The sequence below is a fragment of the Xanthobacter sp. ZOL 2024 genome, assembly GCF_052932325.1.
Genome location: NZ_CM128808.1, coordinates 57,672 through 114,909 on the forward strand (window position 1 = coordinate 57,672; position 57,238 = coordinate 114,909).

General features: G+C 65.0%; 50 protein-coding genes, 1 tRNA gene and 1 pseudogene (2 of these 52 only partly in view). 27 read left to right on the forward strand and 25 right to left on the reverse strand.

The annotated features are described in order from the left end of the window. The 10 genes in view from ACU4E7_RS00270 to trbB are tightly spaced (at most 29 nt apart) and all read right to left on the reverse strand, a layout consistent with a single transcriptional unit that may run on beyond the window. On the reverse strand, positions 1–234 hold the beginning of the coding sequence (locus tag ACU4E7_RS00270; protein ID WP_238123835.1) for a TrbI/VirB10 family protein. The gene continues 1,014 nt to the left of window position 1, outside the view; only the first 234 of its 1,248 coding nucleotides appear in the window; its start codon is at positions 232–234; its stop codon lies off the left edge, out of view. Next, positions 231–1,283, reverse strand: a complete 1,053-nt coding sequence (gene trbG / locus ACU4E7_RS00275; protein ID WP_238123834.1) for a P-type conjugative transfer protein TrbG — start codon at positions 1,281–1,283, stop codon at positions 231–233. The genes ACU4E7_RS00270 and trbG overlap by 4 nt, the downstream gene beginning before the upstream one ends. Beyond that, positions 1,280–1,969: a conjugal transfer protein TrbF gene (gene trbF, locus ACU4E7_RS00280; RefSeq protein ID WP_238123833.1), complete on the reverse strand. Its 690-nt coding sequence runs from the start codon at positions 1,967–1,969 to the stop codon at positions 1,280–1,282. Before trbF ends, trbG begins: the two co-directional genes overlap by 4 nt. Next, on the reverse strand, positions 1,966–3,273 hold the full coding sequence (gene trbL, locus ACU4E7_RS00285) for a P-type conjugative transfer protein TrbL (RefSeq protein WP_238123832.1): 1,308 nt from the start codon (positions 3,271–3,273) through the stop codon (positions 1,966–1,968). Before trbL ends, trbF begins: the two co-directional genes overlap by 4 nt. Then, positions 3,270–3,530: a putative entry exclusion protein TrbK-alt gene (gene trbK-alt, locus ACU4E7_RS00290; protein ID WP_238123831.1), complete on the reverse strand. Its 261-nt coding sequence runs from the start codon at positions 3,528–3,530 to the stop codon at positions 3,270–3,272. The genes trbL and trbK-alt overlap by 4 nt, the downstream gene beginning before the upstream one ends. A gap of 9 nt (positions 3,531–3,539) precedes the next feature. Continuing rightward, a complete protein-coding gene (gene trbJ / locus ACU4E7_RS00295; protein ID WP_238123830.1) occupies positions 3,540–4,274 on the reverse strand; it encodes a P-type conjugative transfer protein TrbJ in 735 nt (244 codons plus the stop codon). Beyond that, on the reverse strand, positions 4,271–6,700 hold the full coding sequence (trbE, locus tag ACU4E7_RS00300) for a conjugal transfer protein TrbE (protein ID WP_238123829.1): 2,430 nt from the start codon (positions 6,698–6,700) through the stop codon (positions 4,271–4,273). Before trbE ends, trbJ begins: the two co-directional genes overlap by 4 nt. Positions 6,701–6,714: 14 nt before the next feature. Beyond that, a complete protein-coding gene (locus ACU4E7_RS00305; RefSeq protein WP_238123828.1) occupies positions 6,715–6,987 on the reverse strand; it encodes a VirB3 family type IV secretion system protein in 273 nt (90 codons plus the stop codon). After that, the gene (locus ACU4E7_RS00310) at positions 6,987–7,286 is read right to left on the reverse strand and encodes a TrbC/VirB2 family protein (protein WP_238123856.1); all 300 of its coding nucleotides are present in this window, start codon (positions 7,284–7,286) and stop codon (positions 6,987–6,989) included. The genes ACU4E7_RS00305 and ACU4E7_RS00310 overlap by 1 nt, the downstream gene beginning before the upstream one ends. Positions 7,287–7,315: 29 nt before the next feature. Beyond that, positions 7,316–8,302: a P-type conjugative transfer ATPase TrbB gene (gene trbB, locus ACU4E7_RS00315; protein WP_238123827.1), complete on the reverse strand. Its 987-nt coding sequence runs from the start codon at positions 8,300–8,302 to the stop codon at positions 7,316–7,318. A 388-nt stretch (positions 8,303–8,690) separates the two neighbouring features. Between trbB and ACU4E7_RS00320 the strand changes: the two genes are divergently transcribed. After that, positions 8,691–9,389, forward strand: a complete 699-nt coding sequence (locus ACU4E7_RS00320; RefSeq protein ID WP_447020237.1) for a hypothetical protein — start codon at positions 8,691–8,693, stop codon at positions 9,387–9,389. A 436-nt stretch (positions 9,390–9,825) separates the two neighbouring features. Here ACU4E7_RS00320 and ACU4E7_RS00325 read toward each other — a convergent pair whose 3' ends face one another. Then, positions 9,826–10,770, reverse strand: a complete 945-nt coding sequence (locus tag ACU4E7_RS00325) for a hypothetical protein (protein WP_447020238.1) — start codon at positions 10,768–10,770, stop codon at positions 9,826–9,828. A gap of 495 nt (positions 10,771–11,265) precedes the next feature. On the opposite strand from ACU4E7_RS00325, the gene ACU4E7_RS00330 reads away from it, so the two are divergent. From ACU4E7_RS00330 to ACU4E7_RS00350, 5 genes are all read left to right on the forward strand, one after another. Continuing rightward, a complete protein-coding gene (locus tag ACU4E7_RS00330; protein WP_012112594.1) occupies positions 11,266–12,462 on the forward strand; it encodes a hypothetical protein in 1,197 nt (398 codons plus the stop codon). 166 nt (positions 12,463–12,628) lie between these two features. Beyond that, the gene (locus ACU4E7_RS00335; RefSeq protein ID WP_012112595.1) at positions 12,629–14,692 is read left to right on the forward strand and encodes a ParB/RepB/Spo0J family partition protein; all 2,064 of its coding nucleotides are present in this window, start codon (positions 12,629–12,631) and stop codon (positions 14,690–14,692) included. Between the two features lie 90 nt (positions 14,693–14,782). Further along, complete coding sequence (locus ACU4E7_RS00340) at positions 14,783–15,820, forward strand: DUF7146 domain-containing protein (protein ID WP_012112596.1); 1,038 nt, start codon at positions 14,783–14,785, stop codon at positions 15,818–15,820. A gap of 338 nt (positions 15,821–16,158) precedes the next feature. Then, entirely contained in the window at positions 16,159–17,079 is a 921-nt protein-coding gene (locus tag ACU4E7_RS00345) for a DUF2493 domain-containing protein (RefSeq protein WP_238123821.1), read from the forward strand. Positions 17,080–17,462: 383 nt separating this feature from the next. Then, positions 17,463–17,630: a hypothetical protein gene (locus ACU4E7_RS00350; RefSeq protein ID WP_238123820.1), complete on the forward strand. Its 168-nt coding sequence runs from the start codon at positions 17,463–17,465 to the stop codon at positions 17,628–17,630. Between the two features lie 20 nt (positions 17,631–17,650). Here ACU4E7_RS00350 and ACU4E7_RS00355 read toward each other — a convergent pair whose 3' ends face one another. After that, a complete protein-coding gene (locus ACU4E7_RS00355) occupies positions 17,651–18,196 on the reverse strand; it encodes an AAA family ATPase (protein WP_238123819.1) in 546 nt (181 codons plus the stop codon). Between the two features lie 716 nt (positions 18,197–18,912). On the opposite strand from ACU4E7_RS00355, the gene ACU4E7_RS00360 reads away from it, so the two are divergent. Then, the gene (locus tag ACU4E7_RS00360; protein WP_238123818.1) at positions 18,913–19,239 is read left to right on the forward strand and encodes a DUF736 domain-containing protein; all 327 of its coding nucleotides are present in this window, start codon (positions 18,913–18,915) and stop codon (positions 19,237–19,239) included. A 74-nt stretch (positions 19,240–19,313) separates the two neighbouring features. Here ACU4E7_RS00360 and ACU4E7_RS00365 read toward each other — a convergent pair whose 3' ends face one another. Then, complete coding sequence (locus tag ACU4E7_RS00365; protein WP_238123817.1) at positions 19,314–19,562, reverse strand: helix-turn-helix domain-containing protein; 249 nt, start codon at positions 19,560–19,562, stop codon at positions 19,314–19,316. A 134-nt stretch (positions 19,563–19,696) separates the two neighbouring features. Between ACU4E7_RS00365 and ACU4E7_RS00370 the strand changes: the two genes are divergently transcribed. The 19 genes and pseudogenes from ACU4E7_RS00370 (at position 19,697) to ACU4E7_RS00460 (ending at position 37,448) form a co-directional block, all read left to right on the forward strand. Next, positions 19,697–19,957: a DNA -binding domain-containing protein gene (locus ACU4E7_RS00370; protein ID WP_238123816.1), complete on the forward strand. Its 261-nt coding sequence runs from the start codon at positions 19,697–19,699 to the stop codon at positions 19,955–19,957. Between the two features lie 119 nt (positions 19,958–20,076). Further along, entirely contained in the window at positions 20,077–20,421 is a 345-nt protein-coding gene (locus ACU4E7_RS00375) for a transcriptional regulator domain-containing protein (protein ID WP_238123815.1), read from the forward strand. Further along, positions 20,384–20,845: a DUF2285 domain-containing protein gene (locus ACU4E7_RS00380; RefSeq protein WP_238123814.1), complete on the forward strand. Its 462-nt coding sequence runs from the start codon at positions 20,384–20,386 to the stop codon at positions 20,843–20,845. Before ACU4E7_RS00375 ends, ACU4E7_RS00380 begins: the two co-directional genes overlap by 38 nt. A gap of 139 nt (positions 20,846–20,984) precedes the next feature. Beyond that, complete coding sequence (locus ACU4E7_RS00385) at positions 20,985–21,263, forward strand: helix-turn-helix transcriptional regulator (protein WP_238123813.1); 279 nt, start codon at positions 20,985–20,987, stop codon at positions 21,261–21,263. Positions 21,264–21,277: 14 nt separating this feature from the next. Beyond that, positions 21,278–22,417 carry a replication initiator protein A gene (locus ACU4E7_RS00390; protein WP_238123812.1) on the forward strand — a complete coding sequence of 380 codons (1,140 nt, stop codon included), beginning with the start codon at positions 21,278–21,280 and terminating at the stop codon, positions 22,415–22,417. After that, complete coding sequence (gene parA / locus ACU4E7_RS00395) at positions 22,414–23,067, forward strand: ParA family partition ATPase (RefSeq protein ID WP_238123811.1); 654 nt, start codon at positions 22,414–22,416, stop codon at positions 23,065–23,067. Before ACU4E7_RS00390 ends, parA begins: the two co-directional genes overlap by 4 nt. Beyond that, positions 23,064–23,318 carry a hypothetical protein gene (locus tag ACU4E7_RS00400; protein ID WP_238123810.1) on the forward strand — a complete coding sequence of 85 codons (255 nt, stop codon included), beginning with the start codon at positions 23,064–23,066 and terminating at the stop codon, positions 23,316–23,318. The genes parA and ACU4E7_RS00400 overlap by 4 nt, the downstream gene beginning before the upstream one ends. Then, complete coding sequence (locus ACU4E7_RS00405) at positions 23,315–23,845, forward strand: DUF2840 domain-containing protein (protein ID WP_238123809.1); 531 nt, start codon at positions 23,315–23,317, stop codon at positions 23,843–23,845. Before ACU4E7_RS00400 ends, ACU4E7_RS00405 begins: the two co-directional genes overlap by 4 nt. Beyond that, positions 23,842–24,387 (forward strand): S26 family signal peptidase, encoded by a 546-nt coding sequence (locus tag ACU4E7_RS00410; protein ID WP_238123808.1) that lies wholly within the window; start codon positions 23,842–23,844, stop codon positions 24,385–24,387. The genes ACU4E7_RS00405 and ACU4E7_RS00410 overlap by 4 nt, the downstream gene beginning before the upstream one ends. Before the next feature lie 41 nt (positions 24,388–24,428). Next, on the forward strand, positions 24,429–25,214 hold the full coding sequence (locus tag ACU4E7_RS00415) for a lytic transglycosylase domain-containing protein (protein WP_238123807.1): 786 nt from the start codon (positions 24,429–24,431) through the stop codon (positions 25,212–25,214). 264 nt (positions 25,215–25,478) lie between these two features. After that, positions 25,479–27,218 carry a relaxase/mobilization nuclease domain-containing protein gene (locus ACU4E7_RS00420; protein ID WP_447020208.1) on the forward strand — a complete coding sequence of 580 codons (1,740 nt, stop codon included), beginning with the start codon at positions 25,479–25,481 and terminating at the stop codon, positions 27,216–27,218. Between the two features lie 24 nt (positions 27,219–27,242). After that, complete coding sequence (locus ACU4E7_RS00425; RefSeq protein ID WP_447020239.1) at positions 27,243–29,222, forward strand: conjugal transfer protein TraG; 1,980 nt, start codon at positions 27,243–27,245, stop codon at positions 29,220–29,222. 5 nt (positions 29,223–29,227) lie between these two features. After that, on the forward strand, positions 29,228–29,656 hold the full coding sequence (locus tag ACU4E7_RS00430) for a hypothetical protein (RefSeq protein ID WP_012112614.1): 429 nt from the start codon (positions 29,228–29,230) through the stop codon (positions 29,654–29,656). Positions 29,657–29,794: 138 nt separating this feature from the next. Continuing rightward, positions 29,795–30,676 carry a tyrosine-type recombinase/integrase gene (locus tag ACU4E7_RS00435; RefSeq protein WP_238123803.1) on the forward strand — a complete coding sequence of 294 codons (882 nt, stop codon included), beginning with the start codon at positions 29,795–29,797 and terminating at the stop codon, positions 30,674–30,676. Between the two features lie 13 nt (positions 30,677–30,689). Next, positions 30,690–31,898: pseudogene (locus tag ACU4E7_RS00440) on the forward strand (IS91 family transposase); the annotation flags it as partial. A gap of 709 nt (positions 31,899–32,607) precedes the next feature. Next, complete coding sequence (locus tag ACU4E7_RS00445; RefSeq protein WP_238123802.1) at positions 32,608–33,729, forward strand: Fic family protein; 1,122 nt, start codon at positions 32,608–32,610, stop codon at positions 33,727–33,729. A gap of 1,544 nt (positions 33,730–35,273) precedes the next feature. Continuing rightward, positions 35,274–35,627 carry a hypothetical protein gene (locus tag ACU4E7_RS00450; RefSeq protein ID WP_238123801.1) on the forward strand — a complete coding sequence of 118 codons (354 nt, stop codon included), beginning with the start codon at positions 35,274–35,276 and terminating at the stop codon, positions 35,625–35,627. Beyond that, on the forward strand, positions 35,602–36,627 hold the full coding sequence (locus ACU4E7_RS00455; RefSeq protein WP_238123800.1) for a HesA/MoeB/ThiF family protein: 1,026 nt from the start codon (positions 35,602–35,604) through the stop codon (positions 36,625–36,627). The genes ACU4E7_RS00450 and ACU4E7_RS00455 overlap by 26 nt, the downstream gene beginning before the upstream one ends. 2 nt (positions 36,628–36,629) lie before the next feature. Further along, a complete protein-coding gene (locus ACU4E7_RS00460) occupies positions 36,630–37,448 on the forward strand; it encodes a class I SAM-dependent methyltransferase (RefSeq protein ID WP_238123799.1) in 819 nt (272 codons plus the stop codon). Here ACU4E7_RS00460 and ACU4E7_RS00465 read toward each other — a convergent pair. The 8 genes from ACU4E7_RS00465 to ACU4E7_RS00500 all read right to left on the reverse strand — a co-directional run bounded on the left by ACU4E7_RS00465 (position 37,385) and on the right by ACU4E7_RS00500 (position 45,986). Beyond that, on the reverse strand, positions 37,385–39,343 hold the full coding sequence (locus ACU4E7_RS00465; protein ID WP_238125026.1) for a B12-binding domain-containing radical SAM protein: 1,959 nt from the start codon (positions 39,341–39,343) through the stop codon (positions 37,385–37,387). The genes ACU4E7_RS00460 and ACU4E7_RS00465 overlap by 64 nt on opposite strands. A 145-nt stretch (positions 39,344–39,488) precedes the next feature. Beyond that, complete coding sequence (locus tag ACU4E7_RS00470) at positions 39,489–39,701, reverse strand: hypothetical protein (protein ID WP_238123798.1); 213 nt, start codon at positions 39,699–39,701, stop codon at positions 39,489–39,491. A 429-nt stretch (positions 39,702–40,130) separates the two neighbouring features. Beyond that, positions 40,131–40,763: a tyrosine-type recombinase/integrase gene (locus ACU4E7_RS00475; RefSeq protein ID WP_238123797.1), complete on the reverse strand. Its 633-nt coding sequence runs from the start codon at positions 40,761–40,763 to the stop codon at positions 40,131–40,133. Between the two features lie 134 nt (positions 40,764–40,897). After that, entirely contained in the window at positions 40,898–41,935 is a 1,038-nt protein-coding gene (locus tag ACU4E7_RS00480; RefSeq protein WP_238123796.1) for a hypothetical protein, read from the reverse strand. 1 nt (position 41,936) lies between these two features. Continuing rightward, positions 41,937–42,155 carry a KTSC domain-containing protein gene (locus ACU4E7_RS00485; RefSeq protein ID WP_238123795.1) on the reverse strand — a complete coding sequence of 73 codons (219 nt, stop codon included), beginning with the start codon at positions 42,153–42,155 and terminating at the stop codon, positions 41,937–41,939. A gap of 5 nt (positions 42,156–42,160) precedes the next feature. After that, entirely contained in the window at positions 42,161–44,065 is a 1,905-nt protein-coding gene (locus ACU4E7_RS00490) for an ATP-binding protein (protein WP_238123794.1), read from the reverse strand. Continuing rightward, positions 44,052–45,254, reverse strand: a complete 1,203-nt coding sequence (locus ACU4E7_RS00495) for an SIR2 family NAD-dependent protein deacylase (RefSeq protein WP_238123793.1) — start codon at positions 45,252–45,254, stop codon at positions 44,052–44,054. Before ACU4E7_RS00495 ends, ACU4E7_RS00490 begins: the two co-directional genes overlap by 14 nt. Before the next feature lie 655 nt (positions 45,255–45,909). Continuing rightward, positions 45,910–45,986, reverse strand: a tRNA-Arg gene (locus ACU4E7_RS00500). 411 nt (positions 45,987–46,397) lie between these two features. Between ACU4E7_RS00500 and ACU4E7_RS00505 the strand changes: the two genes are divergently transcribed. Continuing rightward, a complete protein-coding gene (locus ACU4E7_RS00505; RefSeq protein ID WP_447020240.1) occupies positions 46,398–47,828 on the forward strand; it encodes a malonyl-CoA decarboxylase in 1,431 nt (476 codons plus the stop codon). Here ACU4E7_RS00505 and ACU4E7_RS00510 read toward each other — a convergent pair. The 4 genes from ACU4E7_RS00510 to ACU4E7_RS00525 form a co-directional block, all read right to left on the reverse strand. Further along, positions 47,809–48,693 (reverse strand): transglutaminase family protein, encoded by an 885-nt coding sequence (locus tag ACU4E7_RS00510; RefSeq protein ID WP_447020241.1) that lies wholly within the window; start codon positions 48,691–48,693, stop codon positions 47,809–47,811. The genes ACU4E7_RS00505 and ACU4E7_RS00510 overlap by 20 nt on opposite strands. A gap of 6 nt (positions 48,694–48,699) precedes the next feature. Beyond that, positions 48,700–51,228: a circularly permuted type 2 ATP-grasp protein gene (locus tag ACU4E7_RS00515; RefSeq protein ID WP_447020242.1), complete on the reverse strand. Its 2,529-nt coding sequence runs from the start codon at positions 51,226–51,228 to the stop codon at positions 48,700–48,702. A 216-nt stretch (positions 51,229–51,444) separates the two neighbouring features. Next, positions 51,445–54,819: a transglutaminase family protein gene (locus ACU4E7_RS00520; RefSeq protein WP_238120878.1), complete on the reverse strand. Its 3,375-nt coding sequence runs from the start codon at positions 54,817–54,819 to the stop codon at positions 51,445–51,447. Positions 54,820–54,971: 152 nt separating this feature from the next. Then, positions 54,972–57,238, reverse strand: partial view of an efflux RND transporter permease subunit gene (locus tag ACU4E7_RS00525; protein WP_447020243.1) — the 3' portion only. Its footprint extends 922 nt past the window's final position; the window shows 2,267 of its 3,189 coding nt (coding positions 923–3,189); the start codon falls outside the window, past its right edge; it ends in the stop codon at positions 54,972–54,974.

Consider the following 57,238-nt stretch of genomic DNA (forward strand, 5'->3'; position numbering starts at 1 on the left):
CTCCTGGCCCGGCCCGTGGTCCTTGCGGGCCTGGAGGGCGTAGATCAGCGCGCCGCCGATCCCAAGGCCCGCGACGAGCCCCAACCCGGCCAACACCTTGCGGGAAAGGCGGGTCACCCGCGGCGGCTCCGGTCTCAGCCGCATGGCCGCAGCCGCCTCCCCCGCCAGCGGCCGAGCGCCGTCGTCGCCGGTTCGCCCCGGCCTTTTCTCCTTCCCGGGGTCGATGCCGTTCATAGGACAGGTCTCCCGTCGGTGCGGGAGATGCGCACACGCTTCTGGTCCTTGTCGGCGCCAAAGCGCAGCTCGGCTGCGGCGAAGAGGCGATCGACGATCATGTAGGTGCCGCGCACGCGATAGTTCACGAGCTCGGAGGTGTCGCCCTCGGGGCCCACCACGAAGAGCGGCGGCATCTCGCCCTGGCCGATGCCGCGCGGAAACTCGATGAACACCTGCTGGCCGTCGTCGAAGGCCCGCAGCGGCCGCCACGGCGCCCGGTCGCCCGAGACCTCGTAGCGGAAGTTCACCCGCGTGAGGTCGATGCCGGTGGCGGCGGGCTGTACCGCCTGGGCCTCGGCATTCTGACGCCGCAGGGCGATGAGCTGGTCCTGGGGATATTGCCAGGAGACCGAGGCCATGTAGGTCTTCTCGGTGGAGCGCAGCTCCATGTGATAGGTGCGCAGATTGGTGTTGATGACGAGGTTGGTGGTGAGGTCGGGCCGCGTCGGCTTCACCAGGATATGGACCTGCTTGGCAGCCCCTGCTCCGCTCTCAGTGTCGCCGATGATCCAGCGCACCGTATCGCCGGCGGCCACCGGCCCCGAGCCCACCAGTTGCTCACCGGGCTGTAGTGCGATGTCGGTGACCTGCCCAGGCGCGGCATAGACCTGATAGAGGGCACCCTCCACGAAGGGATAGACCTGCATGGAATTGATGAAGCCATTGCGTACCGGCTGAACGCGGGCGGCCGCATTGGCCTGCTTGACGCGGGCCTGCGGATCGGCCGGCTCCGGTTCCGCCTTCCCGTCCCTGCCCACCGGCTTCAATTGGCCCGGTAGAGGCAGAGGCTTCGGCAGCTCGACAATACGCACCGGCCCCGGCGGCTCGGCCTTGAAGACGGCAGGCGGTGCATCGTCATAGGCGATCTCGGGCGGCTTCTCGAAGGTGGCGCAGCCGGCGAGCGCAGACGTGCAAAGCAGCAGAAGCGGCAAGCCGGACTTACGGAAAGCCGGAAAAGAGAGGCCACGGCGCGCCGGCCTCGCGGATGTACGGATGGCAGGCGTCATTGGGCGAGCTCCTTCGACCAGTTGATGGCGTTGACGTAGATCCCGAGGGGATTGGCTCGTAGGCGCTCGGCATCCCGCGGCGCCTGCACCACGACGGTGAGGATGGCGCTCCAGCGGGCGGTGTCGGCGAGGCTGCCGTCCTGGTAACGGCGCTCAGTCCAGGCGATGCGGAAGGACTCCGGCGAGGCGCGGATCACGCTCGAGACCTCCACCACCACCTGCTGCTTGCCGACCCGGGCGAAGGGATCGTCGGCGCGGGCGTAATCGTTGAGGGCGATGGCGCCGGCCTGGGTCGTGTAGGCGTAAGCCCTCAGCCAGTTCTGCCGCACGATGACAGGATCGGCGGAGATACCGCGCACCTCCTCGATGAAGCGGGCGAGGTGGAAGGCGATCTGGGGATCGGACGGGCGGAAGTCCGCGGCGGCGGGCGCCACGGCTTGCGCCTGTCCGAGCTTGTCCACCTGCACGACCCACGGCACCACCGAGCCGCTCAGGGCCTGCCAGGCCAAGGCGCCAGAGAGGCCGGCCGAGAGGGCAAGGCAGCCGAAGGCCATGAGGCGCCAGTTCTTCGCCTGGACCCGGGCGGAACCGATGCGATTGTCCCAGACCTGAGCCGCGCGCTGATAGGGCGTCTCGGGCTCGGGTGCGCGGCCGTAATGAACCGCAGGTCGCTTGAACGGGGTCATGGACGATCGCTTTCAGAGAGGGAGATGGACGATCCGCCGCCATGGCTGTCGCCGGACCGCACCGCATGAGTGGCGGCCTGGACCCCATGGGACATCTGCTGGGAGCGCCGCATGTGCCGGGCCCAATCGGGGGCATCACTGGTGGAGGTGGCGGTCGGAGCAGGAGCGCTCGACGGCGCGGAACTCGGGCCGGCGGCGGCGGATGCCGTCTCGCCAGCTGCGTCAGCGGAGCGCCTCAGGGGAGATGTCGCTGCCGCACCGGCCGCCCTCGCCATGCCGCCAAGGCCACCTGCGACACCGGAAAGACCCGACTGGCCAGCAGCGCCGGCGCCGTACGCGGATGCCGCACTTCCAGCGAGACCCGCCCCCGCTTGTGCGGCGGCAGCGGTCGCGGAGAGTGCCGCGCCAGCCCCGCGAGCGGCGAGGCCCGCGGCACCGAGGCCTGCGAGCGCGACACCACCCGCGGCAAGCCCGGCCCCCACGGCAGCGCCGGCCCCGAGCTGGGGCGCGCCCGTGATCAGTCCCGTCGCGATTCCGGGACCGAAGATGCCGAGGCCCAAGAGCGCCAGCGCGGCCAGGACAGCGGACAGGGCCTGGCTGATGGTCGGCTGGGCATCGCCATAACTGGAGGCGAATTGGGAAAACAGCGTTGAGCCAATGCCGACGATGACGGCAAGCACCATCACTTTCACGCCCGAGGCGACGATATTGCCGAGCACCTTCTCGGCGAGGAAGGCGGTCTTGCCGAAGAAAGCGAAGGGGATGAGCACGAAGCCCACCAGCGTCGTCAGCTTGAACTCGATAAGGGTGACGAAGAGCTGCACCGCCAGGATGAAGAAGGCGATCAGGATCAGGAGCCAAGAGATCAGCAGCACGGCGATCTGCACGGCATTGACGAAGATCGCCACTGGCCCGGTGAGCTGGCTTGCCGCATCGAGCAGCGGCTGGCCGGCCGAGAGCCCCACTTCCGCAAGACGCCCCGGCCGCAGGAAGTCCGCCGTGCTGATGGTCGACCCGCCGGCCTTGAGGCCGAGCCCGGCGAAGCTCTCGAAGGCGATCTGGGCCAGGGAATTGAAGTTGCCGATGATCCAGGCGAAGAAGCCGATGGCGAGGGTCTTCTTGACCAGCCGGCGCATCACATCCTCGTCGGCACCCCAGGCCCAGAACAGGCCGGCGAGCGTGATGTCGAGGGCGATCAGAATGGAAGAGAGGCCCGTCACGTCTCCCTTGATCAGGCCGAAGCCGGAATCGATGTAGCTGGTGAAGGTGTTGAGGAAGGTGTCGATGACCCCTACGTCGTTCATCGGATCACTCCCTCAACGGACTCGCCGAAGAAGCGGCGGCGGTTCTGCTCCCAGAGCGCGGCGCAGCGCGGATCGATGGGGTCGGCCGTCTCGATCTGGGCGCAGCTCTTGAGATCTACCGACGAGACGGGCGCGATCCTCCCTCTTGCGACGACGTTGGGCTCCGGTCGTCGACCTGCGGCGGCAGCGAGCGCAGCCAGCACTGCGCCCACGAGGCCGGCGACGATGAGGGTTCGAAGCGCGGTGTCCCGGTCCATGGCCACGCCTCACTTGCCGTGGAACATGGTGACGGCGGCGGGCTGATAGCTCGACCCGGTGGAGAAGCGCCGGTAGCGCTCCTGCCCTTCCGACACCGCAGTTGCCCGCTCGGCTTCCGACAGAGCCTGCGCTCGGCCGTTGGCCGTGACCACGGCGGTGAGGTCGGAGAGCTGCTGGGCCTGGAGCGCCTGAAGCTGGTTGCCGGCCTGCATGGCCTGCAGCGCGCCGGTTGCCGCCTGGCTCTGGTCCACCAATGTGGAGGACTGCGTCCGGTTGGTGTCGAGATTGCCGACGACACCGGCCTGCACCCGCATCGCATCCTGAAGGCCGGCGAGCGTGGTCTCCCACCGCGTCTTCGCCTGGGAGACGAGTTGTGCATCCGAAGTGCTCAGGGAGACGGAGCCGTATTGACTCTGGAAGGCCTGATCGATGGCGCTGACGTCATAGGCGATCTTCTGGGCCTGCCCGAGCAGTTGCTGGGTACGCTGGGCGGACTGCTGGAGCGCGCTGAGGGAGGAGTATGGCAGACTCGCGAGGTTGCGGGCCTGGTTGATCAGCATCTGTGCTTCGTTCTGCAGGGAGGTGATCTGGTTGGTGACCTGCTGCAGCGCCCGAGCGGCCTGAAGGACGTTCTGGGCATAGTTGGAGGGGTCGTAGACGACGTACTGCGCGGCAGCCGGCGCCAGCGGGCATAAGAGGAGCGGCGCGGAGACGAGCGCCGCCCGCAAAGAGTGGCGGATCATGAGGGTGTCTCCAGATTGTCGAGGGTGGGGATGAGGTCGGCCGCCCAGCCGAGGCCGCGGTACCGCAGCCAGGCGGCGAGGAAGCCATCGCCCCCGTGCTCGGCCAACACCTGCGAGAGCGCAGCCTGGTCGGTCTTGGATGAAGTGGCGCATAAAGCGAGCGCCACCTGCGAGAGCCCGAGCTCAAAGAGGCGGTTGCCGCGCCGGGATTGGCAGTAATAGTCCCGCTTTGGCGTCGCCCGGGCGAGGATCTCGATCTGTCGGTCGTTAAGGCCGAAGCGGCGGTAGATAGCCGTGATCTGGGGTTCCACCGCCCGCTCGTTCGGGAGAAGTAGCCTGGTCTGGCTGCTCTCGATGATGGCGGGGGCGATGGCCGAGCCATCGATATCGGACAGAGACTGCGTGGCGAACACCACGCTGGCGTTCTTCTTGCGCAGGGTCTTGAGCCATTCCCGCAACTGCCCGGCGAAGCCGTGGTCATCGAGGGCGAGCCACCCCTCGTCGATGATGAGGAGGGTGGGAGACCCGTCGAGCCGGTCCTCGATGCGGTGGAAGAGATAGGAGAGCACCGCCGGGGCGGCGCTGGTGCCGATCAGCCCCTCGGTCTCGAAGGCCTGGACGGAGGCCTGCCCCAGATGTTCGGTCTCGGCATCAAGCAGCCGGCCATGGGCACCGCCGATGCAATAGGGGCGCAGCGCCTGCTTGAGGGCATTGGACTGGAGAAGGACGGCAAGGCCGGTGAGCGTCCGCTCTTCGATGGGAGCGGAGGCGAGCGAGGAGAGCGCCGACCAGATGTGCTCCTTCACCTCCGGGGCAGTGGAGACACCTTCGCGGGCGAGGATCGCCACGATCCAGTCGGCCGCCCAAGTTCGCTCGCGCAGCTCGTCCACGCGTGATAGCGGCTGGAGGGCGATGCTGTCCTCCGCGAGACCTCCACCGAGATCATGCCAGTCGCCGCCCATGGTGAGGGCCGCCGCCCGGATGCTGCCGCCGAAGTCGAAGGCGAACACCTGGGCTCCGGCATAGCGCCGGAACTGCAGCGCCATGAGTGACAGCAGCACCGACTTGCCGGCGCCGGTCGGCCCCGCCACCAACGTGTGGCCCACATCCCCCACATGGAGGGAGAAGCGGAAGGGGGTGGCGCCTTCCGTCTTGCCGTAGAACAGCGGCGGCGCGGCAAAATGCGTGTCCTGCTCGTCGCCCGCCCAGACTGCGGAGAGAGGGATCATGTGGGCGAGGTTGAGGGTGGAGACGGGCGGCTGGCGGACATTGGCGTAGACGTGTCCCGGCAGGCTGCCCAGCCAGGCCTCCACTGCATTGAGGGTCTCCACCATGGCCGTGAAGTCCCGGCCCTGGATCACCTTCTCCACCTGCCGGAGCTTCTCGTCCGCGATGCGGGGATCGGCGTCCCAGACCGTCACTGTGGCGGTGACATAGGCGATGCCGGCATGGTCGGCGCCGAGCTCCTGCAAGGCGAGATCTGCGTCCTCCGCCTTGTTGGCGGCATCCGAATCCACCAGTACCGACGCTTCGTTGGTCATCACCTCCTTAAGGATGGCGGCGATGGACTTGCGCTTGGCGAACCACTGCCGGCGGATCTTCGTGAGGAGCCTGGTGGCGTCGGTCTTGTCGAGGAGGATGGCGCGGGTTGACCAGCGATAGGGAAAGGCCAGCCGGTTGAGATCGTCGAGGATCCCGGGCGTGGTTGCCGTGGGAAAGCCGACGATAGTGAGCACGCGCAGGTGCTGGTCCCCGAGCATGGGCTCGAGCCCGCCGGTCAGTGGCTGATCGGCGAGGAGCGCGTCCAGATACATGGGCGTTTCGGGGACACGCACCCGCTGGTGCCGGGTCGAGACACATCCGTGCAGATAGGTCAGGGTCTCCGTGTCATCGAGCCAGCGACACTCAGGCATGAAGGCTTCGACCAGCCTCAGGACGCGGTCCGTGCGATCGACGAAGCCATCTAATGCTTCGCGGGGATCGACACCCTCGTCCCCACGCCCCTCATAGAGCCAGCTCTCCGCCCGCGCGGCATCCTCCGCCGGGGGGAGCCAAGCGAAGGTGAGAAAGTAGCTCGACTCGAAATGGATTCCGGCCTCGGCGAACCCGGCCTTCCGCTCGGCATCCACCAACGCGGAAGCAGGATCGGGAAACAGGCTCTCGGGATAGGCTCCCGCCTCGTGCCGCTGGGCTTCCACGAACAGTGCCCAGCCGGAGCCGAGGCGGCGGAAGGTGCTGTTGAGGCGACCCGCCACCGCCACCAGCTCAGCAGGCACCGCGGAATCGAGGTCCGGCCCGCGGAAGCGCGCGGTGCGCTGGAAGCTGCCGTCCTTGTTGAGGATGGTGCCAGGGCCGACCAGGGCCGCCCAAGGCAGATAGTCTGCGAGCCGGCTCCCGTGTCCGCGATACTCGGCAAGGTTCATCATGGTGCGTCCCCTCCTCAGACTGACAGGTGGGAGGGGATGCGCAGATGCCGGCGCACCACGTCGACGAAGAGCGGATCGCGCTTGCCAGCCCAGACGGCGGCGAGGTGGCCGATCGCCCAGAGGGCAAGGCCCACGAGCCAGAGCCGGAGCCCCAGTCCGACGGCGCCGGCGAGCGTGCCGTTGAAGATGGCCAGCGCCCGCGGCGCGCCGCCGAGCAGGATCGGCTCACTGAGCGCTCGGTGGACCGGAACGGAGAACCCCGGCACCTCGCCCGCATCGCTCGCCATCAGACCAGCGCCCCGCCGCTGAAGGAGAAGAAGGAAAGGAAGAAGCTGGAGGCGGCGAAGGCGATGGAGAGGCCGAACACGATCTGGATCAGCCGTCGGAACCCGCCCGAGGTGTCGCCGAAGGCGAGCGCCAAGCCGGTCGAGATGATGATGATCACCGCCACGATCTTGGCCACCGGCCCCTGGATGGACTCCAGGATCGACTGCAACGGTGTCTCCCACGGCATGGAAGAACCAGAGGCATGGGCAGCGGATACCGCGCAGGCGAAGGCGACGACCACCACGGCGGTTCGCAGCAGGCGGCGATGGCGAGAGACAAAGCTTGTCTTCACAGGGAGGTTCCTTCTTCGGTGGGAGAGATCGCGGGCGAGATCCGGTAGTCACCGTCAGGGCCAAGCCCTTCGACGTGGGCGAGTTCGGTGAGCCGGCGTGCGGCACCGCGGCCCGACAGCACGGCGATCAGGTTGATGGTCTCGGCGAGCAGTGCGCGGGGGACGCTGACGACGGCTTCCTGGATGAGCTGCTCGAGCCGTCGCAGGGCGCCCATAGCGCTGCCGGCGTGAATGGTGCCGATCCCACCGGGATGGCCCGTGCCCCACGCCTTCAGCAGGTCCAGGGCTTCCGCACCGCGCACCTCGCCGATGGGAATGCGGTCCGGACGCATGCGGAGCGACGAGCGGATCAGATCCGAGAGCGAGGCGACGCCGTCCTTGGTGCGCAGAGCTACGAGATTGGGCGCAGCGCACTGAAGCTCACGTGTGTCCTCGATCAGGATGACACGCTCGGAGGTCTTGGCCACCTCGGCGAGGAGGGCATTGGTAAGGGTGGTCTTGCCGGTGGAGGTGCCGCCCGCCACCAGGATGTTGGCGCGGGATGCCACGCCCTTGCGTAGGGCCTCGGCTTGCGCCGCAGACATAATGTCGGAGGCCACGTAGTCGTCGAGCGTGAACACGGCGACGGCGGGCTTGCGGATGGCGAAGGTTGGAGCCGCTACGACGGGCGGGAGCAGTCCCTCGAAGCGTTCTCCCGTCCTGGGCAGCTCGGCGGAGAGCCGCGGGGCACCGGCATGGACCTCAGCCCCGATATGGTGCGCGACGAGGCGGATGATGCGCTCGCCGTCAGAGGGTGATAGCCGCTCGCCCGTAGCGCCGAGGCCTTCGGACAGCCGGTCAACCCAGAGGCGACCGTCCGGATTGAGCATGACCTCGACGACAGTGGGATCATCGAGAAGACGGGAGATCACCGGGCCGAGTGCGGTGCGCAACATACGCACGCCGCGCGTCAGGCCTTCCGAACTGTAAGCTGAAGCCGCCATGTCATCCCCGCCGTGGCCGGGCGCGATGCAAGGGCTTCCCGGACGGGGATGATTAAAGAAGGGGGAATTGGGGGAGATTCAACAACAGGAATGAGCCATCGCAGTGTGGCGTGAAAAGACAGGCAAAAGGGCCAATAGCTCTGACATCACCGTGGTCAGGAAAATAGCGCTGTTGACCCATAGAGGCCCCTCGACGTCGCTTGCAGCGACGTCGGCTTTGCGCCGCCATCTCGGCCGTTCGCGGCCGAACGGCGCGATCCCGAAAGCCGTCGTTCGTTCATCTCGCTCGGCGCTGGGGTGGGAACAGCCGACTTTGGGGATGTAGTGGTCGGGCAGTTTTCGACTTGACGTGTCACATTGGGGCGTGGATGCCCCAGAGGAGACGACCATGGAGGACATACGCAAGATCATCACGCCCGAAGGGGGCCGCGTCGGCGCCAAGCAGGCGTTCTACTACGGCATCGCAGAGGAGGCGTTCGTCGAGTGCGTGGTGCTTGCGGCCGAGCGACGAGTAATCCCGACAGCGACCGAGCGGTGGAGCAACGAGGAGGCGGCGCTCAGACGGCTGGAAGACCGGCAGTTAGCGGCCTCGGTCCGGTGTATCGTATTCGCTGGCATGTGCCTCGAAGCGGCGATCTACGACTATGCTGCCTGGCACCTGCCCGAACTGGTAGTCGAGGGGCTCGACAAGGTCGATTTCCTGTCCAAGTGGCGGATGGTCCCGCTGCTAGTGGCTAAGCACGAGATCCCAGCCGGCCGACTTACCCACAATGCGTTGCGATCGCTCCAGGGGCTCCGCAACCGCTTGGTGCACGCCAAGTCGGAGACGATGGCCAATGGCGACGCGCTGAACAGCCAAATCGCCAAGCTGGCAAGGGAGAATCAGGCGATTGCCGAAGGCTACGGTGTGGCCATGGAAGCGATTGTTGCAGCCTCAATCGAGATGGACCTGCATGCATCGATGACGATCAACCCGCTGCCGCAGTTTATACCGGCACGTGATGGTCGGCCGCGCTTCCTCGAACCCGAACGGCCAACCGAACTGGCGACGGTGATCGCCAAGTGCTGCCGTAGCTTGGGAGCCTAGTGACGCCACTGGGGGAGTGAAGTAGCTTGCAGCCGTGTCGTCCGGCTGCGGCCGCGAGCGGGCAACAGCTGGACGACGATGGGGCTCACTCTGCTGGACGCCGTGCCGGTTAGCACCGGCGCGTGTGTCGAGGATGCAATCGGGGATGTGACAGCGGCATTCTTCGAAGCGCCAATTCGGGCAACACTCGGCGCGCTTGTGGCGAGAGGGGACAGCACAGGCGTTTGCGGTGTTCCACGTTTACCGGCAGACGCAGGAGCGCGAACTGCTCGATCGGATGACCCATGCCGCCAATGACGCGTTCGAAAAGTTCGGCCCAGGTCGGTGCGTGGTATTCGCCGTATGCTCGAACAATCGGACCTGCCTTACGTCGTTGCTGCCCGATCAGATTGCCGGCGGAGGATTTGCCGGCGTAGGCCAGCAGTTCGAATATGAGTTACAGGTCGAACACCGACGTCAGCAGTTCGGTCCCATAGGTTTCACCGAGCCGGGCCTGCCGCGCTAGGTTCACGAACGGCTTCTCGGCGACAACGACGTCGGCAAACGGGATCACCGTGATGAATGACATCATGTCGCGCAAGTCGTTCTCGTTGATGTCGCGCGCTTGGTCGTCAAGGCGAATGACCAGCTCCCGCTCGATGTTCAGGACCGGTACGTCGACCAACATGCTGCGAACCAGAGAGGATCCGATGTCTGCGACCGTCGACCATCCGAGGCCAAGGCTGTGCGCCGTCGCGAAGATGAAGTCGAGCTCGTCGATGATCAGTCTGGCGCCATAGGCCCTTTTGCGAAGCGCGAGCGGCTCCCCGGCAACCAGTGCGCGACGGCCCTCCAGACGGGCGATGAGGTCGATCGATCCGGCGCTATAGCGCCGCACGGCCTCAAGCCTGACCGCCTCTTCGCTGAAGGCTAGGTAGTCAAACAGCGCGCGGCCGGGATCCTGGCGGATGAGCTCTATGACGCGGTTCGACATCTGGAAGCCGTAGCTCTCCGGTGAGTAGTCGCCCGCCGCCTCGAACCATAGGTCTGACAGGAACCAGCCGGCCGGCGGATCCGGGTGGGATACTCCGCTCTTCTCGGCGAGATAGGCTTTTAAGGACTCACCGAGGATGCGGCGGCGACCACGGAATACGACGCCGCCGCTAATCACCGACTGGGCGAGCGCCATGGCGGTCCGACGCTCGGGAACGTTGATCTTCTGGGTCTCGTAGAGGTTGGTGAAGCTGAGCGGCACCTTGATAGATCCCGAGCGAACCATTTCCACTACCTTGGTCAACGCGGCATGCTCTGCTGGATACCGCTCCTTGTCCCAGGAACCTCTGGCGAGAGTCACCCAAGCGTTTTGATCGAGGTAAACGAGACTTGGCGTTGCGAACGGCATTAAGGTGGATCGTCAAACCGTCTAGGTCGCACATCATACAAGCCCAATTTGCTCACCGAAAGAAGCACTCTGATAAAGTAGCAGCCACTATCTCCCGAACGTACTCTTGCCAGTGTGGTGAACGAAGGGTCGCGGCCAGTTGATGACTACCGACCTCACCGCAGGTGAGGCCTCGGCTTCCGCAACACTCACTCGTGGCGATGTCCGCTTTCGCGCGCCGTAGATTACGAACAGACAGGCTACTCTCGGCCCCAAACCGGCCCTTCGTCCTCACCGCAGCGAACTTCTGCTTCTGGCGCACTCCAGAGGTAATGGCAGCATCGCCCTCTCTCGCGTCAATGCGGCGGGATGCCATCCATCGGAGCGACGCGTTTTTGGGGTGGGGAGGTTGAGCCCCTCATCCGCGCGATCGAGAGTGAGAGGTTGGAGCGGATTTCCGTGACGGGTTGAGGGCAGGGAGAGAGGCTCCCGGCGCCCGTCGTGGAGTTTAGTCCCATGACTGAGGTTGAGGTTTTAGATGCGGGCCGGGAAGCGGCCGGCGGTTACAAGGTGGATGCGAGCCGCGGCGAGCGGAACGGCCGTGTGTCCTCCGAGTGGTTTTCCCGGCCGGCGGACGAGCGTTATCTGTCCCTGTCTGAGCTGTATGGCGCGGTGCGCGGTCGGTCCGACCGGAGCCGGACGCGCACCGTGGAGAGCGCCGCCATCCGCGTCGAGGCGAGCCGCGAGGTGCCAGACCGGCTGACGCTCACGCTGCCCGGGGCGGAGGCTCCGGTTGCGCCGACCCACTGGAGCTTCGGCCAGCTTGCGAGCCTCATCGGCGCGCCGGCCTCCTATCTGCGCCAGCTTCCGGCGCCGCTCGCCGGCATCAACCTGCAGCACGGCCTGCTCACGCACCGCGCCGAACAGGTGAAGACACTGGAGGTGGAGGACGGCCGCGTCGAGCTCCGGGCTGTGACCGGCCCCGACTATGGCCGCATCTATGACCATGAGCTGGTGGACGCCGTGCGCCGTATCGCCGGCAACGGCACCGGGGACACCCGTTGGAAAGTGCCTGGCGTGCTCGACTGGTCGACCGGCATCTACAATCCCCGCGTCGATATCACGAAGGACACGACCACGCTCTACGCCTCCGACCGGGACGTCTTCCTCTTCCTGGTGGACGATCTCAACCCCATCGAGGCCGGGCGGCTCCCGGACGGCTCCCCCGACCTGTTCTTCCGCGGCTTCTATTGCTGGAACTCAGAGGTGGGCGCCAAGACGTTGGGCATCGCGAGCTTCTATCTCAGGGCGGTCTGCCAGAACCGGAACCTGTGGGGCGTGGAGGATTTCGAGGAGATCACCATCCGCCACTCGAAGTATGCCGCATCCCGCTTCGCCCATCAGGCCGCGCCGGCCCTGGAGCGCTTTGCCAACTCCTCCCCCATGCCCTTCGTCAACGGCATCAGGGCGGCCCGCGAGCGCATCGTAGCGCGCAGCGACGAGGACCGCACCAAGTTCCTGCGCCGCAAGGGCTTCTCCAAGGCGGAGACGCAGAAGGTGATCGAGACCGTGCTCGCCGAGGAGGGGCGCAAGCCCGAGAGCATCTTCGACTTCGTGCAGGGCATCACCGCCGTGGCGCGGGACAAGCCGCACCAGGACGCCCGTCTCGATCTGGAGGCGCGGGCGAAGAAGCTCCTCGATCGCGCTCCCTGAGATCCGCAAAGCCGGAGATGGGGATTGCCGTGTCTCCGGCTTTGCGTTGTTCCGGATCATCGGCTTTGCGGCGCTGCCCTCAGAGGAAGAGGGTGGCGCCGTGCTTCGTGACGGGTTCGAAGTTGAGAGAGAGGTTCTCCGGCCGCCCGTCGCGGAGAAGCATCCCATGGCCACGTCCGTTCAGAAGATCACCCTTTCGTCCTCGCGGGACATCCCCTTCAACAAGCTGGTGCTCAGCCAGTCCAACGTCCGCCGGGTGAAGGCCGGCGTCTCCATCGAGGAACTCGCCGAGGACATCGCCCGGCGCGGCCTGCTCCAGGGCCTCAATGTCCGCACCGTGATCGATGCTGATGGCGTCGAGACCGGCATGTACGAGATCCCGGCCGGCGGCCGGCGCTACCGGGCGCTGGAGTTGCTGGTGAAGCGCAAGCGCCTCGCCCGGACGGCTCCCGTGCCCTGCATCCTGCGCGAAGGCGGCATTGCCGAGGAGGATTCCCTTGCCGAGAATGTCCAGCGCGCACCGCTGCACCCGCTCGACCAGTTCAGGGCGTTCCTTGCGTTGCGGGAGAAGGGCCAGTCCGAGGAGGAGATCGCGGCCGCCTTCTTCGTCTCGGTCGCAGTGGTGAAGCAGCGGTTGAAGCTCGCCTCCGTCTCGCCGAAGCTGCTCGACGTCTATGCCGAGGATGGCCTCACCCTCGACCAGCTCATGGCCTTCACCGTGTCGGGTGATCATGAGCGGCAGGAGCAGGTGCTGGAGCGTCTCGCCCAGGCTTACGACAAGCAACCCCATGCGATCCGGCGCATGATGACGGAGGGTGCGGTGCGGGCATCCGACAAGCGGGCCCGCTTCATCGGCATCGGGGCCTATGAGACGGCTGGCGGCACCGTGCTGCGCGACCTGTTCCAGGGGGACGACGGCGGCTGGCTGCAGGATGTCACCCTCGTCGATCGCATGGTGGCGGCAAAGCTCGCCATTGAGGCCGACGGGATCCGCGGCGAAGGCTGGAAGTGGATCGAGGTGGCGCCGGACTTTGCCTATGGCCACACCTACGGCCTGCGCCAGCTGCGGGGTGAGCCGACGCCCCTGACCGAGGAGGAGGAGGCAGCTCGGGCGAGGGCCCAGGCCGCATATGATCGCCTCTCCGAAGAATATGCCGATGCCGACGAGCTTCCCGAGGAGGTCGATGCGCGGCTCGGTGAGCTCGAGGCGGTGCTGGAGGCCTTTGAGACGCGCCCCCTCGCGTTCGATCCGGCGGAGGTCGGCCGCGCCGGCGCCTTCGTCAGCATCGCCCAGGACGGCAAGCTCCGGGTGGAGCGGGGATATGTCTGCCCGGAGGACGAGGTGCCGGTCGTGCAGGACGATGAAGCTCCCGCCGGGACCGATGGAGAAGACCATGCGGCCTCGGCCCCTCGTCAGGAAGCAGCCGTAGGTGATGCACCTGCGGAGCCCGAGGAAGAAGACGGCCTCGCGCCGATCTCCGATCGGCTACTTACGGAGCTGACCACCCATCGCACCCTCGGCCTGCGCCATGCCCTGGGCGAGCAGCCCGATGTCGCCTTCCTCGCTGCGGTCCACGCTCTGACGCTGAAGGCCTTCTACGTCTACGGCTCGGACAGCTGCCTTGAGCTCGACCTCAAGAGCGTGTCCTTCAACGCCCAGGCGCCGGGCCTCAACGACAGCGTTTCGGCCGAGGCCATTCGTGTCCGGCACGAAAACTGGGCCAAGGCTCTGCCCAAGGAGCCGGGCACGCTCTGGGACACCTTGAGCGGGTGGGAGCGTGACAGCCAGGCCGCCTTGTTCGCCCATGTGGTGAGCCTCTCGGTCAATGCGGTGCATGAAGCATGGAACCGCCGTCCCCGCGCCTTCGCCCATGCCGACCGGTTGGCGCAGGCGGTAGGGCTCGACATGGCGGCGGCGGGATGGAGGCCCACTGTTGACACCTTCCTCGGCCGGGTCACCAAGGCCCGCATCCTGCAGGCGGTGACCGAGGCGAAGGGGGAACGTGCAGCTGAGCGGATCGCCCACCTCAAGAAGGGCGACATGGCACGGGAGGCAGAAGCCCTCCTTGCCGACAGCGGCTGGCTCCCGGAGGCGCTGCGGAACCAGCCCTCCGACACCGCCGGCGAAGAGACGGCGGAGACCGACGGCGAAACGGCCATGGGCGAAGGGGAAGACCTCGCCGACACTGAGGAGCCCGAAGTGATCTCCTCCTCGATTGCTGCCGAATAATCCTCCCCGGGCAACCTGGCCCGCCGTCCGTGGCTCCGCGATCCCCCCATCGCGTGGCCGGACGGCGGGCTTTTCTCTTGGAGCGTCCCTATGACGGATGCTGCGCACGATCTCGCACGGCGGCTGGGGCGGCAGGCGGAGGCAGTTTGCCGCCATTATCTCTCCGCGGGTCGGCGGCAGGGGCACTATTGGCAGGTGGGCGATGCTCGCAACTCGCCCGGCCGCTCCATGTTCGTGCGGCTGACGGACAGCGTGAAAGGCCATGCCGGCAAATGGACCGATGCGGCGACGGGAGAACACGGCGATCTCCTCGACGTCATCCGGGAAAGCCGAGGTCTGCCCAACTTCAGCGACGTGGTGGCCGAGGCTCAAGCCTTTCTGCACATGCCCCGATCCTGGCAGGTCGCGGAAGCTCCCGTGTTCAGGACGAACAGCCCTTCACGTGACCCTGTCACCTCGGCATGTCGTCTCTTTGCGGCCGCAAAGCCGATTCCGGGCACAATCGTGGAGACGTATCTGCGGAAGCGCGGCATCACGGCTCTGCACGAAACCGGAAGCATGCGCTTTCACCCGCGCTGCTATTACCGCCCGGATCCACGCGAGCCCATTCAACCCCGGCCGGCCATGATCGCCGCCGTCACCGATCTCAGACAACGAGTCATGGGCATCCACCGGACATGGCTCGCTCCCGACGGATCGGACAAGGCAAGCATCGCCACGCCCCGACGTGCCATGGGCCACCTGCTGGAACATGCCGTTCGCTTCGGCAGGCCTGACAACGTTCTGGCCACCGGCGAGGGCATCGAGACCATCCTTTCCGTGCGGACCGTGCTGCCCAGCCTCCCGATGGCAGCGGCGCTCTCGGCCGCTCACCTTGCCGTCGTCGCATTCCCACCCGACCTGCGGCGGCTCTACATCGTCCGCGACAACGATCCTGCCGGCGACAGGGCACGGGACAGCCTTATCGCACGAGCGGCTTCTGCCGGGATCGAGGCCATCGTGCTCTCACCAGCTCTCGGAGACTTCAACGAGGATCTGCGCGCCTTTGGCGTCGACGCGTTGCGAGCGGGACTCCGATGTCAGCTTGCACCTGATGACGTCGGCCGCTTCATGGTGCTGAGCCCGTGAGCTGGAGCGACAGGGAGCGGGAATGCTCTGACGTCACGCTCTGATGCCCACCGTTGCTAGAGGATCCGCAGCCAGGCCTTCCAGAGGGCGATCGGCCGGCAGTCGTTCCGGACCGGCAATGGCTCCGGCCGGTGATTTTCCGGCGGCGGTGTTTCCCCACGACGCAAGCGTCGCGGGTCCCGACACACGCCTTTCCATCGCGAAGCAAAATCGCCGGCCTCCGCCATCCTCCGCTGCCGCTCCGGCCCCGCGTTTCCCGCGGGGTGCAGGTCCGTCCCGCCCGCCGGCTTCGTCGCCATGAAGGCCGCAAGGCTGCGGTCCAATCGACGGAGCCTCCCATGAGCACCGAGCACGACGAACCCCACGCCTCTTCTCCCACTGATCACCTGCTGCAGGAACTTCAGCTCTACGGCTACCGTCCCTTCGGGGACGAGCCCGATTCCCGGCCGCTTCCCGAAACTGACCGTATCACCGGCGCAATCGCCGATATCTTCGATGCGCTGATCGCGACACTGCAGGACACCCGCCTGGAGCCCGACCTTCCCGACCTCCTTTGGTCGACCGTCCATCTCTTCCACCGTGCCGCCGGCCGCATCTCCGGTACCCTCGACGACAATGAGCAGGGCCAGCGCCGTAGCCAGCAGGAGCAGGACGGCAGCGAGGTGCGCTCGGTGGAACTGGAACGTCTGATCGTCGAGGGGCAGAGCCTCATGGAGCGCCGCGATGCCTTCGAGCTGATGCGGGATGAAGCCGCCGATGCCTTCGAGCGGCACACCGGCTCAGCCTGGCGCCCACGCGCCGGATCCCTAGTGAACCATCGGCACCTGACCTCAGCTCTTATCGACAGCCGCGACTTCCTCGCCGCCCGCAGGCGGGCGGAGACCGAGGTGCTGATACCCGCAGGTCCGAAGATCGCCTTCTCCGGCGGCGACACGGTGGACCACAGGCTCATCTGGGCGAAGCTCGATCAGGTCCGCGCGAAGCACCCTGACATGGTGCTGCTGCACGGTGGCTCACCCAAGGGTGCCGAAAGGATCGCCGCCTGCTGGGCTGATGCCCGTAAGGTGCCGCAGGTCGCGTTCAAGCCCGACTGGACACGCCACGCCAAGGCCGCCCCCTTCAAGCGCAACGACCAGATGCTCTCGGTCACGCCCATCGGGGTCATCATCTTCCCCGGCACGGGCATCCAGGACAATCTCGCCGACAAGGCCCGCAAGCTCGGCATCCCCGTCTACCGGTTTGGGTCGGGCGGCGCATGAGCGCTGCCCTTCCTTCATCGTCGGAATCGGATTTCACGGTGCGTCACCGCTTTTCACGAGATTGCGGTTCCCATCATCGGTTTTCAGCGGACAAGCGAGCGGGACCACCGCTTATCACGGGTGGAGCTCAACGCGCCTCCTGAGCCCGACCATGCAGGCAAATGGCTGCACCCGGTGCTCTTCGAGCAAGAGACCACCCCCGCTTTCCTGCGCTGTTCCTTGGTCCGACCGAGGGCCTGACGCCATCAACCCGCAAGGGGTCGGCTACGCACAGCGTGCCGCCGTTGCGGCTTTGCCTCCACGGTGATTGCGGCCCGCGGCCGGACCCGTCGGGCGCCTGTCAGCGGGGGATGTTCCTCCGCTTCGAGCAGGAGCCGGACCCCATGTCCTCCACCGATGCACAGGCCTTCGCCCTCAGCCTCGCCAAGACCTTGATGGTCGTCATCGTGATCTTCCGCGCCGGTGACGGCACTCTGTCCGTTGTGCCTGCCGACGAGTTCGACGGCGACGCCTCCCAGATCATCCGTGAGATCGACCCCTTCGGGTCCTAACAGGAGTGAAACGAGACGCCTCAATCTACTTGGTTCAGGGCTCCCAGTTGGCCGATGATGAAATCAGCGCGGTCGGCAGCCGATACCCTGGGCAGGATCGTCACCTCATAGCCGAGCTTCGGAAAGGCTGCGATCAGGCGCTCATATTCGGCAATCGACGCCGACAAATCGTGCTGGCGCGCGTCATCGCCGCTGAAGATCTCTGGCCATGGGGGTGTCATAAAGACAGTGCGATTGTAGCGATGGGCATTGCAGAGCGTCTCGGAAATGGGCTCCCCGGTTGCGTATTCAAGCGCAACGGCCGCATCGACAAGCCCACGGTCAAAAAAGACCCATCCGCTCTGGGCAAGCGCCGTGGACCTGTCTTCCAGCGCCATGGCGATCGCAAGTCGCGCGAAAGCGGCCAGATCCACCCAAGGCAGATCCGATCCGCCGCCGCTGATCTGCTCGGCGACAATGCGCCGCCCTGGCTCCTCGACCACGGCAAAGCCACGGCGTGCAAGCTCGGCGATCAGTGTCGACTTGCCCCCGCCGGAGCAACCCGAAATGACGACATAACGATCCATACCCACCATCTCATTTGGCGCGGTAACGCGGTGTTTGAACTGACCCGCGGTGCACACGATCTCGGCCTTCGATCCTTGCCTCATGGGGACATCAGGCTGACCAGTGCAGCCTCGCCATACGCTCTGTCCAGCCCCTGGCGCGGGCCTTGGAGCGACACGACCCGATCAGGCAAGAGCAAATCAGCGGGGCGACATTTCCCATGTCGTCGAGGATGCGATGGCGACGGCGAAAGGATCGAGGCACGAGGCCGCGAGTGCGCAAGCATGGCAGGGCTTGGTGACAAGCTTCGCGCGGTTGCGCGCGAGCCATCGCATGGCCGGTGAGGAAAGCGTTCCACCCGTTGGTCCTGTCAGTTCGAAGCACACGCAATGGCCGGAAAATGAAGAGGTCAACACCGGTGAAGGTTGGGCCGCCTTCGTGCAGGGCCCGTGAGAGATCGCCATCTCCTCCTTATCTCCAACCGTTGATCGCGCGCACCAGCTGGCCTCTTCCATGGCCTGATCTGGCCGAAGGCCGGCTGCGCCTCGACCGCCTCTGCCGCAATGGCGGCGTCGGGCTTTCTTCCCCTGAGCGTTCCGCCCATTCCTCGCGGGACAAGAAAGTCCTCCTTGGCCATCAAGCCCCTGCCGGGGTGCGGCGGCAGTCGCCTTCCGCCCTTCGATCGCCATCGAGGCCGCAACGGTGCGGGCTCGGAAACGGAAGACGGAGATCGACAATGGCCACCATCGGCACTTTCAAGAAGATCGGCGCGAACGAGTTCACCGGCGAGATCGTCACCCTCAGCGTTCAGGCCAAAGGTGTGCGCATCGTCCCCGAGCTGCGCGCCAATGGTGAGAATGCTCCCAGCCACCGGGTCCTGGTGGGTCGGATCGAGATCGGCGCCGCCTGGTCCAAGCGCTCCAGCGAGGGGCGCGACTATCTGGGCCTCAAGCTCGACGATCCGAGCTTCAACGCCCCGATCTACGCCAACCTCTTCGACGACGAGGACGGCGACACCTTCTCGCTGATCTGGTCCCGCCCCAGCGGGCGACGCGGCGAGTGAGCCGCCCAACGCCCCGGCCGGCTCCGGCCGGGGCTCTCACTTCGAAGTCAGCAGTTGCCAACCGGTCCCGCGCTTCACTCGACCGGGTTTTCGGGGCCGCTCGGCACGTCCGCGGCGGGTCTCTTCAGCAAGGCGGCGGCGTCGAGCTCAAGGGCGCCGGCCAGGCGATCTACGACATCGATGCTGGCGTTATAGACGCTGCGCTCCAACGAGCTGATATAGGTGCGGTCGATCCCGGCTCGATGGGCGAGCTCTTCCTGCGACAGGCCTTTGGCGAGCCTCGCAGCCTTCAAATTCCGGGCGAACACCTCTCGGATCTCCATGGTCGAGAGAGCATCGCCTTGATGAGTATTTCACCACGGAGTATTCTCTACAAACGCGACCGTGGCAGTGGTGTCATTGGAAGTCGTGTAGGATTTTGGGAAGAACCCGATCTTGAGAGAAGTGGCAGGCAGACATGGTGACTGCGGCGTTCGAGGACATTGCACCGACGGGTCCCGAACTGACGGACTATGACCGGGCCCACATCAGGCTCTATGCCCGTCTGCTTGATGCAACGGCGGATGGCGCCGGCTGGGAGGAGATCGCCGCGGTGCTGTTCGGCATCGACGCGGCTCGGGAGCCCGAGCGCGCCCGTCATGTTCACGACACTCATCTTGCCCGAGCACGATGGATGGCCGCCGGCGGCTATAAAGACCTTCTCCGCAGCCCCGCCTGAGTCGACAGGGGTGATGCCGCAAGCGCATCACGCGATGCCTTTTAGCCGGCTTCTCACGCCCCTCTCAATCCCCGATTGTCTTTGCTCAATGCGCACGCCTCTGATGCGGAGACGAGTGAATGAAGCCGGACACATCGCGCTGGCGGGATAACGCCAGCTACGATTACTTCGACGACCTGTCGGTCGAAGGCCTCGCCTGGGAATGCCTGCGCCGGGACGAAGCCTATCAGGATCATTATCAGTCCATCGTGACCACCGGCACCGACGCCGAGCCGCTCCCCCGGGAGGTGGAGCAGCGCTGGGGGCTGCGATTTCGCAGCACGCCCTGCCATGAGCGCCGTCGAGCAGACCGTTTTGTGGTCTCCCATCGTCGACCCGGCCGTCGTGCTTCTTGGTCCATCGCCGGATTTCTTGGCCGGCGCACACATGAACGTCCTCGACAACGTTTCTGTGGTGCAAAGTAGCCCTGAGGGGAAGCTTGCCATCCTTGGCTTGGCCGCGCGTTCGTCCCAACTCCTTGCCTTGCCGGGCTCTGTTTCTGACGCGCCTATCGCTGCGATCATTCCGCTGGACACCGATATCGTGGGCCGCGTGGAAGCTTTATCCCGCTTTTGGCGCACCATCGAAGGTCGCCCGGCGCTCCCCGACACGCGGATGACCACACAGCAGCGACAGCGCCTGCGCGCCATGATGCTGGCCGCAGACGGACGCACTGACGGCGCCAGCTATCGCGACATCGCATTCGCTCTCTATGACCAGAGGCGCATCGCTGCCGAGCCTTGGAAGACCTCGTCGCTGCGCGATCGCGTCATCGGTCTCGTCAAGGGCGGCCGAGCGCTGATCGCCGGCGGCTATCTCAAGCTCCTGCGTCATCGTCGGCGACCATAACAGCATCGCCGAGACGTTCGGGGTGGGCATTTTACGCCCCTCAACTTCCCCATCCCTCACGACGGCCGCCCTTCGCCACCGTGATCGCCATCCGCCGCTGATGATCAGTGGCCCGATAGCGCCCACGGAGGTTCGATCCATGCGCCCCGATGCTGTCCCGCTGCCGCCGCGCTATCTGCGCACCAAGGAAGCCGCCGTCTTCCTCAGCCTCTCGCCCCGGACGCTCGAGAAGCACCGCACCTACGGAACTGGTCCCGCCTATCGCAAGCTCGGCGGACGCGTCGTCTATTCCGTCGAGGATTTGCAGGCCTGGGTGGCCCGAGGCGCCGTCACCTCCACCTCCGATCCGCGCGGCTCCATCCTGCCGGCCAAGCGTCATTCCATGTCTGGCGTCCTGCCGGGCAGCCTGGCGCGCTGAGCGGCCATTTCGTCATGGCCGCACCGCACCGCTCTCCGCAACCTGGCAGACAGCTTGAGCTCTTCCGCGCACTCCCCGGCGCCTTCGCGCCCCGCGATGCGCAGGATCTCATGGCCTATCCCTTCTTCTCCCTCGCCAAGACCCACCGTGTCGCCCCCATCGATTTTGTCTCCGGCGACATCGCGATCCGGGTCGAGGCGGTGCCCGACCATGGCATGGCCACCATCTGGGATGCGGATATCCTGATCTGGGCGGCCAGCCAGATCGTCGAAGCGCGCGACGCCGGCCTGCGCACCTCGCGCTTCATGGCCGCGACGCCCTACGAGATCCTTCGGTTCGTCGGCCGGGGCACATCGATCAGGGACTATCAGCGCCTGAAGGCCGCCCTGGACCGCCTGCAGTCCACCACAGTGTCCACCTCCATCCGCCAGAGAACGGAGGGCCGGCGCCACCGCTTCTCCTGGATCAACGAGTGGAAGGAGCGCACGGATCGGGATGGCAAGCCCGCCGGGATCGAGCTCATCGTCCCCGACTGGTTCTATTGCGCCATCGTCGAGGACGCGCTCGTCCTCACCATCGACCGGGAGTATTTCGACCTCACGGGCGGGCTGGAGCGCTGGCTCTACCGGATTGTGCGCAAGCATGGCGGGCGGCAGCGCCGGGGCTGGCGCTTCGATTTCCGCCACCTCCACCTCAAATCCGGCAGCCTCTCGCCCTTCAAGCGCTTCGCCTTCGAACTGCGCGACATCGTCCGCCGTCAGCCGTTGCCGGGCTACACCCTGTTCACGGAGGTGGAGATTGGCGGGCGGGTGCTTCTCACCTTCGAGCCGTCGGCGTCCTGTGGAAAAGCTGTGAAAGCCTTCGTGCCATCCGGAACCCGGACTGGCGTGCCATCGGGAACGGGCCTCCCGTGCCATCGGGAACCGAAACAGGTCTCAAGCCCAGGTGATGAAAATGAAAATTGCACCCCTAACTTAGAATCTAACATAGAGTCTAACCTTAAAAGGCGCGCAGGCGATGTGGATAACTGCCATCTCCCGTACGCTTCTCAAGATGATGGTCTTCCGTCTTTCCGTAAAGACGGATTTCACGCTCCCGATCCTTTGACAGCAGGAAAAGCGATGCTTGCCGACACATCGGGAGCATCCCGATGATCGTCGCGCTGCTCAACCAGAAGGGCGGCGTCGGCAAGACGACGCTCGCCCTTCATCTCGCCGGCGCGTGGGCGAGCCGCGGCCAGCGTGTCACGCTCATTGACGCGGACCCGCAGGGCTCGGCCCTGGACTGGTCGCAGCAGCGCAGCCGCGAGGGGTTGCCGCGCCTGTTCGGCGTCGTCGGCCTCGCCCGCGATACGCTGCACCGGGAAGCCCCCGAGCTGGCACGCGATGCCGACATGGTCGTCATCGACGGACCGCCCCGCGTCGCCGGCCTGATGCGCTCGGCCTTGCTCGCCGCCGATCTGGTCCTGATCCCGGTGCAGCCATCACCGCTCGATGGATGGGCGTCCGCGGAGATGCTCGCCCTCCTCAGCGAGGCGCGCATCTATCGCCCGGAGCTTGTCGCGCGCTTCGTGCTGAACCGCTGCGGCGCTCGCACCGTGCTCGCCCGCGAGACCGCCGAGACGCTGGCGGATCACGATCCGCCCGTGCTCGTGAGCACTGTCGGCCAGCGCGTCGCCTTCGCCATGTCCGCTCAGTCCGGACGGCTCGTCGGCGAGCTCGACGAGGGTGGGCCAGCAGCGCGGGAGATCATTGCGCTCTCCGCCGAGATCGCCGGCCTCGCCGGTTCGAGATCTACGCCATGACCCGGCAACGAACGCGCAAGGGCTTTGCCGCGCGTCCGGCCGATCCAGAGCACTGGATCAAGGACGCCGACACGAGGCCGGTTGGCCATGGATCAGCCGAAGCCTTCACCGCGCGGCTCACCATCGACATCACGGCCGACCTGCGCGGGCGCATCAAGATCGCCGCCTTCGGACGCGGCCAGACCGTCGCGGACATGCTCCGCGAGCTCCTCACCCGTGAATTTCCTCCCACCTCAGGAGAGGCCTCATGATGAGCACGCCGGCGCCATACTCCGTTCCCCGACCCATCGCCCCGTCACCGGCCGCGCCGACCGCAGATCCGCTCACCCATGTGGAGCTGACCTGGATCGAGAAACGGATCGAGAACTGGATCCGCTTCGGCCGGCCGGTCCATGCGCAGACCCTCGACCGCAGCCGCCGCATCGTTTCCTTCGCCCCAGGCGCCATCTTCGCGCTCGTCCGTTGGGCTGCGAACGACTTCGGCACCGTGGTGTCGCGCATCGACATCGTGCGGGCCGTGGCGCCGGGCGAGGCTTATCAGACGCTGCCCTTCGTGCGCCCCGGCGGCGAGATCCTGCTGCGCGCGGACGGCTGGCCGAAGGTGGAGAAGGTGCTCCAGCACATGGATGCCGTCGATGCCCTCGGCATCCATGGGGCCGACGTGGCCCCGGATCACTGGCGGCATGTCCACAATCGCCTGGCGGCCGGCCACGCGCTCCGAACCTACACGGTCGAGCGCCATCAGGCCTGGCTCAAGCGGCGGGAGTGCGAACAATGACCCGCTTCGGCTATGCGATGGTGACGTATTTCTCGGTGATGGGGGTCGCGGCGGCCTCCTTCGTTCCGACACCGCTGAAGCTGGTGTGGAACGTCTCCGCCAGCGCACCCATCGGGCTCTACGCCATCGAGCCGGCGCGCAGGCTCGAGGTCACGGACCTCCTCGCCATTACGCCTCCGGCGGCACTCGACCGCTTCCTGGTGGCGCGCGGCTATGTGGGGGCTGGTGTGCCGCTGATGAAGCGCGTGGCGGCGCTTCCCGGCCAGGAGGTTTGCCGGAAAGACCGCTCCATCACCGTGGATGGCGTGTCGTACGGCGAAGCATTGGAGCGCGACCGCATGGGGCGTCCGCTGCCGGTCTGGCGCGGCTGCAGGCGCATCGCCGCAGGCGAGCTCTTCCTCATGAATTTCAACGTGCCCGACAGCCTCGACGGACGCTACTTCGGGCCACTGCCGGCCAGCACCGTGATCGGCCGCGCGGTGCCGATCTACACCGACGAGGCCGGAGACGGACACTTCGCCTGGCGCGCACCGACACGCTGAGCGCGGCCGAGCAAAACCACCATCAGCTTCGAGAGGCCATCATGCTGCAGGCGGATTTGTTCCTGCGTGTCCGTCCCCCGACGGACAAATCAAAAAGAGCGCGCGCCCGCCGCGGCGCGATCGTCTTTATTCTCCTTTCCGGAATGCCTTTCGGCTGGGCGAGTGCTGCCCTGTCGGCAGAGGCTTCGGCAACACACAAGCTGCCGGTACCGAGCGAACCCTACGCGGATCTCATCGCGGAAGCGGCGGAGCGCTTCGACATTCCCTCCGTCTGGATCCGAAGCGTGATGCGCGCGGAAAGCGATGGCGCTGCGCGCGCGACATCGCCGAAGGGCGCCATGGGGCTGATGCAGATCATGCCCGAGACCTGGGCCGAACTGCGCATTCATTACGGCCTCGGCGACGATCCCTATGACCCGTACGACAACATCATGGCCGGCGCGGCTCATCTGCGGGAGCTGTTCGACCGCTACGGCAACCCCGGCTTCCTCACCGCCTACAATGCCGGGGCAGGACGCTATGATGCAGCTCGGAAGGAGCGACCCCTGCCGGCGGAGACGCGCGCCTATGTCGACAAGCTGGCGTCGGACATTGCACACCGTGAAACCGAGCACGACGCGCGGAAGCTGTCCGCTCCTCCGGCGGTCGAAGCGGCATCCTGGGCCCGGTCTTCGATCTTCGCCGTGCCGCCGATCCGGGTGCCGGCTGCAGATCCGGTGTCACCCGATCGTGCACAGCCGGTGCGTGACGTGCGCGATGTCTCGGCGATCGTTCCGCAGTCTGATGGGCTGTTCGTTGCTCGCGGCGGCACGGGAGGCGCGCCATGAGTACGGCCGCGCCTATGCGCACCCTGTCGGGCTTTCTCGTAGTGGGGCGCATGTCTGGAGAGGAGACGCAAGAAACAACCGATCGATGGCAAGAAACAACCGATCGATGGCGAGATAAAAGGGCGCAGGGTGCGCTGCGGTCGGGCGGTTGTTTTTGCTTGGGAATTTTGAGCCAAACGCACATTGCGGCGCTGTTCGGCAATGTGCGTAGAACGCTCAAGCCATTGGTCCCGTTTAGCTTTTCGCACCTTGCGGGGGCGCGTCATGGCCGATGAGCATGAGTTCCGCGTCCGGCCGGGTCGTATCCGCTCGACCCGGGCCCAGCGCGCCCGCCCTTTCATCGCCCAGGCCCTCGCGGCGGCCCAGAAGGCCGGCGGGCACGTCTCCCGGTCCGGTCGCATCTCCTCTGGCACCCGCTCGCGCTTCGGCCGCGGCCGGGCGGCGAGCATCGTCGCCAATCGGTTCCTCACCGGGCGCTCGCGCGTCGTGGTCATCAAGACCCGCGTGGTGCGGCACTCGGTGCGGGCTGCACCGCTCTCGGCTCACCTCTCCTATCTGCGTCGGGAGGGCGTGACCCGGGATGGGGAGAAGGCCCGCCTGTTCGGGCCGGGCGCTGAGGAGGGAGACGGCTGCGCCTTCGCGGAGCGATGCGCCGACGACAGGCACCATTTCCGCTTCATCGTCTCGCCCGAGGATGCGGCGGACATGGCTGACCTCAGGTCCTTCGCCCGCGATCTCGTCGGGCAGATGGAGAAGGACCTCGGCACGAAGCTGGATTGGGTCGGCGTCGACCACTGGAACACCGACAATCCCCACCTGCACATATTGGTGCGGGGCCGAACCGACGATAGCCAGGACCTCGTCATCTCCCGCGACTACATCAAGGAGGGCATGCGCGCCCGCGCGCAGGGCTTGGTCACCCAGGAACTGGGGCCACGCACCGACCTCGACATCCACCGCGCCGTCGAGCGGCAGGTGGAGGCGGAGAGCTGGACCCAGCTCGACCGGCAGTTGGTTCGGGACCAGCGCGAGGCCGGCATCATTGACGTGGCGCGCGAAGCTGATGGCGGGCCGGACGCTTTCCTACCGATGAAGGTCGGGCGGCTCCGCAAGCTCGAGGCCCTCGGGCTCGCCGACGAGATCGGGCCAGGCCAATGGGTGATCGACGAGAAGGCCGAGGCGACATTGCGCGCCCTCGGCGAGCGGGGCGATATCATCAAGAGGATGCACCGCGCGCTCACCGCCCAGGGCATCCAGCGGGGCGCCGCGAGCTATGTGCTCGCCGGCGAGAGCCTGGACGATCCCGTCATCGGCCGCCTCGTCGATCGCGGCCTCGATGATGAACTGAAGGGCACAGCCTATGCCGTGGTCGACGGGTTGGACGGGCGCACCCACCACATCCGGCTGCCCGACCTTGATGCGGCAGACGACGGCGCGCCCGGCTCCGTCGTGGAGCTCCGGAGATTCGAGGATGGGCGCGGCCAGCTGCGGGTCGCCCTGGCCGTCCGCTCCGACCTCGACATCGAACGCCAGGTCACGGCCTCGGGCGCCACCTGGCTCGACCGGCAGGCGCTCAGCCGCGCGCCGGCAGCCCTGTCGGAGGGCGGCTTCGGCGCCGAGGTGCGCGAGGCCATGGAGCGCCGCGCTGACCATCTGGTCCGGGAGGGGTTGGCCGAGCGCCACGGCCAGCGTGTGACCTTCGCCCGGGACCTGATCGAGACCTTGCGCCAGCGGGAGATCGAGACGTTGGGCGAGAAGCTCTCCGCCGAAACCGGGCAGCCGTTCAAGCGGTCAGGCACGGGAGACTATGTCGCCGGCTCCTATCGCCAGCGCTTCGCGCTCGCCTCGGGTCGTTTCGCCATGATCGGTGACGGCCTCGGCTTCCAGCTCGTGCCGTGGACGCCCTCCCTGGAGAAGCAACTCGGCAAGCACATCTCCGGCGTCGCCCGCTCAGACGGCGGCATCGACTGGTCCTTCGGCCGCACCCGCGGCCTTGGCCTGTGACCCCATCCTTCACCGGAGCGCCTTATGTCCGCGACCAAGATCCTCTGGGGCCAGATCCTCCTCGTCTTCGCCATCGTGCTGGCCACCACCTGGGGTGCTACTCAGTTCGTCGCGTGGCGGCTGGGCTTCCAGGACCAGCTCGGCCCGCCCTGGTTCCAGCTGGGGCCCTGGCCGGTCTATCCCCCGCCGGCCTTCTTCTGGTGGTGGTATTTCTACGACGCCTATGCGCCGGCGATCTTCACCGAGGGGGCCGTGATTGCTGCGTCCGGCGGGTTCCTGTCCATCGCCGCCGCCATCGGCCTCTCGGTCTGGCGGGCCCGGGAGGCAAGGCGTGTCGAGACTTATGGCTCCGCCCGCTGGGCCGAGCCGGAAGAAATCTGCGCGGCGGGGCTGCTCGGGCCCGACGGCGTGGTGTTGGGGCGCCATGGTGGGGACTATCTGCGCCATGATGGGCCCGAGCACGTCCTGTGCTTCGCCCCGACCCGGTCCGGCAAGGGCGTGGGCCTCGTCGTGCCCTCCCTCCTCACCTGGCCGGGCTCGGCCATCGTCCACGATATCAAGGGCGAGAACTGGCAGCTTACCGCCGGCTTCCGGGCACGGCACGGGCGCGTGCTGTTGTTCGACCCCACCAATGTGCGCTCCTCCGCCTACAATCCCCTCTTGGAGGTCCGCCGCGGGGAATGGGAGGTGCGGGACGTCCAGAACATCGCCGACATCCTGGTGGACCCCGAGGGCTCGCTGGAAAAGCGCAACCACTGGGAAAAGACCAGCCACGCCCTCCTCGTGGGCGCCATCCTCCATGTGCTCTATGCCGAGCGGGACAAAACCCTGGCGGGCGTCGCCGCCTTCCTCTCCGATCCCCGGCGCCCCATTGAGACGACCCTTGGCGCCATGATGACGACGGCGCATCTGGCAGAGGCAGGCCCCCATCCTGTCATCGCCAGCGCCGCGCGCGAGCTCCTCAACAAATCGGAGAATGAGCGGTCCGGCGTGCTTTCTACAGCCATGTCCTTCCTCGGGCTCTACCGCGATCCGGTGGTGGCCGAGGTGACGCGACGCTGCGACTGGCGCATCACCGACTTGGTGACGGGTACCCGCCCGACCAGCCTCTACCTCGTCGTGCCGCCCTCGGACATCAACCGGACCAAGCCACTCATCCGGCTGATCCTCAACCAGGTGGGACGTCGCCTCACCGAGGACCTTCACGCGAAGGTCGGCCGTCACCGGCTGCTCCTCATGCTGGACGAGTTCCCCGCGCTCGGACGGCTCGACTTCTTCGAGTCGGCGCTTGCCTTCATGGCGGGCTACGGGCTGAAGAGCTTCCTCATCGCCCAGTCCCTGAACCAGATCGAAAAGGCCTACGGGCCGAACAACTCCATCCTCGACAACTGCCATGTGCGGGTGAGCTTCGCCACCAATGACGAGCGCACCGCCAAGCGCGTCTCCGATGCCCTCGGCACTGCCACCGAAATGAAGGCCATGAAGAACTATGCTGGCCACCGACTCTCCCCCTGGCTTGGTCACCTCATGGTCTCCCGCTCGGAGACAGCCCGTCCGCTTCTGACGCCGGGCGAAGTGATGCAGCTTCCGCCCGCCGACGAGATCGTCATGGTGGCCGGCACGCCGCCGATCCGGGCGAAGAAGGCGCGCTACTATGAGGATGAGCGGTTCAGGGAGCGGGTACTGCATCCGCCGGAGCTCTCGGCTCCTTGCGATCGCCAGACCGACGACTGGACGGTACTTCCGTTGCCCGCGCCATCGCAACTGAGCCTGATGGTCGAGGAAAGTGACGATGAGGACACAACCGGCTCGGAGCAACGGCGCCAGCCGGAGCTTGCACGAGTAGAGACGGTGGAGACGTCGCAGCAAGTGCGGAACGAGTTCGAGATCGATCTGGTCGATGAGACTGAAGACGACGTGGCCCGGACCAGTCGCATGACGGGCGTCATGCAGGGCGTCGCGCGTCAGGTCTCGCTCGATCCCAATGATGGCATGGAGCTGTGATAGCGATGACCCCACGCAAGAAGAAGGCTCAGATCTCGGTCTATCTGGATCCCGCGACGATGGGGCTGCTGGCCGACTATGCCGCGCGGCGCGGCCAGCCTCAGTCCCTGATCGCCGAGGCGGCCATCGCGTCCTTCCTGTCGCCGGACGCCGCGGAGCAGCGGGAAGCTGCAATCGCCAAGCGCCTCGATCAGTTGGACCGACGGATGGCCCGGCTGGAGCGGGACCTCGGCATCTCGGTCGAGACGCTGGCAGTGTTCGTGCGGTTCTGGCTGGCCACCACGCCGGCATTGCCTGAGCCGGCGGCCCAGGCAGCCCGAGCCAAGGCGGGGGAGCGATATGAGGCGTTCGTCGCGGCGCTGGGGCGCCGGCTCGCGAAGGGGCCGAGGCTGGCGCATGAGGTTTCTGAGGACAGCGGCGCTTATAAAACGTGAGAAAGGGGCCCTCCGCCAGAGGACTAAACCGCTGCCGCGGTAGCGGCCCTGCATGAAGGGCGGCTGGCTATTTTCGATGTGGCGCCCGGCATCCGCGGGCGGAGCATCACGGGGTTTCTCAACCTTTGGAGAGCCCCCATGGACGCTTCCGAGCATTCCACCAACACGCGGCCAGCCATCAGCCCGCTGCGGCAGCGGATGATCGAGGACATGACCATCCGCCGGTTCGGCGACCACACCAAGCGCGATTACATCCGCCAGGTCGCCGCGTTCACCGCCTTCCTCGGCCGGGCGCCGGATCAGGCCGAGCCCGAGGACCTGCGGCGCTACCAGCTGCATCTCGCCAGCCTCGGCGCCAGCTATGCCCGCATGAACCTCGCCTGCACGGCGTTGCGCTTCTTCTTCCACGTCACCCTCGGCCGGGCGGGGTTCGGCGACCGGATGGCCCGCATCCCGACGCCCGAACGACTGCCCGTGGTGCTCAGCACCGAGGAGGTGGCGCTGTTGCTCGCCCATGCGCCGAACCTCAAGTACCGGGCCGCGCTCAGCCTCGCCTATGGCTGCGGCCTACGGGTGTCGGAGGTCGCCCACTTGAAGGTCGCCGATATCGACAGCGCGCGGATGCTGATCCGCGTCGAGCAGGGCAAGGGGCGCAAGGATCGCTACGTGATGCTCGCGCCCGACCTGCTCGACCTGCTGCGTCGCTGGTGGAAGGAGCGGCGGCCGCAGGGCTGGCTGTTTCCCGGCCGCGACCCGGGCCAGCCCATCACCACCCGCCAGCTCGACCGGGCCTGCAGGACCGCCGCCTCCGCCGCCCGGCTGGACAAGCGCGTCTCCATGCACACCCTGCGGCACAGCTTCGCCACCCACCTGCTGGAGCGCAAGACCGATATCCGCGTCATCCAGGTGCTGCTCGGCCATCGCAAGCTCGACACCACGGCGGTCTATACCCGCGTCGCCCTGAAGACCTTGCGCGAGGTGGAGAGCCCGCTCTCCTTGCTGACCCCGCCGCCCCTGTGAGCCGTGCCGGTCCGTGGCGCGGCCTGCGCTGGAGGTCGCGGATATCCTGAACGCCCATGGCGATGCCTATGAGAAGGCCCACGCCGGGCATCTCAGCCGCGGCCAGTTGAAGGTGATGTCGGCGATCCGCTCCTGCCGCACGGCGGTGCTCGGCGGGCATGTGGCGCGCTGTGCCGGCTGCACCCATCTGGAGATCGCCTACAACTCCTGCCGCAACCGGCACTGCCCGAAGTGCCAGGAGGCGACCGCCCGGGACTGGCTCGCCGCCCGCCAGGCTGAACTGCTGCCGGTGCCCTATTATCATCTTGTCTTCACCCTGCCGGCCGCAATCGGCGCCATCGCCTACCAGAACAAGGCGGCGGTCTACGACCTGCTGTTCAGGGCCTCGGCCCAGACGCTCACCACCATCGCCGCCGATCCCCGGCATCTCGGCGCCCGCATCGGCATCACCGCCGTGCTCCACACCTGGGGATCTGCGCTCACCCATCATCCCCACATCCATGCTGTGGTGCCTGGCGGCGGGCTCTCGGCAGACGGCGTCCGCTGGATCTCCGGCCGGGCCCGGTTCTTCCTGCCGGTGCGGGTGCTGTCCCGCCTGTTCCGGCGGCTCTTCCTCGACGGTCTGCGCGCGCTGCATGCCGCCGGCCGGCTCGCCTTCTTCGGCGATCTCACACCACTGGCGGAGACGCCTGCCTTCGAGGTGCTGCTCGCGCCCCTGCGCCGCGCCGAGTGGGTGGTCTATGCCAAGCGCCCCTTCGCCGGCCCTGCCGCAGTGTTGGCCTATCTGTCGCGCTACACCCACCGTGTGGCGATCTCAAATAGCCGGCTCCTTGCCTTGGACGACCGCGGCGTCACCTTCCGCTGGAAGGATTACCGCGCCAGGGCCAAGGCCGCGGGCAATGGCTGGATCAAGGCCATGACGCTTCCGGCGGATGAGTTCATCCGCCGCTTCCTGCTCCATGTCCTGCCCGACGGCTTCCACCGCATCCGGCACTACGGCCTGTTCGCCAGCGCGGTACGCGCCGCCAACATCGAGAGGATCCGCGCGCTGCTGGGGCCGCAGGAGGAGAGCACGCACCCGACGCCTTCTGCTGAGCAGGAGAAAGCCGACGAGCGGCCGCGGTGCCGCTGCTGCGGTGGCCTCATGACCATCATCGAGACCTTCGCTCGCGGATCACTACCGCGGACCTGGTCCGCTGAACCCATCAGGATCGACAGCTCATGGGCACCGCGCCCGTTCCCCGGTATCAGGCTCTCGTCGCAGGCCATGCCATCTCCGGCATCGGGGCCGTGTGCGCTCTGCCATCCGCGAGGCCACTTCCATCATCATCGCGGCACCAGAAAGATGTTGCCGCCACGACGCCCCGTGCACGATTGGACTGGGTGGGTACCACCCAGTGCCTGGATATCCGCCCCTCGATCGGTATTTCCCCCGTCGACGCCCGCCTCAAATCCCCATAGCACCGCAAAGACCTCGACCGTCGCGCACGTCGGACCGCGGTTTCCTCCCCTGGGGGCTTTCCGACGCCGGCCCGCGCGCCCAGCCTCACCCTCGTGATCGGGCCGGCATCCGAAACCCTTCACAGATACAGACATTGACGAGGTGTTTAAAGCCGGACGTTGTAGGTCGATCTAATCGAGCGCAACTGCACGTTCGTCCATGCTCCGATCAGATACCAGGCCACTATCGCAATTCGCTTAATCGATCAGTGGATCAATGGCTTGAAAGGCTTTCGCGAGCGATCTCCGTTGTCGAGAAATGCTGCCCGATCCGTGCCATCCTATTGCGTTTTCGGCGCCAAGGAGGAGAAAGTCGCGCCCTTCGTTCCACAATGCATTTCGGCCCCGTGGGTCGCGTGAGCCATAGGACGGCTTTCTATAAATCAGATATCGGCTAATATGCGAGCTATAGAGGGGAGACTCTATCGCTCATGGCATGGAATTGGACGCAGCCTCATTGGCCGCATTTGACCTATGATCCGGCAGCCCTTGAACCGCTGGAGCGGCACTTCCTGCTGCTCTCCGGAGAGGTGATCGGCGCGGTCCGCCACGTGGGCGACGATGACCGCGACCTGCTGCGGATCGAGCTCCTCAGCGAGGAGGCGGTCAAGACCAGCGCGATCGAGGGTGAGGCCCTGGATCGTTTGAGCGTGCAATCCTCCCTGCGCCGGCAATTTGGCCTCGATACCGACGATCGCGCGGTGAAGCCGAGGGAACGCGGCATCGCGGAGATGATGGCTGATCTATACCGGAGTTGGGCGGATCCGCTGGACGACGATACCCTGTTCCGCTGGCACCGCATGCTCATGGCAGATAGCCGGCATCTGGAGACGATCGGCGGCTACCGTCGTCATGAAGACGCGATGCAGATCGTATCCGGTCGCTACGATCGACCGACAGTGCATTTCGAGGCGCCGCCTTCGTCCCAGGTTCCCGACGAGATGACCGCCTTTCTCACCTGGTTCAACGGCTCGGCACCGAACGGCAGCACGCCGCTACCCGCCCTCACGCGTGCCGGGATGGGACATCTCTATTTCGAGAGCATCCACCCCTTCGAGGATGGCAACGGTCGGATCGGTCGCGCCGTCGCGGAAAAGTCCCTCGCGCAGAACATTGGACAACCGACGCTGATCGCACTCGCCCATACCATCGAGCAGCACCGCAAGGCCTATTATGAACAGCTGGAGGTCTATCAGCGGACGCTCGAGATCACCGGCTGGTTGATCTACTTTGCCGAAACGATCATCGCGGCCCAGCAGACGACGCTGGGCCGCGTCGCCTTCCATATCGCTAAGACGCACTTCTACGATCGTTTCCGCGACAAGATGAACGAACGCCAGGAGAAGGTGATCACCCGGCTATTTCGTGAAGGCCCGGGCGGATTCACGGGTGGCCTGAGCGCAGAGAATTACATCGCGATCACCGGCACCTCGCGTCCGACCGCTACGCGTGACCTCCACGATCTGGTCGAGAAAGGCGCCCTGACGCGAACCGGTGAGCGCCGCTATACGCGCTACCACCTGAATCTGCCGGGAACCGCTTCGAAGCCATAGCGCCAATTCGGCTCATGTCACTCACGCGATCCAGGCATAGGCTGGCTCTTTGCTGTGCCGCGCCAGAAGCAGAAGCTCGCTGCGACCACGACGAATGGCCGGTCTGGGGCCGTCTCCGTACGGTCTGCTATCGGGTAGCGAATGCCATTTAGCTGTCGTTCTGCTCCCGACCCCATCACAGCCGTTCAGCATCCGAAAGGCGTGACCCGAAAGCGGACGTTGCAAATGGCTCGCGGTCGCGCGGTCGCGCAAGGCAAGTGGCAGACAGCATCCACGACTGTTGCTCAACTTTGAACAAGGCTCCGTCCTGAACCCGCGATCACCTGATCCGCACTCGGAAGTTCCGCTGCTGAAGGAAGGTGCTATTATTGGCGGATGAGATTGTATTCCGTACTCCTAAGGGCACATGCGGCCTCGACTCTAGGTTCGAATTGGATCGACCACGAGTCGCCGTTTCAAACGAGCCCCGACTACCGGGCCCCATGGAGCGCATAGTCCGCTTGGAAATCGACGAAATGCCGCTCGGGCTCCATCACCCTGGCGCGCTCGACTACATTGGGAGATACGTCGGGGCGGCAGCGCTTGAGCCATTGCTACGGTTCGACGATCTCCGAAAGGCTGCGCTTCCTGGCGTCCTGGTGGATGGTACTTCAACAAAAGGCGGCCTACGGCACCGGTTCCGGGTCGGTCCCCACTTTCGCTGGTCGGACGGACGTGCGCTCGGCGCGGGAGATATTGCCGAACGGCTTCGCCAAGCCCAAGCCAAGCACCCATATTGGGCCCATCATCTGCAATGGATGGATGTTATCGAGGGTCGCGGTGATACTTTGGCAATCGACACGAGGCGGCCGGTTCGCCACCTTCCCGCGCTCCTCTGTGCGGATGAACTGGGGCCGGGCTGGGGTCATCTCTGGGATTCCTGCGCGCCAAGCTTGGGGCCGTACGTCCTCGAACACGTAGACTTCTATCAATCGTGGCTCCGATTCGCCCCCAACCCTTGCTCTCCCGGCGCCTCAGAGCGACCGCACCTTGAGTTCGTTCTCCGGCGAGATGTGAGCGGCGTGCCTGACCGTTTCCTTCGCGGCGCGGTAGACGTCACCTGCAGCACCATGTTCCCACTGTCATCGTTGGCCGAGTGGTCCGGACGCTCCGAATTCCATTCCGGACCCGCGCCTATCTGGATGCAGGTTGAGTTCGGAGCAGCGCTTGATCCAGCCTTGCTGCGGCGCGACGTTCGAGCCCAGCTCTCGGCCGCGCTAGACAGGAACGCTCTTTCAGCTGCGCTTTGCGGCGGAGCGACCTCCCGCCAAAGCGTCCTAGCCACAACGCGGCCACCTGGCGCGCGTTTGAGGCCTCGAACGGCGTCTCAGCGGACCGTTCGCTCACTGCAGGACGGGCAATCTCCGGTCCGCCTTGCGTTCTACGACTATTATCCAAACCGGATAGTCGCGGAGTTTCTGCAGAGGTGTTGGGCAGAAACGCTTGACCTCGTCGTTGCGCTCGAATCGGTTCCATTCGGATCGCCTGCGGGAAGCGGTGCCGACATGCGCCTCGAGCTACGCTACCCATCTTTCCCCGACCCGATCGCCGAGCTCGAGGCTGCAATGGTGATGCTCGCCCGGGTGGGCTCGCCGGACAAAAGAATACAGGTGGCGAAACTCGCCGCAGACTATTTTTACGGCGCGGCGGGCGGCGCGAACGAATGCTTGGCTGCACTCGTAGACCTACTAGATGAGGAGGTTCCGGTGATACCTCTCGTCAATCTTCGTCACCACTGGCTTATGAACTCGCGGATAGTCGGCTTCGATCTCCCGCATCTCGCCAATTTTGACTACAAGAATCTTAGGTTCAGGAACGAAAACAACGAACAGGATGAAGCAAGTGCAGCGACCAGATAGACTAAAGCTAGCCGACCACGTCATCCTGGCACGATCCGGTGCAGATGTCCTGTTCAGCAGTGATGTCATTCTCAAGTTTCCGGACTGCTCGCCCCGCTGCGCCGAACTCGCCTTGTCCATCCGGAAAGGTCTTACCCGCGCAGAAATCGAAGCTGCGGCGGCAGAAGACTCGGAATGTGCAGAGATGGTTCACGCGCTGACACGACTGGGGTTTGTAGTACCCGAGGAAACGAACCCGTGGAACGGTGAGCCATTTGCGGCGAACTTTTCATATTTCGCAGGTATCGGGCTTGACCCGCGTGCAGCTCAAGGGGCGCTGCTCGATGCGCACGTGGTAATCCTCGGCGTTGGAGGTACGGGAACCGTAGTGCTGCAGCATCTCGTTGGTGCAGGAGTTGGGCGGTTTACACTGATCGACCCAGATGTCGTCGAGACCAAGAACCTAAACCGTCAATTCACCTTTGCCAAATGCGATGTCGGGCGCGCGAAAGTGGATGCAGCAGCTGACTACGTGCATACGCGCCTGCCGGACGCGAGGGTAGAGACACGGAGTTATTCGGTCGATCGCGCCAACAACCTTGAAGATCTTGAACTATCGCTGCCCATCGCGTTTTTCGTCAACACCGCAGACCACCCCGCGTGTGAGGTGTTGGAAGCTGTGGCCGAGTACTGCGGATCTCGGAATGTGCCTTTCCTCGGTGGCGGCTGCGGCTTTCTGGACGGACGATATGGGCCGCTGGTTCCGCCTGGCGGCGCTCCAGACTACCTCCGCTTGCAGAGGCTTGCGAGGGCTCGAGCTGCGGCGTTGGGCGCTGTCGAGGAGCCCCTGCAGCCGGTCTCCTTTGCTCCGCTCAACACGATACTCGGTGCGTTGATGGCTCGTGACATCATCGAATACTTGGCGGGTGGCGTCCCTTTCTCTTTGGGCCACAGCGTTTGGATCGACCTTCGACAGACAGCGATCTCGCGAACGCCCGCATGCGCAGAGGGAGAAGATTAGTCGTGAACAATCTTGCAAAATACAGGGAAAAGAACCGTGCGGCGTGGAACGAGGCGACGACGCTCCATCTCCGCAACCCGAACAACCCGCTGGGTCGTGTTCTCCAAGGCGGTTGCAGCCTCGCGCGCGTCGAACGCGAGGAACTCGGCGACGTGCGGGGACGCCGTTTGATCCACCTCCTGTGCAATTGCGGTCATGATACCCTTTCGCTAGCGCGCCTCGGCGCTCGCTGCACGGGGGTTGATATCGCTGACGAAGCAATCGCTGCAGCGCGCAGTGCGGCTGCAGTCCTAGGCCTGCCCGTTCGCTTTATTCGATCTGACGTCTACGATCTCGCGCTCGACGAGCACTTTGACATCGTCTACGTCGGCAAGGGCGCACTCTACTGGCTTGACGACTTCGCCGAGTTCGCTCGAATTGTCGCCCGGTTGCTCGCCCCGGGCGGCAGGGTCTACGTCTACGAAGAACATAGCCTGCTGCCATTCATGCTAGAACTCGATCCGACAGCCTATAACCCCGCTAGCGGTGACCTAAACTATTTTCACGACGTGGAGCCCACCTCGTCCGTCGGCCTCGATTACGTTGGCCTTTCCGGTGAAGGGACGAAGCGAAGCTATGAGTGGCAGTGGACGCTCGGCGACATTGTCACAGGTTTTGCGCAAGCCGGGCTCCGGATCGAGTTCCTGCACGAATGGCCGTTTATTTCGAGCTTCAAATACTGGGACTGGCTTGAGGAGCGGGAGGACGAAGGTGCGTTTCATATACCCGCGGATAAACCGCAGCTACCCTTGTCATTCTCGCTCCAAGCTCGGCGCGATTGATCACAAGGTTTGCTGTCGCATCTAGTCTGCTTCAGTGACTCCGCACTGAACAATTGAAGTGTGGCGGCGACCGCGGAGTACGCAGAGTGAAAGCTCGCCCCAGTCCGCGCCGCCAGTCGAGAAGCCCATTCGTTGGAGAGCAACCCCTCCGCCTGAGGTGGAGCCAGCGAATTACCCAGTGTCTGCCAAAGCTCGCGCTGCCAATCCTTAAGGCGAATTGAGGCAACATCTCCGCCCTCGCGCCGAAATAAATAGCTGACAGGATTCCGCACCGCAGTCTCAATTCGGGGAAGCGCGGCAAACATTAGATGGACCTCATGGTCGATGTCGACGACGACGACGCGCGCTGTCTCGGGATTTTGGGTCGGCCGTGCATATACGTTGCTGATTTCAGCGACAACATCCACGCCCTTTACGGCTTCGATTCCTGCTTCGAAGCAGTAGACACTCCGAAAAGCCGCCAGCTCATCTTGCGATGCTCCCACGTCTTCAGCGAAGCGGCTGAGACGTTCACCGTAGCGAGAAGGCGAAATCTCCCCTGCGACGCCCTCCAGGGCGACACGATACGGAACCCCCATAATCTCTTTAAGGAAGTAGATTGAGCGGAAGAAGTGGCGGGTGAAATAGCGTATGAGTTCTGCCAAGCGAGTATAGTATTCATACGGCATGTTGGCCTGACGTATAAAGCCGAAGCCTGTGAACACGTCACCGTGCTCGGTGATGAGGTCGCGAGCCTCAACGGGGAGGTACGTTTGGAGGCTCCCGAAGGTCGGTTCGATGCGGTCGCGATGAGCCATCGTTACAGGGGCGCCTGGCAACGGCTGCAAGACGCTGACGTCGGCTGTGTATCCTCCGTGCGCGATGGCGTCGAAGACGATTTTTAGCGCCGCCTCGAGGGCGTCATCGTCCTCATTAGGATAGCCGATGATCGTGTTCGTCTCGAAAACCAAGTCGGCCTCTCGCGCGTCGCGAAAAAAACGGTACGACTTGGCGCTCGAGGTCATCTTGCGCATGTCTCGCAGGATCGCTGCGTCTCCTGCGTCCGTGCCACAGAAGAGGAAACGACAGCCTGCAGTCCGCATTCGCTTCATCAAGTCAAGCGGTACGTTGTCGGGGCGAACGGCGCACCCCCAAGAAAAACGCGTGTTGTTCTCCGCAAAATAGGCGACGAACGCATCGATGTAGCGCCTGTCATTCACAAAGTTATCGTGGATGATGTTGAAATCGCTGATGCCATAGGCCTGTGATAGCCGTTCCATCTCAGCGAGAATGGTTCCGGGCGAACGAGCGCTAAAGACATGCTTCCAGAATGGCGCTGTTGTACAGAAAGAGCACTTGTATGTGCACCCCGAGCCCACGTGCAGATCGAAAATGCGCGGGCTGGCGATGGCAAGGTAGGCCGGCACATCGACGAGGTCGTAGGCCGGGAAGGGCAGCGCGTCGATACGGACGCTCGGCGCGGATTGGACCTTGGTCCCACTCCCAACCGTGAGCATGCCCGGCACGTCCCCAAGTAGATCGAGATCGCTCTCAAGGAGGGCGAGGAGTGCGCTCTCGCCATCGGCTATGCAAAGATAATCAACGCATTCTGCAAACCGCGCCGCGACCGCTCTCGCGGTCCCATGTATTCCCGGCCCGCCCAGTACGACCCGTACCTCCGGCCGCACACGCTTCAGATATCGGCCAATAGCTAGCGCCGTTGGAAGCGTGTCCGCAAGCACGGTAATGCCGACTACCGAGGCCGGATGTTCGGCGATCCGATTGACGAACGTTGACACAGGTTCGTCAGGCGCGAAACCACAACCAATCCGGTGTTCAAACTCAAAGTCGATAATTCGGACGCTGTGGCCTGCCGCTCGAACGGCCGCAGCCACGCTCAACAGGCCGACCGGCAAGAAAAAGGGCGAGTTCCGCTCAACATTGATGAATGGACGTACAAGTGTGACAGAGCGACGATATCCGGATCTACCGCAACCGCAAACATCGGGGTGGCCGATCCCCAGGCTACTGTGGTGGTGATCAGTTGACATCAGTCAACTGTCAGCAGCGGCGAGGCCCCATCGCCTCGAAGGTAGCTGCATCGAGGGCGACAACCTCAATATCGAGGTAATCCTTCACATCAGCGCCCTCGGGGACAAACATAATCGCCTTCTTCTTCGAGCCACTTTGCTTAGAGACGGACTTGCCGCCATCCTCCTCGAGCTTAACTGAATATTGTCCAATGCTCTGGCCCGAGCGATTGTCTTCAGCCATGGCGCGCCTCCCGTTCCTTCAACCGCAACAGATTAACTCAACGGCAAGCTAGAGGCAACGCGCTTTAACATCCGATACTGCGGAGCGGGACGCACGCGAAGTCGCTAGAGGCAGGCTGATCCGGAGACCTCCTGGATTCGCTTGAGCATAGCCGATAAGATGGCGCCTCTGGGGAGGGCGGAACCGGCCCCATCCAGAACCTCCCAGGCTGCCGGTCGACACGGTCATGCGGCCGTGCGCATCTATGACGCTTCTTCCCGGCAGCCGACGGGGAAGAAGCGGCCAAGTTCACCCGTTGAGTGAATGTCCACTTTCTTAGTCACCGGCGAGAAAACTGCCCGACGGGTTTCCACCCCAAGACCGACAGGCAGGCAACGTATCCTGCGGGTCAAAGCGGTCATCCGCGCTGCCTCGGATGACCGCCCATCTTCAGATTTCCGTCCGCTCTGCCAACAGCAGTGCGTCCTCCACGTCGACACCAAGATATCGGACCGTGTTCTCAATCTTGGAGTGACCGAGCAAGATCTGGATGGCGCGGATGTTGCCCGTCGCCTTGTAGATCATGGACGCCTTCGTGCGACGGAGCGAGTGAGTGCCATACTCCTCTTGGCGCAGGCCGATCGCGGTTACCCACTCGTCCACTAAGCGAGCATACTGCCTTGTGCTCATGTGGTGCGCGTGATCGATGCGGCTCGGAAAGGCATAGTCCTCAACGGTGCCGCCGCGCCGTTCCAGCCAAACCAGCAGGCTCGCTCTCACGTCGCTGGTGATCTCGAACTGGACGGGCCGCCCCGTCTTCTGCTGGACGACGATCGCGCGAGTCCTAATCCCCGGACCGGCGACCACATCACGGATCTTGATCTTGACCAGGTCGCAGCCGCGAAGCTTGCTGTCGATGGCCAGATCGAACAGCGCACGGTCACGAATGCGTCTTTCGCGATCGAGGAAGAATCGAATTGCCCAGATCTGTTTCTGAGTGAGAGGGCGCTTGGTGCCGACCAGCTTTCCGGCATTCCAAGCTGCACGCTCGCGGCTGGCATCGTCAAATTGAGAATGGCCCATGTGAGTTCTCCCTGGCCTTGATTGGCCAAGGGAGAAACGTCGAGGGAACCTACCGCAGAGGGGCCGTTTCCGGACTGGTAGGTTTAAAGCGCAAACCTCGATGAAGGCGACTGCAGGGGCGACATTTCACCATCTCATGAGCAAAGGTCGCTAATCTCGCGTTCGACAAGCCGGAAACGCTCCCTAACCTCTTCTCCCGCATAGAAAGCGAGCATGTCGTCCTTCGTGAGGGTCCCTTCGGCGAGAAACTTGATGAGGTAGCGCTGATTGAATTCAGCAAGAAGGATGCCTTTCTCGATCTGTACGAGGATCTGCTTCATATTGTCGATATTGGCGTTGACGAGATGCTTCACCAGCGCCATGTCGCGCGCATCCTTGATCAGCCGGTTCACGATGATCTTAAGGACGTCGGTGTCGAGCTCGAGCGTCTTCGCGTTGAGGGCGATGTCGCGCGCTAGCATGTAAGCGATGGCGAGGTTGCGATAATCGCCCTTCTGGGAATCGATAATCGCGATCAGCCCGATACCGGGGAGGAATTTCAGGTCCTGGACGGTGGCGAGTATACTGTTGTCGACGAGCGAGGCGTCGAAGACGATAATTCCGGCCTGCCCCTCGCGATTGGCCTGCGCTTCAAGTAGCTGGCTCCAGGCCGTATCCGCTTTTTTGGTGAAGACATCCTTGGTCTGGATGTCACCGAGGCGGATGCTCTTGTCGAACTTGCATTCGATCGCGATCCGTTTGCCGCTGTCGCCAGCAAGATGGCAAACAATGTCGCCCGTCTTGTTTCGACGGATTGCGCCGGCACGGTCGCCGGTCAGCTCGATACGGTCGGCGAGCTTCTGGCGATTAAAAAACTCCGACAAGAAGTCGGCGATGTCGGCCTCGGCGAGCACGCCCTTCACCGCCGACCGGTAGAAAAGCTCCTTCTTCATATCGAAGATGAGCTTCAGACTTTCGAGCTCAGTCCCGAGTTCGTTCGCTGTCCGCGAGAGGAAGCTCGAGAGCCGGTCCTCCATGAGAGCCAAGACACCGATATAAAGCGCCTTGTGAAGCTGTTCGTCGCGATCGATAGCAGGAACCTTGTTGAAAAACTCGAACAGGACCTTGTTGTCGACCTCGAAGGCACCAAACTGAACGCGACTATTTTTCTGGTCAAGGCTGACAAGTGGCATATTAGACCCGGCTGTAGCGATAGTGACCTTTGATGGTCGACGCGAGGAATGTCCCCTTCGATTCGGCCTGATCGAAGGCCTGCGCAATCTGCGGCGGCACATCGTAATAATGATAGCGGGTGCTGTTGAGAAACTCGACCTCGAGCAGCAGCTGTTTTTCATCGTAGCGGATTGCGGCGATGTTTGACGAGGTGAAGGGGGCGAATTCTTGCCAGGCCATATGTGTTATTCCTTCTTGATCGGTGTGGGGACCGGGTTCTGCTGGAGCCAGGTCTCGACAAAATATTGATAGTCCGTGGCGATGTGCATTTTCAGGTTCCAACCGCCTGGCGTCATCGAATCCTCGGGCGCGGCTTCGTCACAGATCAGCGGATCCTGACTGTCGGGGCGACGATCGCGAGGCGGCGCTTGGATCATTGTCCGCATCGGAAGCCTCACCGCTTCGCCGAGAATGATAGCCTCGCCGGTGCGCAGCACTGGCAACATGCTGGTCAAACCTTCAAGGTTGTCGGAGAGCGCGCTGGTCACATGTGAGCGATCGGTGGCGTTGCTCAGGCGCATCGCAAAGAAGGTTCCGCATTGTGACAGGATCGTGGGATTGATCTCGGCCGGGCGCTGGCTGACGATCATCGCGCCGATCCCATATTTGCGCCCTTCCTTGACGATGCGCTGGGTCGCGATTGAGGCGGCGCTGCTGCCATTGTCGCCAAGATAGCTGTGCGCTTCCTCCATCACGACCAACAGCGGGCGTTCGCGTCCACCCTCCGAGAGGTTCCGCGCCCAGAAGAGACCATCGTACAGGACGCGCAAGATGCTGCCGATGATATCGTTCGTGACCGTCGAGGGAATGCCTGACAGGTCGAGGATCGTGACCGGTTTGTCACTGCCGAGCCATTGACCGACGAGGTCGGCGAGCGTCTTGGTCGTCGTGCCGTCGAGCTCGGGATGCCAATCGCCGGCCTTCAGCAGGAAGTCGTAGCGCGCGACGCGAAGCCGGGCGCCGAGCGCCTCAAGTGGCCCGCGGATGTTGAGGACGTCCGGAAGCCAATTGATCTTCTCCGGATCAGAGGCGACATTCTTGACCTTGCGAAAGCGCGGTGGGACCCCGGCCTGCGCATCCCCCACGATCTTCGCGCCCATAGGATCGCCTTCGTAGGCCCAAGTCGCCTGATCTGATGGGTTTGCGCCACCGGCGCTGAGATAGGTTCCGAACTCCCGGCAATAGAGGTCATGCCAGAGTTTGTTGAGCGAGAAAGGCACCGGGCTATCGGCGGTGATGTTGGCTGAATCGACACCGGCGACCGGCTGCGCCGTTAGGGTTGCGATCTTGGCCTCGAGTATCTGCTCGAGGATGATGTTGCGTGCTTTTCCATCGGGCGGGAGGCTTCCAAACGTCACCCGAATGAGCTCATCGAAGCTAAGCGCCCAGAAAGGGATGCACAGCCGATGCTCATTGGCGTTGCGGGCATTCGGGCTGATCTTGAAGATATTCGCTCGGTCGCCGAGTGCCTTGCCATATTCGCCGTGGAGATCGAGCACGACGATCCGCGCCGACGGGAAGCGCCTTTCATCCGACAGGACGTTCAACAGCCCAGCGACTGTCGTCGACTTGCCTGAGCCGGTCGTCCCAACGACCGCGCTGTGGCGCGTCACGAGTTTGTTGACGTCGACAAGTGCGTCAATCGACTCGCTGCCTGCAACATGACCGACCCGGACCAGATGGTTCTGCTTGCCCGACCGCCCATAGATCGCCTGGAGATCTGCCTCAGAGACGAGATGGACCTCGTCCTCGAAGGTCGGATATTGCGAGATGCCGCGCTGGAACCGGCCTGTCCTGTAGCCTTCGCCGATCAGTTGAACTGTCATCCAGCGCAGCCCGTTGGGCATCGAAAGCGCGGCCTTCTCGGGAACCGCACTGGCGCCTACCTGCGACACGATCCCATAGAGGTCGACATAGCCGATCGGAATTTTAACAAAGCTACCGATCTGGCCGATTTTATGGCCCTGACCGTGGACAAAGCTCAGGCCCGAGAAGCGGTCCGACGTCAAGGTGACGCTGACCGACGTGCCGCTGACGTCTTGGACAGTGCCGATAACTGTTGCCCGGCTGGCTACATCAGGCTGGATCATCGCTCATCCCGTCGCCGGAGAGACCACGCAACAGCGCGCCGAGCGCAGCAAAGTCGCCTAGCCGCACGGTGACCTTGTCGCCATCTTTCACGAGGATGCTGGGCGGCAGTACAAGGTCATCCGCGCCGTCGCCTGTCCAGTCACCCGGTGTGCGGCCAATGATAGCCTTGTCGAAACCCAACAGGCTCAGATTCGGGGTCGCTAGCGCACACTGGCGCGCTAGCTTGTAGCTATCTGTCTCTAGGTCACCATAAACAAAGGCAAAAACATGCGCGGTCGGGTTCGCCTCGAGACTACGGCGTATGACGTCGTTGATATGCTCGTCTGCGAAGGAATAGCCACAGATGAAGAGCAGCGACGACGGCGCGAGCATGAAGGCCTTAAGTCGATCGAGCATCGCGAGATAGGGCATCTTGCGGCTCTGGTCATATTTGAGATGCGACGGATAGATTAGATAGCTCTGCTTATCGGTCTTCTCATCGGTTCGAACGACGACCGTCTCATTCTCCAGGCGCCAGTTGAGCGAGCCATGGATTTTCCACAGCCGGGCCCACCGCGGCGGCAGCAAGCCCTCGTCCTCAACGGCGCCGAGGTCGAAGAAAGCCTTCCGGGCACCGATGAAGCCGTCGAAATAGGGCGCCGAGCTTTCCTCGAGAGCTTGCTCCATCAGCAGGTCGTAATTGGTCGTAAAGAAATGGACGGGCCGCTCACGACGGATCGAGCGACTCCAGATTGCAAGATTGTGATAAGGGCTGTCCTTTTTCGGAAGCGTACGAGTGACCTCCTTGGAGATCACCTTACAGACCTCGGAATCGAGCACTTCGAGCTCTGCTGCCGTGAGGCCTCGCACATTTCCGATGCCGGCGACGCTCGCGAATACGCGGATGCGGCTGAGGATCAGTTCAATATTGCCGCTGTTGCCGCCATCCTCCTTCACGATCTGAACGATCTTGTCCCAGCTCTTGGGGTTCGCGGGGTCCCCGCTGGACAGGGTCTTGGCAATCACCTTCGTCAGTCCAGCCACGTCCCATATCAGCGGGTCGGTGACAGTCTTCCCATCCTCCTCGCGCTCATTGACACGGATCGACAGCGGGCAGCCCGCGCCGAGGAAGAAGCCGATCGGTTTACGGTTCTGCGACAGCGCCTGCTGAATGAAGCTGATCTGTCGAACCGGATCATGTTTATGCATCTCACCCCCTAACCAGAATTCCCTCCCTGGTCCGGAATCATTGGTCCATAATCTTCTACCCGAACAGGCTGGACAAGTCGCGGCCCCGGAGAGTTACGATGAGCAAATGACTGCTTTGGGGCGCAAAGCGGACGTGGCAGCAAGGGGCAGCTATGGGTCATCTTTGCCCTTGCAAACAGGGCTACTCCCTTCGGCCCGATCGTTAGGGTTCGACAAATCCTGAAGTACAATCCCGTTGGAAGCGGAGAGGGGAGCCCCTGCTGCGGGTGCTGTGCCTGTCATTCAGAGCGGCGGGATAGCGCCCTCCTTTGCACGACGCATCCGTCACAGAGAGCGTTCAGATTAGCAACCAGGGAGCGAGAAGTGGAGGCGAGAGCTGGGCGGCGGGATGAAAGACGGAAGCTCCCGGTGCTTGTAAGGAAGACCTGATCACCGCAGCGAGGCATAGGGGGCTACCGACCTCGTGGCACGCCAGAGGCCGAGGGAGCCAGGGGCGCCAAGCCGAGCGTCTCATACACTGTCGAATTTTGGAGAAGACGGGATTCGTATGCAGTAAGGGCCGCTTTACAACCCTGCCAAGGCGGCCAATCAGCTTTCAGCGCGGGGACAAAAACGGGCGCCCCCACCCAACCGTCAAGACAACTATTAGTTGAAATGGTGCACCCGACACGATTCGAACGTGTGGCCTCCGCCTTCGGAGGGCGGCGCTCTATCCAGCTGAGCTACGGGTGCCTGCTGCTTACGCAGTGCTTACTCGGATTTCCTGCGAAAGTTAAGCTCCACGAGCCAACCCTCACAAGCCATTGAATTCAAAAACTCTTTTCTTCACACTTTGCGCATCGGCTGGCTTGACACGCGCCTTCGGAGGGCGGCGCTCTATCCAGCTGAGCTACGGGTGCGTTGGCGCAGGGCCAGCAGGTGCCTTCTTAGTCCATGCGCTCGCGTCGGGCAACAGGGCTGGAGAGGTTTCACACATTCCCGTCAACCCGGACCGGCGCCACGCCGGCACACCCCTCCCCCGCTACGCCGAAAGTGATGCGGTGTTCGTCTTGCCAAGGCGCCTCCGGCGCGGTCCCATGGGGTCCGGGTGGATGCGGTGCCGCCCGTCCTGCCAGCGCCGCCACCGGCACCAGAGGCGACGAGATGAGTGCGAACACCTCCTTTTTCGGCGACCTGCTCACCTCCATCGCGGAGCGTGGCCGCGCGCTGCTGGAGCGCTCCGGGCGCAATGGCGGGGCGCCGCGCGCCGCATCCCTGGTGGAGCGCTGCGAGGAATTGCTCTCCGGCAAGGGCGAGGCCTCGGGCGTCGCGCTCGCCACCGAGATCCTCGAGCGCTACGGCCGCATGAAGACCGGCGAGCGCATCGCGTTCTTCGAGGCCTTGGCCGAGACCTTCGGCGTCGACCGGCCGCGGCTGGAAGCCGCCATCGATGCCTTCCAGCGCACCGGGTCGGAGGCCGCCTGCGCCAGCCTCCATGCCGCCTCCGAGCCGCGCCGCCAGGAACTGGTGCGCCGCCTCAACATGGCCCCCGGCGCCACGCTGAAACTGGTGCGCATGCGCGAGGCGCTCATGGATGCCCTGGTGCATCGCCGTGACCTTGCCGCCGTCGACCGCGACTTCGGCCACCTGTTCTCTTCCTGGTTCAACCGGGGCTTTCTCGTGCTGCGCCGCATCGACTGGTCCACCCCCGCCAACGTGCTGGAAAAGATCATCCGCTACGAGGCGGTGCACGAAATCCGCGACTGGGATGACCTGCGCGCCCGGGTCGACAGCCCGGACCGCCATTGCTACGCCTTCTTCCACCCGGCCCTGGTGGACGAGCCGCTGATCTTCGTGGAAGTGGCCCTGGTGAAGGACAGCCCCGACGCCATCGCCCCCATTCTCGACCAGAAACGCGCGGTGCTCGATCCGGCAAAAGCCACCACCGCGGTGTTCTATTCCATCTCCAACTGCCAGCGGGGCCTCGCCGGCGTTTCCTTCGGCAACTTCCTCATCAAGCAGGTGGTGGAGGAGATCTCCCGCGAGATGCCCTGGCTCACCACCTTCGTCACCCTCTCCCCGGCCCCGGGCTTCCGCGCCTGGCTGGAGACGGAACGGCGGGCGCCCAATATGCTCTCCCCCGCTGATGTGGAGCTTCTGAAGGGGCTCGACGCGCCCGACTGGACCAAGAGCGAGGAGACCCGCGCCACCCTGGCGCCGGTGCTGAGCGCGGCGGCGGCGGCCTATTACCTCACCGCCAAGACCCCCAAGGGCAAGCCGCTGGATCCGGTGGCGCGCTTTCACCTGGGCAACGGGGCGCGGCTGGAGCGCATCAATCCCATGGGCGATCTCTCCCCCAAGGGCCTCAGCCAGGCCGCCGGGCTGATGGTGAACTATCGCTACGTGCTGGCCGATATCGAGAAGAACCACGAGGCCTTCGCCGCCAAGGGCGACGTGGTCGCCAGCGCCCCCGTCAAGAAGCTCCTGCGCCAAGACATCCTGCGTCAAGACATCCTGCGCCAAGAGGGGGCCCCGCGCGCCCTCGTCACCAGCGCCGACACGGCGGACGACGGCCTCACCGCTCGACGGGAATGACGTCGACGCCAACCGCGAGGATATGCTCGCCCGAAGCGATGATGACCCCATCCACCGGGGCCACGTCGGCATAATCGCGGCCCACCGCGAGGATGATGTGGTCGTCGCCGGCGGGAATGGCATTGGTGGGATCAAGGCCGATCCAGCCCACCTCCCGGCCGCACCACAGCTCCACCCAAGCATGGGTGGCGTCGGCCCCCTCCAGGCGCTGCTGGCCTTCCGGCGGCACCGTGCGCAGATAACCGGAGACGTAGCGGGCCGGCAGGCCGAGGCCGCGCAAACCGCAGATCATCACCTGCGCGAAATCCTGACATACCCCGCGCCGCGCCGCGAACGCCTCGTGCGGCGGCGTCGTCACCAGGGTGGAACCGGGCTCGTAGACGAAATCATCCTTGATGCGATGCATCAACTCCAGGCCCGCCTCCAGGATCGGCCGATCGGCGGGAAAGCTCGTCTGTGTCCATTCGGTGATGGCCGCATCGAGGGGAATCGCCCGGCTGGGAAACAGCCCGTGCACCGGCGAGCGCGGCCCCACGTCGAACTCGGTCTGGCCGGCGGCGCGCACCGAATCCACGCTCTCGGTGGCCGCCGGCTCGGGCAGTGGCGTTGCCATTACCTCCACGCGGCTGCGGGTGGAAATTTCCAGATAATCGTGGGGCTGCTCCAGGGTCAGCCAGGTCAGCCCATTACCGAAGAAATCGCTTCCATGCTCGATTTCCGCCGCTTCCGGCGACAGATCGAGCATATGGGCGATCACATGCTGGTGGCCGAGCCGATCCACCGGCGTCATGCGCAGCACCTGGCGGGCGACGCGCACCGGCACCGTATAGGAATAGGTGGTGGTTTGGCGGATGTCGTAGAGCATGCCGCCTCACATGGCCAAGGTCATGGTCATCTCGGGCACGTGCCCCTGCAGGAAGTAGTGGGCGGCGACCTCGTCCGAGAGTTGCATCAGAATGTGCTCCATCTCATCGAACCAGGCGGGCTCGAAGCTTTCCGCAGTGGCCGAGGCCAGTTCCGCCTGCATGCGCGCAGCGAGGCGTTCCCAGAGTGGCGGCGGCGCATCGTGATCACGCCCGGGCAGCACCCGCAGATGGGCGGCGATGCGCTCCACCTGAAACGCCACGGAACGCGGATTGTCGGGATCGAGCAGCACCAGATCGAGCACCGGCCCCCGCGCCTCGATCATCACATAGCGGCTGCGATAGGTGATCTGGCTATCGGCCACCTGCAGCAGGGCGCTCAACGAGCCGGGCACCCCGTGTTCGCCGAAGGTGCGCGCAAACCGCAGGGTGCTGATGGCCCGCTCGGTGCGGCGCCCCAGCTCCAGGAAGCGCCAGCCGGTGAGGCGGTTCATGTTCTCGCTGGCAAGGCCGGAGAAGGCGGCGATGATCCGCAGGGCCGCGTCGGCGCGCTCGTGGGCTTCCGCTTCGGAAACGGCGGAAGACGCCGGCGCCAGCACGCAGGTTTCGAGATCCACCAGCGCCTTCCAGGCATCGGGGGAGAACCGATCCCGGATGACCGAGGCAGCGGCGCGCGCTGCCAGCACCAGCTGCGGCAGGGCCCCGGGCACATCGCGCCGGGTGAGCACCGCCACCGCGTATCGCGCCGGCGTAGCGCGTGCGAGATCCCGCGGCATGGCGCCCCAGGCGCCCAGCAGGCCCAACAGCCGTGACACCAGCGGGCTGGTGCCGCTGTCGCCGGTTTCCGCCAGCCGGCCCACCAGCACCCGGGATAGGCGCAAGGTGGCCTCGGCCCGTTCCACATAACGACCCAGCCAGAACAGGTTGTCCGCCGCCCGGCTGGGCAGCGCGCCCGACGAGCGTCGCACCTTCACATGCTCGGGGCTCGGCAGCAGGGTGGCATCGGACACCTCGCCCCCGGTCATCACCCACACATCGGCGGAGCGATCCCCCTTCTGCAGGGAGATGGCCCGAGCATCGGGCGTGGAGGAGATGCGGCAGAAGCCGCCCGGCATCACCTCCCACCCCTTGTCGGTGGCGGTGAGGAACACCCGCAGCATGAACGGGCGCGGGGTGAGCCGCTCGCCGGTCCACACGGGCGTGGTGGACAGGCGGGCGATGTCCTGGCCCACCAGATCCACACCCCGGCGGGCCAGCAGGGTGGAGAGCCGACGGCGCTCGGCCGGCCCGAGATCGGCGCCGAGCACCGAGCCGCCCCGGGGGAGTTCGGGCACCCGCCGGCCGAACGCCGAGCCGATCACCAGCTCATCCAAGTGCTCCATCACCTGGGCGCGCTCGGCATCCTGGCCGCACCACCAGGTGCCCACATGCGGCAGCGCCAGCGGCGCCCCCAGGATGCGGGTGGCGATGCGCGGCAGGAAGGCCAGCAGCGCCGGGGCCTCGACAAGGCCGCTGCCGAGCGCGTTGGCGAGCGCCAGCCCACCCTGCCGCAGGGCCTGCACCAGGCCCGGCACACCAAGCCGCGAACCGGAGTTCAGCTCAAGAGGATCGGCAAAATCGGCATCGAGCCGGCGCAGCAGCACGTCGATGCGCTTCAGCCCCGCCACCGTGCGCACATGTACCGCATCGCCCCGCACGGTGAGGTCTTCGCCCTCCACCAGCAGGAAGCCGAGATAGCGGGCCAGCAGGGCATGCTCGAAATAGGTCTCGTTCATGGGACCGGGGGTGAGCATGCCGATGCGGGCCTCGCCGCTGCGATCCAGCTTCTTGAGCGAGGTGCGCAGCGCCTGGAAGAAGCTCGCCACCCGCTGCATGTGCAGCGCGCGCGACACATCCGGCAGGGCGCGGGTCATGGCCAGCCGGTTCTCCAGCGCGTAGCCGGAACCGGACGGGGCCTGGGTGCGGTCTGCCAGCACCCACCAGCGGCCATCGGGGCCGCGCCCCACATCGGCCGCATAGAGCCTCAGATAGCGCCCGCCCACCGGCTTCACGCCCACCAGCGGCCGCAGGAACTCGGGGCTACCGGCCACCGCCGCCGCCGGCAGATCGCCGCCGCTGACGAGCCGGGCGGGACCATAGAGATCCTGAAGAACCGTCTCCAAAAGCTCGGCGCGCTGGATCAGTCCGGCGGACAGTACATCCCAATCACGCTGCTCCAGCAGCAGGGGAATGTGGCTGAGCGACCAGGGCCGCTCGCCGCCGCCAGCATCGTCATAGACCCGATAAAAGACGCCGGAATCCCGCAAATAGCGGTCGGCGGAGGAAAAGCGCCGCCCCAGTTCCTCCGGGCCGAACTCCGCCAGGGTGGCGAGGAAGCTCACCCAATGGGGCCGCGGACGCCCCTCGGCGTCCATCATCTCGTCGCGCACACCGGGCAAGGTCCGATAGCCGCCGAGCAAGCTCTCGGCCGCAGCTCGTTCAAATGCTTCGCTGCGCTGTTCCGCCCCGGACACGAATAACCCTTTCAGCCCCGCCATCCACCGACCGGGCCCGTGATTATGGCAGACACACCCCTGGGTGCACCACCCGCCAACGGCCGCCATCCCCGGCTGGGTGCTGCCAGATCGGATTGAAAATGCCCCCTTGGCGGCGCCAAACCCCCGCGCGCGCGCCGTCCCGCCCCCGGCGCCCCGGGAGCGAATGCGGAGCGCTGGGCGCGAGCGCCCTGCCCTGCCGCAGCAGGACAGTCCTGATCAGACGCCGATGGGTCGGCGCAGATCGAGGGTGGTGGGGAACTCGTCCGGCGCCGTTTCCGCCGGCACGTGGGTCACCCCCGGCGTGTGGCCGTAATCCTGGAAGCGGGCGAGGCGGCGGGCCTCCGCTTCATAGGAATTGACCGGGAAGGTGTCGTAGTTCCGGCCACCGGGATGGGACACATAATAGACGCAGCCGCCACGGGACCGCTGGCTCCAGGTGTCGACAATGTCGAACGTCAGCGGCGTGTGCACAGGAATGGTGGGATGCAGGCCCGACCAGGGCTGCCACGCCTTGTAGCGCACGCCGGCGACGAAGGTGCCATTGCGACCGGTGGGCGCCAGCGGAATGCGGCGGCCGTTGCAGGTGAGCACGTGGCGGGCGGGATTGAAGCCCTCCACCTTCACCTGCAGACGCTCCACCGAGGAGTCCACATAGCGGGCGGTGCCGCCGACGACCCCCTCCTCGCCGAGCACGTTCCAGCACTCCAGCGCCTGGCGCACCTCCAGATCCACGCCCGCCCGCTGCACCTTGCCATAGGCCGGGAAGCGGAACTCGTACTGTGCCTTGAACCACTCGGGATCGAAGACGTAGCCGGCGTCACCCAGATCATCGAGCACGTCGAGGAAGTCGGCCCACACATAATGGGGCATCATGAAGCGGTCGTTGAGGATGGTGCCCCAGCGCGCGCAATCGCCGGACACGGGCGCCCGCCACAGCCGGGCGATGAGCGCCCGCAGCAGCAGTTGCTGGGCGAGGCTCATGCGCCAGTCCGGCGGCATCTCGAAGCAGCGGAACTCCACCAGGCCCAGCCGGCCGGTAGGGCCATCCGGCGAATAGAGCTTGTCGATGGAGATCTCGGTGCGGTGGGTGTTGCCGGTCACATCCACCAACAGGTTGCGCAGCAAGCGGTCCACCAGCCACGGCGGCGGCGGCAGCTCGCCCCCCGGCGCCGGGATCTTGGAGAGGGCGATCTCCAGTTCATACAGGCTATCGTGGCGCGCCTCGTCAATGCGCGGATGCTGCGAGGTCGGGCCGATGAACAGGCCGGAGAACATGTAGGACAGCGAGGGGTGGCGCTGCCAATAGAGCAGCAGGCTCTTCAGCAGGTCCGGCCGGCGCAGGAACGGGCTGTCAGCGGGGGTGGATCCGCCCACCACCACGTGGTTACCACCGCCCGTGCCGGTGTGGCGGCCATCCACCATGAACTTCTCAGTGCCCAGGCGGGCCAGCCGCGCCTCCTCATAGAGGATGCGGGTGATGTTGACGCAGCCTTCCCAGCTGTTGGAGGGGTGAACGTTCACCTCCAGCACGCCCGGATCGGGCGCCAGCCGGATCAGGTTCAGCCGATAATCGAACGGCGGCGGATAACCCTCAAGGTGCAGCGGCATCTCGAGCTCGATGGCCACCTGCTCGACGGCGGCGATGAGATCCACATAGTCTTCCAGCACTTCCACCGGTGGCAGGAACACGCACAGGCGGCCGCCGCGGGGTTCCACGCACAAAGCGGTGCGGGTATCGGCGGTGCCGATCTGCTGGTCATGCTTGAGCAGATATTCGCGCACCAGGGTCTGCGCCCGCTCGCCCACCCCATAGGCCTCGGTGCGCGGGGCCACACTGTAGCGCTCGCGACCGTCAACGCCGGTGCCGCGATAGCGGGCCGCCAGCGTCTCCGCATCCGGCAGCGGGCCGCGCGGCTCGAACGGGTCCGTCGGCACCATGTGCGGATAGCGCGTGGGGGCGAGATACTGCAGCGATTCCAAGGGCAGGCGATAACCCATCGGGCTTTCGCCGGGAATCAGGAACAGGTAGTCGCGGCGGAACGTCCAGGCCTCCGAGCACCAGCGCGAGCCCTCCGGCGCCCACACCCGCCGCAGCGGCAGCACCGCGCCCGTGGGGGTGCCGAGGCCCTGGTTGAAGGTGCGCGCCAACATGCGGCGGTGCACCTCATCGGCCAGGCGCTCGTCGCCCGGCGCGAGGTTCTCGGGAAGGCTCTGCTCCTTCCACATATAATAGATATTGTCCTCGAACGCCGGCTGCACGAACTGGGCCCCGACGCCCAGCTTCTCTGCCACGGCCTTGCAGAAGTGCTCCGCATCGGCAGCGGTGGCGCCGTAATCCTTGGTCTCGTCGGCGATCAGGTCCAGCCGCCGCCACATGGGCTGGCCGTCCTTGCGCCAGAACAGGTCGAACGACCAGCGCGGCAGGGTTTCGCCGGGATACCACTTGCCCTGGCCGTAGTGCAGCACGCCATCGGTGGAGAAGCGCTCGCGCAGGCGGCGGATCAGATCGTCGGCGCGCACCCGCTTCTGCGGACCGAGCGCCTCGGTATTCCATTCCGGCGCCTGGTAGTCGTCGATGGAGACGAAGGTGGGCTCGCCGCCCATGGTCAGGCGCACGTCACCAGCGGCGAGGTCCTGGTCGACCTTCTGGCCGAGGGCGTCGAGGGCGGCCCAGGTCTCGTCCGAGAAGGGGTAGGTGACGCGGGGCGCCTCGGCGACGCGGGCGACCGCCATCTCGAAGCCGAACTCCACCTCGGCCTTCTCGTTGAGATAGCCGGTGATGGGCGCCGCGGACCGATAATGGGGGGTCGCCGCCAGCGGAATGTGGCCCTCCCCACACAGCAGGCCGGAGGTGGGATCAAGGCCGATCCAACCGGCGCCGGGGACGTAAACCTCGCACCAGGCATGGAGATCGCAGAAATCCACGTCGGTGCCGGAGGGGCCGTCGAGGGACTTCACGTCGGGTTTCAGCTGGATCAGGTAGCCGGAAACGAACCGGGCGGCGAGGCCCAGGTGGCGCAGGATCTGCACCAGAAGCCAGCCGGTGTCGCGGCAGGAGCCGAGCTTCTTGGAGAGGGTCTCGTCGGGGGTCTGCACCCCCGGCTCCATGCGGATCACATAGCCGATCTCGCCCTGGAGGCGCTGGTTGAGCTCGACGAGGAAGTCGACGATGCGCCGCTTCTCCGTCGGAATGGAGGCGACGAAGGCGTCGAACAGGGCGCCCTCGGTCTCAAGCTCCAGATAAGGCGCGAGCTCGGCCTTCAGCTCAGGAGCGTAGGTGAAGGGGAAGTGCTCGGCATATTCCTCGACGAAGAAGTCGAACGGATTGATGACGTCGAGCTTGGCGAGCAGGTCCACCTCGACTTTGAACTCGGTGACCCGCTCGGGGAACACGATGCGGGCGAGCCAGTTGCCGAACGGGTCCTGCTGCCAGTTGATGAAATGTTCGGCTGGCGAAATCTTGAGCGCATAGGCCGGAATCTCCGTCCGGCTGTGCGGCGCCGGGCGCAGGCGGATGGTCTGCGCGCCGAGCGACACCGGCCGCTCGTAAGTATAGCGCGTGACGTGATGCAGGCTCGCGAGGATCGACATTCAAAGACACCTGGTCCGGCGGGCATCAAGCCCTTGGGTGAACGGAACAAGGTTAGACAAGGCTGTGCCGGGGCGAAAGCGCGACTTTATGGCGGCATCTGCCATAAAAACAGGCAGATGCCGATGAGGTGCGCAACTCCCGAGACCCATTCTCAGGCAGATGCGGGTTCCGCGGGCGGCGGCTCTTGTGGCGGCTGCTGCGGCGCCACTTTCTTTTTCTTGCCCCGTTCCTCGAACCGCTGCAGCACCGTGAAGAAGGACGGCACGAACAACACCGCAAGGCAGGTGGACGCCAGCATGCCCGAGACCACGGCGATGCCGATGGACTTGCGCGAGTTGGCGCCGGCGCCGGTGGCGAACACCAGCGGCAGCACGCCCAGGATGAAGGCGAAGGAGGTCATCAGGATGGGGCGGAACCGGAGCCGCGCCGCCTCCACCGCGGCATCCATGATCTCCATGCCCTCCGCCCGTTTTTCGCGGGCGTATTCGACGATCAGGATGGCGTTCTTGGCCGCGAGCGCGATCAGAAGCACCAGGCCGATCTGGGTATAGAGATTGTTGGAGACCCCGAGCCCCAGCAGCGCCCCCACGGTGCCGAGCAGCGCCAGCGGCACCGCCAGGATCACCGACATGGGCTGGATCCAGCTTTCGTACTGGCCGGCGAGCACGAAATAGACCAGCAGGATGGCGAGCCCGAACACGTAATAGATCTGGCTGCCCACCGCCGCTTCCTGGAACGACATGGCGGTCCATTCAAAGCCGGTGCCCGGCGGCAGGGTGGCGGCGGCGATCTGCGCCATCAGATCCATGGCCTGGCCGGAGGAGAAGCCGGCGGCGTTGGAACCGACGATGGTGGCGGTCGGGTAGAGGTTATAGAGCGAGATCAGCGGCGGGCCCTGCATGGTCCGCACAGTCACCATGGAGCCGAGCGGCACCATGTTGCCCTGGGGCGTGCGCACCTTCAGCGCCATGAGGTCGTCCGGGGTCACGCGGCTGCGCGAATCCGCCTGGATATAGACCTGGAAGGTGTTGCCGAACCGGGTGATCTGATTGACGTAGGTGGAGCCGAGATAGGACGAGATGGTCTCGAACACCTGCCCCACGGTCACCCCGAGGGTCTCGGCCATGGTGCGGTTGACCTCCACCTCCAGCTGCGGCGCGCCGATGCGGAAGGAGGTGGCCACGTGCTGCAGGGCCGACTGGGCCTGGGCCTTCTCCACCAGCGAGGTGGTGATCTGCTCCAGGAGGCGATAGTCGAAATTGCCGTTGCGCAGCTGTGGCTGCATGGTGAAGCCGGCAGCGTTGCCGATACCCTGAATGGCCGGCGGCACCAGGATCAGCACCTGCGCTTCCTGCACCGGCGCGACCGCCTTGTTGAGGTTCTCGTAGAGCGACAACAGATCCTCGCCCTTGACCTTGCCGGAATAGCGCTCGTCCCACGGCGTCAGGGTCACGTAGATGACGCCGGCATTGGCGAGGGTGGAGGAATTGTCCATCACCGAGATGCCGGAGATGGCGAGGGCGGTCTGCACCCCGGGCACCTTGCGCACCCGCTCGGACACCTCGTTCATCACCACCTTGGTGCGGTTCATGTTGGCGCCGTCGGGCAGCTGCACCGCCACCAGGAAGTAGCCCTGGTCCTCGATGGGCAGGAACGAGGTAGGCACGCGGGTGATGCCATAGCCGGCGACGCCGATCAGCGCGAAGGCGATCAGCACCATGACGTGGGAATGGTGCACCATGCGGCCGATGAGGCCGGCATACCAGTGCTCGGCCTTGCCATAGATGGCGTTGAAGCCGCGGAAGATGACGTTGCGCTGCTCCGGCGGCACCGGCTTGCGCAGCCACAGGGCGCACTGGGTGGGCTTCAGCGTGGCGGCGTTGATGGCCGAGATGAAGGCGGTGGCGGCGATGACCAGCGCGAACTGCTTGAACATCTGCCCCGACAGGCCCGGAATGAACGAGGCCGGCAGGAACACGCTCATGAGGACCAGGGTGATGCCCACCACCGGCCCGAACAACTCGTCCATGGCCTTTTCGGCGGCGGGCTGGCCCTCCATGCCCTCTTCGATATGCCGCGCCACGCCTTCGACAATGACGATGGCGTCATCCACCACGATGCCGATGGCCAGAATGATGGCGAACAAGGTCGAGATGTTGATGGTGAAGCCCATGGCGTCCATGGCGGCGAAGGCGCCGATGATGGTCACCGGCACCGTGGTGGCCGGAACCAGCGTCGCCCGCCAGTCCTGAAGGAACATCAGGATCACCACCAGCACCAGCAGCGCCGCCTCATAAAGGGTCTTGTAGACCTCGTTGATGGAGGCGGAGACGAACCACGTGGTGTTGAATGGAATGGAATATTCCAACCCCTCGGGGAAGTTCTTCTTCAGCTCCTCCATCTTCGCGGCAATGCGGT

Bases quoted from the DNA above. Each gene is read 5' to 3' on its own strand.
- ACU4E7_RS00385 (WP_238123813.1), top strand. From the start codon at position 20,985: ATGCGCCCCGATGCTGTCCCGCTGCCGCCGCGCTATCTGCGCACCAAG.
- ACU4E7_RS00455 (WP_238123800.1), top strand. From the start codon at position 35,602: ATGAAGCAAGTGCAGCGACCAGATAGACTAAAGCTAGCCGACCACGTC.
- ACU4E7_RS00360 (WP_238123818.1), top strand. From the start codon at position 18,913: ATGGCCACCATCGGCACTTTCAAGAAGATCGGCGCGAACGAGTTCACC.
- ACU4E7_RS00380 (WP_238123814.1), top strand. From the start codon at position 20,384: ATGAACGTCCTCGACAACGTTTCTGTGGTGCAAAGTAGCCCTGAGGGG.
- parA (WP_238123811.1), top strand. From the start codon at position 22,414: ATGATCGTCGCGCTGCTCAACCAGAAGGGCGGCGTCGGCAAGACGACG.
- ACU4E7_RS00350 (WP_238123820.1), top strand. From the start codon at position 17,463: ATGTCCTCCACCGATGCACAGGCCTTCGCCCTCAGCCTCGCCAAGACC.
- ACU4E7_RS00510 (WP_447020241.1), bottom strand. From the start codon at position 48,693: ATGCTCTACGACATCCGCCAAACCACCACCTATTCCTATACGGTGCCG.
- trbJ (WP_238123830.1), bottom strand. From the start codon at position 4,274: ATGATCCGCCACTCTTTGCGGGCGGCGCTCGTCTCCGCGCCGCTCCTC.
- ACU4E7_RS00505 (WP_447020240.1), top strand. From the start codon at position 46,398: ATGAGTGCGAACACCTCCTTTTTCGGCGACCTGCTCACCTCCATCGCG.
- trbB (WP_238123827.1), bottom strand. From the start codon at position 8,302: ATGGCGGCTTCAGCTTACAGTTCGGAAGGCCTGACGCGCGGCGTGCGT.
- ACU4E7_RS00450 (WP_238123801.1), top strand. From the start codon at position 35,274: ATGCGCCTCGAGCTACGCTACCCATCTTTCCCCGACCCGATCGCCGAG.
- ACU4E7_RS00345 (WP_238123821.1), top strand. From the start codon at position 16,159: ATGAGCACCGAGCACGACGAACCCCACGCCTCTTCTCCCACTGATCAC.
- ACU4E7_RS00410 (WP_238123808.1), top strand. From the start codon at position 23,842: ATGACCCGCTTCGGCTATGCGATGGTGACGTATTTCTCGGTGATGGGG.
- ACU4E7_RS00340 (WP_012112596.1), top strand. From the start codon at position 14,783: ATGACGGATGCTGCGCACGATCTCGCACGGCGGCTGGGGCGGCAGGCG.
- ACU4E7_RS00415 (WP_238123807.1), top strand. From the start codon at position 24,429: ATGCTGCAGGCGGATTTGTTCCTGCGTGTCCGTCCCCCGACGGACAAA.
- ACU4E7_RS00375 (WP_238123815.1), top strand. From the start codon at position 20,077: ATGAAGCCGGACACATCGCGCTGGCGGGATAACGCCAGCTACGATTAC.
- ACU4E7_RS00495 (WP_238123793.1), bottom strand. From the start codon at position 45,254: ATGCATAAACATGATCCGGTTCGACAGATCAGCTTCATTCAGCAGGCG.
- ACU4E7_RS00400 (WP_238123810.1), top strand. From the start codon at position 23,064: ATGACCCGGCAACGAACGCGCAAGGGCTTTGCCGCGCGTCCGGCCGAT.
- ACU4E7_RS00320 (WP_447020237.1), top strand. From the start codon at position 8,691: ATGGAGGACATACGCAAGATCATCACGCCCGAAGGGGGCCGCGTCGGC.
- ACU4E7_RS00355 (WP_238123819.1), bottom strand. From the start codon at position 18,196: ATGGATCGTTATGTCGTCATTTCGGGTTGCTCCGGCGGGGGCAAGTCG.
- trbK-alt (WP_238123831.1), bottom strand. From the start codon at position 3,530: ATGGACCGGGACACCGCGCTTCGAACCCTCATCGTCGCCGGCCTCGTG.
- ACU4E7_RS00370 (WP_238123816.1), top strand. From the start codon at position 19,697: ATGGTGACTGCGGCGTTCGAGGACATTGCACCGACGGGTCCCGAACTG.
- trbE (WP_238123829.1), bottom strand. From the start codon at position 6,700: ATGATGAACCTTGCCGAGTATCGCGGACACGGGAGCCGGCTCGCAGAC.
- trbF (WP_238123833.1), bottom strand. From the start codon at position 1,969: ATGACCCCGTTCAAGCGACCTGCGGTTCATTACGGCCGCGCACCCGAG.
- ACU4E7_RS00515 (WP_447020242.1), bottom strand. From the start codon at position 51,228: ATGGCGGGGCTGAAAGGGTTATTCGTGTCCGGGGCGGAACAGCGCAGC.
- trbG (WP_238123834.1), bottom strand. From the start codon at position 1,283: ATGACGCCTGCCATCCGTACATCCGCGAGGCCGGCGCGCCGTGGCCTC.
- ACU4E7_RS00490 (WP_238123794.1), bottom strand. From the start codon at position 44,065: ATGATCCAGCCTGATGTAGCCAGCCGGGCAACAGTTATCGGCACTGTC.
- ACU4E7_RS00435 (WP_238123803.1), top strand. From the start codon at position 29,795: ATGGACGCTTCCGAGCATTCCACCAACACGCGGCCAGCCATCAGCCCG.
- ACU4E7_RS00305 (WP_238123828.1), bottom strand. From the start codon at position 6,987: ATGGCGAGCGATGCGGGCGAGGTGCCGGGGTTCTCCGTTCCGGTCCAC.
- ACU4E7_RS00520 (WP_238120878.1), bottom strand. From the start codon at position 54,819: ATGTCGATCCTCGCGAGCCTGCATCACGTCACGCGCTATACTTACGAG.
- ACU4E7_RS00445 (WP_238123802.1), top strand. From the start codon at position 32,608: ATGGCATGGAATTGGACGCAGCCTCATTGGCCGCATTTGACCTATGAT.
- ACU4E7_RS00485 (WP_238123795.1), bottom strand. From the start codon at position 42,155: ATGGCCTGGCAAGAATTCGCCCCCTTCACCTCGTCAAACATCGCCGCA.
- ACU4E7_RS00330 (WP_012112594.1), top strand. From the start codon at position 11,266: ATGACTGAGGTTGAGGTTTTAGATGCGGGCCGGGAAGCGGCCGGCGGT.
- ACU4E7_RS00335 (WP_012112595.1), top strand. From the start codon at position 12,629: ATGGCCACGTCCGTTCAGAAGATCACCCTTTCGTCCTCGCGGGACATC.
- ACU4E7_RS00430 (WP_012112614.1), top strand. From the start codon at position 29,228: ATGACCCCACGCAAGAAGAAGGCTCAGATCTCGGTCTATCTGGATCCC.
- ACU4E7_RS00475 (WP_238123797.1), bottom strand. From the start codon at position 40,763: ATGGGCCATTCTCAATTTGACGATGCCAGCCGCGAGCGTGCAGCTTGG.
- ACU4E7_RS00470 (WP_238123798.1), bottom strand. From the start codon at position 39,701: ATGGCTGAAGACAATCGCTCGGGCCAGAGCATTGGACAATATTCAGTT.
- trbL (WP_238123832.1), bottom strand. From the start codon at position 3,273: ATGAACGACGTAGGGGTCATCGACACCTTCCTCAACACCTTCACCAGC.
- ACU4E7_RS00390 (WP_238123812.1), top strand. From the start codon at position 21,278: ATGGCCGCACCGCACCGCTCTCCGCAACCTGGCAGACAGCTTGAGCTC.
- ACU4E7_RS00325 (WP_447020238.1), bottom strand. From the start codon at position 10,770: ATGCCGTTCGCAACGCCAAGTCTCGTTTACCTCGATCAAAACGCTTGG.
- ACU4E7_RS00420 (WP_447020208.1), top strand. From the start codon at position 25,479: ATGGCCGATGAGCATGAGTTCCGCGTCCGGCCGGGTCGTATCCGCTCG.
- ACU4E7_RS00365 (WP_238123817.1), bottom strand. From the start codon at position 19,562: ATGGAGATCCGAGAGGTGTTCGCCCGGAATTTGAAGGCTGCGAGGCTC.
- ACU4E7_RS00405 (WP_238123809.1), top strand. From the start codon at position 23,315: ATGATGAGCACGCCGGCGCCATACTCCGTTCCCCGACCCATCGCCCCG.
- ACU4E7_RS00480 (WP_238123796.1), bottom strand. From the start codon at position 41,935: ATGCCACTTGTCAGCCTTGACCAGAAAAATAGTCGCGTTCAGTTTGGT.
- ACU4E7_RS00425 (WP_447020239.1), top strand. From the start codon at position 27,243: ATGTCCGCGACCAAGATCCTCTGGGGCCAGATCCTCCTCGTCTTCGCC.